Origin of the sequence: Cryptosporangium arvum DSM 44712 (assembly GCF_000585375.1) — a bacterium.
GTDB lineage: Bacteria > Actinomycetota > Actinomycetes > Mycobacteriales > Cryptosporangiaceae > Cryptosporangium > Cryptosporangium arvum.
The window spans coordinates 5,397,045-5,451,013 of record NZ_KK073874.1; the positions used below are offsets into that span (position 1 = coordinate 5,397,045).

The 53,969-nt window shown below is 73.5% G+C and carries 59 protein-coding genes and 1 pseudogene (2 of these 60 cut by a window edge); 33 read left to right on the plus strand and 27 right to left on the minus strand.

The annotated features are described in order from the left end of the window. The 7 genes from CRYAR_RS24560 to CRYAR_RS24590 all read left to right on the plus strand — a co-directional run. On the plus strand, positions 1–149 hold the final stretch of the coding sequence (locus tag CRYAR_RS24560; protein ID WP_035855488.1) for a hypothetical protein. 406 nt of this gene lie to the left of the window's left edge; the window shows 149 of its 555 coding nt (coding positions 407–555); its start codon lies off the left edge, out of view; the stop codon is at positions 147–149. Next, the gene (locus tag CRYAR_RS24565) at positions 146–469 is read left to right on the plus strand and encodes a transcriptional regulator (RefSeq protein ID WP_211247616.1); all 324 of its coding nucleotides are present in this window, start codon (positions 146–148) and stop codon (positions 467–469) included. The genes CRYAR_RS24560 and CRYAR_RS24565 overlap by 4 nt, the downstream gene beginning before the upstream one ends. Before the next feature lie 104 nt (positions 470–573). After that, positions 574–888 (plus strand): hypothetical protein, encoded by a 315-nt coding sequence (locus tag CRYAR_RS24570; protein WP_157018032.1) that lies wholly within the window; start codon positions 574–576, stop codon positions 886–888. Positions 889–980: 92 nt separating this feature from the next. Further along, a complete protein-coding gene (locus CRYAR_RS24575; protein ID WP_211247617.1) occupies positions 981–1,481 on the plus strand; it encodes a LuxR C-terminal-related transcriptional regulator in 501 nt (166 codons plus the stop codon). Beyond that, complete coding sequence (locus CRYAR_RS24580; RefSeq protein ID WP_035855491.1) at positions 1,453–1,881, plus strand: MerR family DNA-binding protein; 429 nt, start codon at positions 1,453–1,455, stop codon at positions 1,879–1,881. The genes CRYAR_RS24575 and CRYAR_RS24580 overlap by 29 nt, the downstream gene beginning before the upstream one ends. A gap of 36 nt (positions 1,882–1,917) precedes the next feature. After that, positions 1,918–2,421 carry a SigE family RNA polymerase sigma factor gene (locus tag CRYAR_RS24585; protein WP_051570906.1) on the plus strand — a complete coding sequence of 168 codons (504 nt, stop codon included), beginning with the start codon at positions 1,918–1,920 and terminating at the stop codon, positions 2,419–2,421. Continuing rightward, on the plus strand, positions 2,418–3,494 hold the full coding sequence (locus tag CRYAR_RS24590) for a hypothetical protein (RefSeq protein ID WP_035855492.1): 1,077 nt from the start codon (positions 2,418–2,420) through the stop codon (positions 3,492–3,494). The genes CRYAR_RS24585 and CRYAR_RS24590 overlap by 4 nt, the downstream gene beginning before the upstream one ends. A 19-nt stretch (positions 3,495–3,513) precedes the next feature. On the opposite strand, the gene CRYAR_RS24595 is transcribed toward CRYAR_RS24590, so the two are convergent. Then, complete coding sequence (locus CRYAR_RS24595) at positions 3,514–5,658, minus strand: acyl-CoA dehydrogenase family protein (RefSeq protein WP_035866206.1); 2,145 nt, start codon at positions 5,656–5,658, stop codon at positions 3,514–3,516. Positions 5,659–5,944: 286 nt separating this feature from the next. Here CRYAR_RS24595 and CRYAR_RS24600 point away from each other — a divergent pair, with 286 nt between their 5' ends. The 3 genes from CRYAR_RS24600 to CRYAR_RS24610 are packed head-to-tail and all read left to right on the plus strand — an operon-like array spanning position 5,945 to position 7,309. Then, the gene (locus CRYAR_RS24600) at positions 5,945–6,283 is read left to right on the plus strand and encodes an ArsR/SmtB family transcription factor (RefSeq protein ID WP_035855493.1); all 339 of its coding nucleotides are present in this window, start codon (positions 5,945–5,947) and stop codon (positions 6,281–6,283) included. Beyond that, a complete protein-coding gene (locus CRYAR_RS24605; protein WP_035855494.1) occupies positions 6,280–6,747 on the plus strand; it encodes an SRPBCC family protein in 468 nt (155 codons plus the stop codon). The genes CRYAR_RS24600 and CRYAR_RS24605 overlap by 4 nt, the downstream gene beginning before the upstream one ends. Further along, positions 6,734–7,309, plus strand: coding sequence for a TIGR03086 family metal-binding protein (locus CRYAR_RS24610; RefSeq protein ID WP_035855495.1), 576 nt, complete (start codon positions 6,734–6,736; stop codon positions 7,307–7,309). Before CRYAR_RS24605 ends, CRYAR_RS24610 begins: the two co-directional genes overlap by 14 nt. On the opposite strand, the gene CRYAR_RS24615 is transcribed toward CRYAR_RS24610, so the two are convergent. After that, entirely contained in the window at positions 7,275–8,102 is an 828-nt protein-coding gene (locus tag CRYAR_RS24615; RefSeq protein ID WP_051570907.1) for a haloalkane dehalogenase, read from the minus strand. The genes CRYAR_RS24610 and CRYAR_RS24615 overlap by 35 nt on opposite strands. Positions 8,103–8,173: 71 nt before the next feature. Between CRYAR_RS24615 and CRYAR_RS24620 the strand changes: the two genes are divergently transcribed. The 3 genes from CRYAR_RS24620 to CRYAR_RS43595 are packed head-to-tail and all read left to right on the plus strand — an operon-like array spanning position 8,174 to position 10,727. Then, positions 8,174–8,851 (plus strand): response regulator transcription factor, encoded by a 678-nt coding sequence (locus CRYAR_RS24620; protein WP_035855496.1) that lies wholly within the window; start codon positions 8,174–8,176, stop codon positions 8,849–8,851. Then, positions 8,844–10,118 (plus strand): sensor histidine kinase, encoded by a 1,275-nt coding sequence (locus tag CRYAR_RS24625; RefSeq protein WP_035855497.1) that lies wholly within the window; start codon positions 8,844–8,846, stop codon positions 10,116–10,118. Before CRYAR_RS24620 ends, CRYAR_RS24625 begins: the two co-directional genes overlap by 8 nt. Before the next feature lie 57 nt (positions 10,119–10,175). Then, entirely contained in the window at positions 10,176–10,727 is a 552-nt protein-coding gene (locus CRYAR_RS43595; protein WP_051570908.1) for a PepSY domain-containing protein, read from the plus strand. A 3-nt stretch (positions 10,728–10,730) separates the two neighbouring features. On the opposite strand, the gene CRYAR_RS24635 is transcribed toward CRYAR_RS43595, so the two are convergent. From CRYAR_RS24635 to CRYAR_RS24645, 3 genes are all read right to left on the minus strand, one after another. Then, on the minus strand, positions 10,731–11,525 hold the full coding sequence (locus CRYAR_RS24635; protein ID WP_035855500.1) for an ArsR/SmtB family transcription factor: 795 nt from the start codon (positions 11,523–11,525) through the stop codon (positions 10,731–10,733). A 32-nt stretch (positions 11,526–11,557) separates the two neighbouring features. Further along, positions 11,558–12,355 (minus strand): hypothetical protein, encoded by a 798-nt coding sequence (locus tag CRYAR_RS24640; protein WP_157018034.1) that lies wholly within the window; start codon positions 12,353–12,355, stop codon positions 11,558–11,560. 72 nt (positions 12,356–12,427) lie between these two features. Next, positions 12,428–12,886: a MarR family winged helix-turn-helix transcriptional regulator gene (locus tag CRYAR_RS24645; protein ID WP_051570909.1), complete on the minus strand. Its 459-nt coding sequence runs from the start codon at positions 12,884–12,886 to the stop codon at positions 12,428–12,430. 49 nt (positions 12,887–12,935) lie between these two features. Between CRYAR_RS24645 and CRYAR_RS24650 the strand changes: the two genes are divergently transcribed. Next, on the plus strand, positions 12,936–13,667 hold the full coding sequence (locus CRYAR_RS24650; RefSeq protein WP_035855502.1) for a hypothetical protein: 732 nt from the start codon (positions 12,936–12,938) through the stop codon (positions 13,665–13,667). Here CRYAR_RS24650 and CRYAR_RS24655 read toward each other — a convergent pair. Next, positions 13,635–14,558 (minus strand): alpha/beta hydrolase, encoded by a 924-nt coding sequence (locus CRYAR_RS24655; RefSeq protein ID WP_035855504.1) that lies wholly within the window; start codon positions 14,556–14,558, stop codon positions 13,635–13,637. The genes CRYAR_RS24650 and CRYAR_RS24655 overlap by 33 nt on opposite strands. An 80-nt stretch (positions 14,559–14,638) precedes the next feature. On the opposite strand from CRYAR_RS24655, the gene CRYAR_RS24660 reads away from it, so the two are divergent. Continuing rightward, positions 14,639–15,229: a class I SAM-dependent methyltransferase gene (locus CRYAR_RS24660; RefSeq protein WP_035855505.1), complete on the plus strand. Its 591-nt coding sequence runs from the start codon at positions 14,639–14,641 to the stop codon at positions 15,227–15,229. Between the two features lie 3 nt (positions 15,230–15,232). On the opposite strand, the gene CRYAR_RS24665 is transcribed toward CRYAR_RS24660, so the two are convergent. Beyond that, entirely contained in the window at positions 15,233–16,837 is a 1,605-nt protein-coding gene (locus CRYAR_RS24665) for a sensor domain-containing diguanylate cyclase (RefSeq protein WP_035855506.1), read from the minus strand. 35 nt (positions 16,838–16,872) lie between these two features. Then, positions 16,873–17,274 (minus strand): winged helix-turn-helix transcriptional regulator, encoded by a 402-nt coding sequence (locus CRYAR_RS24670; RefSeq protein WP_035855507.1) that lies wholly within the window; start codon positions 17,272–17,274, stop codon positions 16,873–16,875. 78 nt (positions 17,275–17,352) lie between these two features. Here CRYAR_RS24670 and CRYAR_RS24675 point away from each other — a divergent pair, with 78 nt between their 5' ends. Next, positions 17,353–18,273, plus strand: coding sequence for an NADP-dependent oxidoreductase (locus tag CRYAR_RS24675; RefSeq protein WP_035855509.1), 921 nt, complete (start codon positions 17,353–17,355; stop codon positions 18,271–18,273). Between the two features lie 7 nt (positions 18,274–18,280). Here CRYAR_RS24675 and CRYAR_RS24680 read toward each other — a convergent pair whose 3' ends face one another. The 3 genes from CRYAR_RS24680 to boxC are packed head-to-tail and all read right to left on the minus strand — an operon-like array spanning position 18,281 to position 22,922. Then, positions 18,281–19,837, minus strand: coding sequence for a benzoate-CoA ligase family protein (locus CRYAR_RS24680; RefSeq protein WP_035855510.1), 1,557 nt, complete (start codon positions 19,835–19,837; stop codon positions 18,281–18,283). A gap of 12 nt (positions 19,838–19,849) precedes the next feature. After that, positions 19,850–21,292, minus strand: coding sequence for a benzoyl-CoA 2,3-epoxidase subunit BoxB (gene boxB / locus CRYAR_RS24685; RefSeq protein ID WP_051570910.1), 1,443 nt, complete (start codon positions 21,290–21,292; stop codon positions 19,850–19,852). A 1-nt stretch (position 21,293) separates the two neighbouring features. After that, the gene (boxC, locus tag CRYAR_RS24690; RefSeq protein WP_035855511.1) at positions 21,294–22,922 is read right to left on the minus strand and encodes a 2,3-epoxybenzoyl-CoA dihydrolase; all 1,629 of its coding nucleotides are present in this window, start codon (positions 22,920–22,922) and stop codon (positions 21,294–21,296) included. Between the two features lie 70 nt (positions 22,923–22,992). Between boxC and CRYAR_RS24695 the strand changes: the two genes are divergently transcribed. From CRYAR_RS24695 to CRYAR_RS24705, 3 genes are read left to right on the plus strand one after another with little or no spacing between them, the layout of a single operon-like run. After that, complete coding sequence (locus tag CRYAR_RS24695) at positions 22,993–23,829, plus strand: PaaX family transcriptional regulator (RefSeq protein WP_035855512.1); 837 nt, start codon at positions 22,993–22,995, stop codon at positions 23,827–23,829. A 1-nt stretch (position 23,830) separates the two neighbouring features. Then, positions 23,831–24,679, plus strand: coding sequence for an amidohydrolase family protein (locus CRYAR_RS24700; protein WP_035866219.1), 849 nt, complete (start codon positions 23,831–23,833; stop codon positions 24,677–24,679). Further along, a complete protein-coding gene (locus CRYAR_RS24705; protein WP_169745175.1) occupies positions 24,664–25,920 on the plus strand; it encodes an MFS transporter in 1,257 nt (418 codons plus the stop codon). Before CRYAR_RS24700 ends, CRYAR_RS24705 begins: the two co-directional genes overlap by 16 nt. On the opposite strand, the gene CRYAR_RS24710 is transcribed toward CRYAR_RS24705, so the two are convergent. Continuing rightward, the gene (locus CRYAR_RS24710) at positions 25,905–26,363 is read right to left on the minus strand and encodes a BON domain-containing protein (RefSeq protein WP_035855514.1); all 459 of its coding nucleotides are present in this window, start codon (positions 26,361–26,363) and stop codon (positions 25,905–25,907) included. The genes CRYAR_RS24705 and CRYAR_RS24710 overlap by 16 nt on opposite strands. A 286-nt stretch (positions 26,364–26,649) precedes the next feature. Between CRYAR_RS24710 and CRYAR_RS50905 the strand changes: the two are divergent. Beyond that, a pseudogene (locus CRYAR_RS50905) lies at positions 26,650–26,937 on the plus strand (DUF993 family protein); the annotation flags it as partial. Between the two features lie 31 nt (positions 26,938–26,968). Further along, positions 26,969–27,778 (plus strand): sugar phosphate isomerase/epimerase family protein, encoded by an 810-nt coding sequence (locus CRYAR_RS24720; protein WP_035855517.1) that lies wholly within the window; start codon positions 26,969–26,971, stop codon positions 27,776–27,778. Between the two features lie 19 nt (positions 27,779–27,797). Here the strand turns inward: CRYAR_RS24720 and CRYAR_RS24725 are convergent, their stop codons facing one another. Further along, complete coding sequence (locus tag CRYAR_RS24725) at positions 27,798–28,493, minus strand: alpha/beta fold hydrolase (protein WP_035855519.1); 696 nt, start codon at positions 28,491–28,493, stop codon at positions 27,798–27,800. Positions 28,494–28,572: 79 nt separating this feature from the next. On the opposite strand from CRYAR_RS24725, the gene CRYAR_RS24730 reads away from it, so the two are divergent. After that, positions 28,573–29,130: a TetR/AcrR family transcriptional regulator gene (locus CRYAR_RS24730; RefSeq protein WP_035855520.1), complete on the plus strand. Its 558-nt coding sequence runs from the start codon at positions 28,573–28,575 to the stop codon at positions 29,128–29,130. On the opposite strand, the gene CRYAR_RS24735 is transcribed toward CRYAR_RS24730, so the two are convergent. Beyond that, a complete protein-coding gene (locus tag CRYAR_RS24735) occupies positions 29,118–29,981 on the minus strand; it encodes an AraC family transcriptional regulator (protein ID WP_035855521.1) in 864 nt (287 codons plus the stop codon). The genes CRYAR_RS24730 and CRYAR_RS24735 overlap by 13 nt on opposite strands. Positions 29,982–30,062: 81 nt before the next feature. Here CRYAR_RS24735 and CRYAR_RS24740 point away from each other — a divergent pair, with 81 nt between their 5' ends. From CRYAR_RS24740 to CRYAR_RS24755, 4 genes are all read left to right on the plus strand, one after another. Beyond that, positions 30,063–31,097 (plus strand): acyl-CoA dehydrogenase family protein, encoded by a 1,035-nt coding sequence (locus CRYAR_RS24740; RefSeq protein ID WP_035855522.1) that lies wholly within the window; start codon positions 30,063–30,065, stop codon positions 31,095–31,097. A 7-nt stretch (positions 31,098–31,104) separates the two neighbouring features. Further along, a complete protein-coding gene (locus CRYAR_RS24745; protein ID WP_035855524.1) occupies positions 31,105–31,521 on the plus strand; it encodes a VOC family protein in 417 nt (138 codons plus the stop codon). 51 nt (positions 31,522–31,572) lie between these two features. Continuing rightward, on the plus strand, positions 31,573–32,403 hold the full coding sequence (locus CRYAR_RS24750; RefSeq protein WP_035855526.1) for a hypothetical protein: 831 nt from the start codon (positions 31,573–31,575) through the stop codon (positions 32,401–32,403). 62 nt (positions 32,404–32,465) lie between these two features. After that, on the plus strand, positions 32,466–32,948 hold the full coding sequence (locus CRYAR_RS24755; protein ID WP_035855527.1) for a nucleoside deaminase: 483 nt from the start codon (positions 32,466–32,468) through the stop codon (positions 32,946–32,948). Here the strand turns inward: CRYAR_RS24755 and CRYAR_RS24760 are convergent. From CRYAR_RS24760 to CRYAR_RS24770, 3 genes are read right to left on the minus strand one after another with little or no spacing between them, the layout of a single operon-like run. Beyond that, positions 32,936–34,591 (minus strand): sigma-54-dependent Fis family transcriptional regulator, encoded by a 1,656-nt coding sequence (locus CRYAR_RS24760; protein WP_035855528.1) that lies wholly within the window; start codon positions 34,589–34,591, stop codon positions 32,936–32,938. The two genes, CRYAR_RS24755 and CRYAR_RS24760, sit on opposite strands and share 13 nt — an antisense overlap. Positions 34,592–34,641: 50 nt before the next feature. Further along, complete coding sequence (locus CRYAR_RS24765; RefSeq protein WP_035866225.1) at positions 34,642–35,805, minus strand: LLM class flavin-dependent oxidoreductase; 1,164 nt, start codon at positions 35,803–35,805, stop codon at positions 34,642–34,644. 20 nt (positions 35,806–35,825) lie between these two features. Further along, positions 35,826–36,806: an NADP-dependent oxidoreductase gene (locus CRYAR_RS24770; protein ID WP_035855529.1), complete on the minus strand. Its 981-nt coding sequence runs from the start codon at positions 36,804–36,806 to the stop codon at positions 35,826–35,828. 90 nt (positions 36,807–36,896) lie between these two features. On the opposite strand from CRYAR_RS24770, the gene CRYAR_RS24775 reads away from it, so the two are divergent. After that, on the plus strand, positions 36,897–37,481 hold the full coding sequence (locus CRYAR_RS24775; protein ID WP_035855530.1) for a TetR/AcrR family transcriptional regulator: 585 nt from the start codon (positions 36,897–36,899) through the stop codon (positions 37,479–37,481). Between the two features lie 175 nt (positions 37,482–37,656). Then, positions 37,657–39,066 (plus strand): GGDEF domain-containing protein, encoded by a 1,410-nt coding sequence (locus CRYAR_RS24780; RefSeq protein ID WP_051570911.1) that lies wholly within the window; start codon positions 37,657–37,659, stop codon positions 39,064–39,066. On the opposite strand, the gene CRYAR_RS24785 is transcribed toward CRYAR_RS24780, so the two are convergent. Next, a complete protein-coding gene (locus tag CRYAR_RS24785; protein ID WP_051570912.1) occupies positions 39,056–40,495 on the minus strand; it encodes an APC family permease in 1,440 nt (479 codons plus the stop codon). The two genes, CRYAR_RS24780 and CRYAR_RS24785, sit on opposite strands and share 11 nt — an antisense overlap. 61 nt (positions 40,496–40,556) lie before the next feature. On the opposite strand from CRYAR_RS24785, the gene CRYAR_RS24790 reads away from it, so the two are divergent. Then, positions 40,557–41,243 carry a TetR/AcrR family transcriptional regulator gene (locus CRYAR_RS24790; protein WP_035855531.1) on the plus strand — a complete coding sequence of 229 codons (687 nt, stop codon included), beginning with the start codon at positions 40,557–40,559 and terminating at the stop codon, positions 41,241–41,243. Here the strand turns inward: CRYAR_RS24790 and CRYAR_RS24795 are convergent. Genes CRYAR_RS24795 through CRYAR_RS24805 form a run of 3 tightly spaced genes read right to left on the minus strand, consistent with a single transcriptional unit; the run spans position 41,240 to position 43,290 of the window. Continuing rightward, positions 41,240–41,446: a hypothetical protein gene (locus CRYAR_RS24795; protein ID WP_035855533.1), complete on the minus strand. Its 207-nt coding sequence runs from the start codon at positions 41,444–41,446 to the stop codon at positions 41,240–41,242. The two genes, CRYAR_RS24790 and CRYAR_RS24795, sit on opposite strands and share 4 nt — an antisense overlap. 60 nt (positions 41,447–41,506) lie before the next feature. After that, the gene (locus CRYAR_RS24800) at positions 41,507–42,103 is read right to left on the minus strand and encodes a cadmium resistance transporter (protein ID WP_035855534.1); all 597 of its coding nucleotides are present in this window, start codon (positions 42,101–42,103) and stop codon (positions 41,507–41,509) included. Then, the gene (locus CRYAR_RS24805; protein WP_035855536.1) at positions 42,100–43,290 is read right to left on the minus strand and encodes a CaiB/BaiF CoA transferase family protein; all 1,191 of its coding nucleotides are present in this window, start codon (positions 43,288–43,290) and stop codon (positions 42,100–42,102) included. Before CRYAR_RS24805 ends, CRYAR_RS24800 begins: the two co-directional genes overlap by 4 nt. A gap of 241 nt (positions 43,291–43,531) precedes the next feature. Between CRYAR_RS24805 and CRYAR_RS24810 the strand changes: the two genes are divergently transcribed. Then, complete coding sequence (locus tag CRYAR_RS24810) at positions 43,532–44,746, plus strand: MFS transporter (RefSeq protein WP_035855537.1); 1,215 nt, start codon at positions 43,532–43,534, stop codon at positions 44,744–44,746. 93 nt (positions 44,747–44,839) lie between these two features. Here CRYAR_RS24810 and CRYAR_RS24815 read toward each other — a convergent pair whose 3' ends face one another. The 5 genes from CRYAR_RS24815 to CRYAR_RS24835 form a co-directional block, all read right to left on the minus strand. Beyond that, positions 44,840–45,910 (minus strand): BMP family ABC transporter substrate-binding protein, encoded by a 1,071-nt coding sequence (locus CRYAR_RS24815; protein WP_035855538.1) that lies wholly within the window; start codon positions 45,908–45,910, stop codon positions 44,840–44,842. 156 nt (positions 45,911–46,066) lie between these two features. Then, the gene (locus CRYAR_RS24820) at positions 46,067–47,311 is read right to left on the minus strand and encodes an NAD(P)/FAD-dependent oxidoreductase (protein WP_035855539.1); all 1,245 of its coding nucleotides are present in this window, start codon (positions 47,309–47,311) and stop codon (positions 46,067–46,069) included. Next, complete coding sequence (locus CRYAR_RS24825; RefSeq protein WP_035855540.1) at positions 47,308–48,672, minus strand: NAD(P)/FAD-dependent oxidoreductase; 1,365 nt, start codon at positions 48,670–48,672, stop codon at positions 47,308–47,310. The genes CRYAR_RS24820 and CRYAR_RS24825 overlap by 4 nt, the downstream gene beginning before the upstream one ends. Beyond that, positions 48,669–50,084: an FGGY family carbohydrate kinase gene (locus tag CRYAR_RS24830; RefSeq protein ID WP_035855541.1), complete on the minus strand. Its 1,416-nt coding sequence runs from the start codon at positions 50,082–50,084 to the stop codon at positions 48,669–48,671. The genes CRYAR_RS24825 and CRYAR_RS24830 overlap by 4 nt, the downstream gene beginning before the upstream one ends. Then, positions 50,081–51,559, minus strand: coding sequence for an amino acid permease (locus tag CRYAR_RS24835; RefSeq protein ID WP_035855542.1), 1,479 nt, complete (start codon positions 51,557–51,559; stop codon positions 50,081–50,083). The genes CRYAR_RS24830 and CRYAR_RS24835 overlap by 4 nt, the downstream gene beginning before the upstream one ends. 74 nt (positions 51,560–51,633) lie before the next feature. On the opposite strand from CRYAR_RS24835, the gene CRYAR_RS24840 reads away from it, so the two are divergent. Together CRYAR_RS24840 and CRYAR_RS24845 are read left to right on the plus strand one after the other, a co-directional pair. Beyond that, positions 51,634–52,368 (plus strand): GntR family transcriptional regulator, encoded by a 735-nt coding sequence (locus CRYAR_RS24840; RefSeq protein ID WP_035855543.1) that lies wholly within the window; start codon positions 51,634–51,636, stop codon positions 52,366–52,368. A gap of 10 nt (positions 52,369–52,378) precedes the next feature. After that, a complete protein-coding gene (locus CRYAR_RS24845; RefSeq protein ID WP_035855544.1) occupies positions 52,379–53,545 on the plus strand; it encodes an alpha-hydroxy-acid oxidizing protein in 1,167 nt (388 codons plus the stop codon). A 9-nt stretch (positions 53,546–53,554) separates the two neighbouring features. On the opposite strand, the gene CRYAR_RS24850 is transcribed toward CRYAR_RS24845, so the two are convergent. Continuing rightward, positions 53,555–53,752, minus strand: coding sequence for a hypothetical protein (locus CRYAR_RS24850; protein ID WP_035855545.1), 198 nt, complete (start codon positions 53,750–53,752; stop codon positions 53,555–53,557). Between the two features lie 106 nt (positions 53,753–53,858). Between CRYAR_RS24850 and CRYAR_RS24855 the strand changes: the two genes are divergently transcribed. Then, a protein-coding gene (locus CRYAR_RS24855; protein ID WP_035855546.1) for a VOC family protein crosses the window boundary here: on the plus strand, positions 53,859–53,969 show its start. The gene runs 270 nt beyond the window's last position; only the first 111 of its 381 coding nucleotides appear in the window; its start codon is at positions 53,859–53,861; its stop codon lies beyond the right edge, outside the window.

Sequence of the window (53,969 nt, forward strand, 5' to 3'; positions counted from 1 at the left end):
CCCGCGAACTGCGGACGGTGGCGAAGGTCCTGGCCTTCGTCGGCTGCCTCGGCGGGCTGGCCGCGCTGTCGGGCAACCCGTGGCTGTTCAGCGGCGTGGAGCTCGTCGGTGGGCTCGCGCTCCTCGCCTGGGGTCTGGCCCGGCGGTGACCGAGCCGCACCCGGCGCTCGGGCTCGACGACACGATCCACCAGAAGACCCGCCTCGCGTTGCTGACCGTGCTCGACGAGGCGGGCCAGGCCGACTTCCCCTACCTGAAGAAGCTCCTCGGCCTCACCGACGGCAACCTCGGCCGCCACCTCGACATCCTCGCCGCGCAGGGCCTGATCGCGATCACCAAGGGCTACGAGGGCCGGCGCCCGCGCACCTGGGCGGCGATCACCCCGGCCGGTGAGCAGGCGCTTGCCGCCGAGATGCGGCTGCTGTCCAACCTGGTCAACCGGTTCAACGAGAAACGCCAGGACCCCTGACCGACCGCCGCGGGTGGTACACGAACGCGGCCGACCCCGCCGACGGCCGGTGACGCGGCCAGAAGGAGGAGGCCGTGCTCCGCCCGCGGCCTAGGTTGGAGGACATGCGACGGTGGTGGGGGGGTACGGCGCTCAGCCTGGTCGTGGCGCTCGACACCGTCCGCGGCACGTCGATCCAGGTGCTCAACGAGTTACGGGGCCTGCTCGAAGTGCTGCGTGACCCCGAGGTCACCGGCGCTCCCGCCACCGAACCCGAGCAGGCGACGGGCGAGGCGGTCGGGCGGGTCCGCGCCGCCGGCCTGCGGGTCGACGACGAGATCGCCGAGGACGTCGCCGTGGCGCCGCTGGTGCTCCGCACCACCGCGGTACGGGTGGTGCAGGAAGGGCGGCGCCGGACCGGGGATGACCGGGCTGCGTGAACGGGTCGCGCTGCTGGGCGGCACGCTCACGGCCGGACCCGACGGCCGAGGCTGGCGGTTCGACGCGCGCCTGGGTGCTGATGGACCTGCGCATGCCGCTCGTCGACGGGATCTCCGCGACGCGCCGGATCGTCGACGCCCAGCCCTCGACCCGCGTCCTGGTGCTGACGACCTTCGCCGACGACGCCGACCTCTTCGGCGCGCTCGGCGCGGGAGCGATCGGCTACCTGGTCAAGGACGGGCCGCCGGAGGAGATGATCGACGCCGTGCGGCGCGCCGCCCTGGGCGAGCCGCGGCTGGCCCCCTCGGTGCTGTCGCGGATCGTGGCGCGGGCGGTCGAGGCCCACGCCGCCGCGTCGTCCGCTCCGCCCGCCCACCCGCTCACCCTCCGCGAGACCGAGGTGCCGGCGCTCGTCGGCGCGGGGTTGTCGAACGCGGAGATCGGCGCGGCGCTGCACCTGGGCGTCACGACCGTGAAGACGCACGTCTCGGCGGCGATGGAGAAGCTCGGGTTGCGTAACCGCGTGCAGGCCGCGGTGACCGCGCACCGCTTAGGGTTGGTGGATGACCAGTTCCGGCCACTCGATCGGTGACCTGGCCCGCGCCACCGGGGTGGCGGCCTCCGCGCTGCGCTACTGGGAGGAGCTCGGGCTGCTCCCGGCGGCCGAGCGGGTCTGCGGGCAGCGCCGCTACCCGGCGTCGGCTCCGCGGGACGTCGGCCAGATCCTGGTGCTGCAGGAGGCGGGCTTCAGCCTCCGTGACATCGGCGCGGTCCTGGCGTCGTGGGACGACGACCCGGACGCCTGGCGGGCGCTCGCCCGGCGGAAGCTCGCGGAGCTCGACGAGCGGATCGCCCGCGCGCAGGCGGCGCGCAGCGCGGTGGCGCACGCGCTGGCGTGCCCGCACCCCGGCCCGCGGAGCTGTCCGACCGCCGCGGAGGTCGTCGCCGGGCGCCTGAGCGGCTCGTCGCTGGCCGAATCCCACCGGCACTGACTACACGGATCCCGGGCCCCGGCCCGTGTGAGGTATGTGGACCCCAACGGCTTCGACGCGTTCGTGGCGGCGCACGGCACCCCGCTGCTCCGCTTCGCGTTCCTGCTGACCGGCAACTACCACCTCGCCGAGGACATGCTTCAGGAAGCCCTGATGCGGGTCCACCGGCGCTGGTCGACGCTGGAACGCACGGACGCGATCAGCAGCTACGTCCGGAAAGCGATCCTGCGGCAGTACCTGAGCTGGCGGCGGCGCCGGTCGTCGTCCGAGACCCCGTCGGCCGCCGCGCCCGACGTCGCGCTGCCGGGCAGTGACCACGCCGAACGCTACGCCGAGCGGGACGCGCTCCGGCAGGCGCTGAGCGCCCTGCCGCGCCAGCAGCGCGCCGTGCTGGTGCTGCGCTTCTACGAGGACCTCGACGACACCGCGATCGGCGAGCTCATCGGCTGCTCGCCGGTCACGGTCCGGGCACACGCCAGCCGTGGGCTGGCCCGGCTGCGCGGAACAGCACACGAGTTGCAGGGAGGACAGCTGCGATGAACGAGACCGAACAGGCGGTGCGGCACGTGCTGGCCGACTGGGCCGCCGGAATCTCCGCGCACCCGAACCTGGCCGACGCCGTGCTGGCCCGCGACACCCGCCGGCGCCGTCGCCGCCGGGCGCTGCTCAGCTGCGTCGCCGCGGTGGTGTTCCTCGCGGGCGCGGGCGTGCTCTGGGCCGTCGCGCCCTGGCGTACCCCCGACCGGCTCGTCCCGGCCTCGCCGCACCCTGATGACAGCGCTCCGCCGTCGCCGGTGGACTTCGGCTGGCTACCGGACGGATTCGACACCGAGACGCTGGACCTGGTCCCGCCCGGCGTCTGGCGGCTCACCGCGACCGCCGACCGCGAGCCGATCGAGGTGACGATCTCCCCGGTGGAGCTCCCGCCGACCCGCGGCAACGGCACGACCGGGACCGCCGACGTCAACGGCGTCACCGCGACGACGTACTCGGTGCCGCCGCACGCCGTCGGCGCCCCGCCGTACGGCACGAATTCCCCGGACGCCGACGGTGCGACCGAGGAGATCACCTGGCAGCGGAAACCGGGCCAGTGGGTGCAAGTCCACCTGCACTTCGCCGGCGGGGAGAAGCCGCTGGCCGCGTCCGGTGACGACCTGCTCCGGGTCGCGCGGGGCCTGGTCGACCGGGAGCGCCCGGTGCCGCACGTCGTCCGCATCGCCGACCTGACCGGTCTGCGGGTAGTGGCCAGCCAGTACGACGACTGGCGCGGCGCCACGATCAACCTGGCGCCCACGTCGATGACGACCTGGATGTCCACCGAAGCGGGCCAGAAGACCCTCACGCCGTACATGATCCGGCTCGGCAACGCCGACCCCGTCGAGGGCTACGCGGGCTTCTCGGACCGCCAACCGGTGCTGGAGACCCGGGCGCTGGACGGCCGGACCGTCATCCGGAAACGGTCCTACCAGGAGCTGTGGAAGACCGCGCTGGTGCGCTTCCCGGAGAACCAGGTCGCGGTGGTGCTGGTGCCGAAGCGGACGAGCGACGCGGACCTGATGGCGTTCGCGTCCGGGATCACCCCGGGGCCGGATTACGTCCCCGTCCGCCGGTGAGCGGACGGGGACGAACCGGTCACCGGTTCAGCGGGTCGCGCGGCAGGCCCAGGATGCGCTCGGCGATGACGTTGCGGCTGATCTCGGAGGTGCCGCCGGCGATCGTCATCGCCCGGGAGTACAGATAGCCGGTCGTCAGCAGGTCCGCCGTGCCGTCGATCGCGCCCGGGCCGGCCAGCAGCAGGCCGAGCTCGCTCAGCGACTGGGCGAGCTCGGCCCCGATCAGCTTCGTGAGCGCGCCCTCGATGCTCGGTTCGGTGCTCCCGGCCACGGCGCGGGTCACCATCCGGAGGTTGAGCAGGCGGGTGGACTGCTCGATCGCGACCAGCCGGCCGTACTCGCGCAACAGGCCGACATCGGTGACGCCGAACCCCTCGATCACGCGGATGAGCTGCGACGCCCGCACACCCAGCGTCGTTTCCCGGCCGATCGAGACCCGCTCGTTGCCCAGCGTCGCGCGGGCCACGGTCCAGCCCGCGTCGACCGCGCCGACGACGTCCTCGTCGGGCACGAAGACGTCGTTGAAGAACACCTCGTTGAACATCGCCGCGCCGGTGATCTCCTTCAGCGGACGCACCTCGACGCCGGGGGCGGTCAGATCGACGACCATCGCGGTGATGCCCTGGTGTTTGGGCACCGCGGGGTCGGTGCGCACGGTCGCGAGCCCGCGGTTGCAGTACTGGGCGCCGCTGGTCCAGACCTTCTGCCCGGTGACGCGCCAGCCACCCTCCACTTTGCTGCCCCGGGTCTGCACGGCGGCGGCGTCGGAGCCGGCCCCGGGCTCGCTGAACAGCTGGCACCAGACCAGCTCGCCGCGCAGGGACGCCGGGATCCAGCGTCGCACCTGCTCGTCGTCGGCGTGCTGGCTGATCGTGAGCGTCACCCAGCCGCCGATGCCCAGCTGCGGGACGTCGACGCCGGTGAACTCCTGCTCGATGACGAGCTGCTCGATCGGCTCGGCGGCCCGGCCCCACGGCTTCGGCCAGTGCGGCACCAGGTAGCCGGAGTCGACGAGCAGCTGCCGCCGGTTCTCCGGCGGCGCCGCCCGGAACGTCTCGAGGAAGGCGCGGGCCTCGGCCCGGTAGGCCTCGGCCTCGGGGGGCAGGTCGACGGCGTACTCGCGGCGGACCTTGGCCAGTGCCGCCGCGGCGACGTCGTCCCGGGCGCCGGCGACCGGGCCCCAGAGCGCGGCCAGCGTGATCGCGCGACGCAGGTAGAGGTGGGCGTCGTGCTCGAAGGTGAAGCCGATGCCGCCGAGGATCTGGATCGCCTTCTGCGCGTTGGCCTGGTAGGCGTGCAGCGCGGTGGCGGCGGCCACCGCGGCCGCCTGATCGGCCTGGGCGTCGTCCGCGGTGTCCGCCGCGCGGGCCGCGTCCCAGGCGGTCGCGGTCGCGGTCTCCGCTTCGACGAGCATGTTGGCCAGGTGGTGCTTGACCGCCTGGAAGCTGCCGATGGTGCGCCCGAACTGCTCGCGCACCTTCGCGTACTCCACCGCCATCGCGAGCGTGGCGTGCGCGCCGCCGGCGGCCTCGGCCGCGACGAGCGTGCGCCCGACGCGGACCGCGAGCGGGGCGGCGCCGCGGAAGACCCGCGCGTCCAGGTTCTCGACCCGGAGCTTCGCGGCCCCGAGCGACGGGTCGAGGCCGGGGGTGGCCTCGCTCACGACGTCGGCGAGCGGCAGGAGCGCGAGGTCGTGCGCGCCGACCCGCACCAGCGCGTGGTCGGCCCAGCGGGCGCCGGGCACCGGCCCGACCGATCCGGACAGGGTGCCGCCGGTCTCGGTCAGCGCGCCGGTGAGGCCGAGCACGACGATGCGCGAACCGTCGGCGAGGCCGGGCAGGAGCGCGGCCTTCACGTCGTCGGGGGCGACCGCGTCCAGCACCGCCCCGGCCGCCGCGGCCGCGACGAACGGGCCCGGCGCGGGTGCGGCGCCCAGCTGTTCGGCGACGACCGCGAGCTCGGCCAGGCCGGCGTCGGAGCCGCCGACGGCCTCGGGCAGGTGCAGGCCGGTCCAGCCCAGGTCGGCGATCTGCTTCCAGGCCGCGTTGGTGGGGGCGTCCTGGGTCAACGCCTCGCGCGTGGCCCGGCGCAGCTCGTGCGCCGCGGTGAACGAACGGACGACGTCGGCCAGCTGCCGGTGATCGTCGGTCAGGGCGAGGGGCATCGATACCTCCGGGAGCAGTGACACGCGCGACGACGGGCGGTTCCGCAGCATCCGTTCTACGGCGTCCGTAGGCCCACGTCAGCCACTTCACCGAACCGGCGATGTGAACGAAGATTTGCGCGATTGCGGGGGACGCGACCCGGGCTGCGCCGCGAGGAACCGGCGGCGCTCGCCGGCGTCGGCGTGTCCTGCCGCACCCGTCGGGGAGCCGGCGCTGGTGCTTGACCTCCCCCGGGCCTCCCGCTAGCTTGGCTTTAAACCGATGAGTTGAAAAGAGGGTGAGCCGATGCCGGTCGACGAGCTGTCCCGGGCGTTCGCGGCGCTGGCCGACCCGACGCGGCGCGACATCGTGGCGCGGCTGTCGGTCGCCGACGCCACCGTGAACCAGCTCGCCGAGCCGTACCGGATGAGCCTGCAGGCGGTGTACAAGCACCTGCGCGTGCTCGAGGAGGCCGGCGTCGTGACCCGGGTACCCGGCCCGCAGCCGCGTCCGGTTCGCCTGCAGATCGGAGCGCTGACGTCGATGGACGAGTGGATCGAGCGGTACCGCCGGCGGGCCGAGGAGCGCTACCAGCGCCTGGACCAGGTGCTGGCGGACCTGAACGAGGAGGAATCCGCACCATGACCGAGATCGAGGCCGATCCGGCCCTGCCGATCATCCGCATCACCCGGGACTTCCGGGCGACGCCCGCGCAGCTGCTGCGCGCACACACCGACCCGGAGCTGTTCGTGCGCTGGGTCGGGCCGGACAGCCTGGCCAACCGGATCGACTACTGGGACGCCCGCACCGGCGGGAGCTGGCGGTTCGTGTCGAGCCGGGACGGCGAGGAGTTCGCGTTCCACGGCTCGTTCCACGAGATCCGGCCCGACCGCATCGTGCAGACGTTCACCTGGGAGGGCGATCCGGACGGCGTCTCGCTGCAGACGCTGCGGTTCACCGACCTGGGCGAGGGCCGCACCCGGCTGCACACCCAGTCGCTGGTGGAGAGCTTCGCGAGCCGCGACGCCTGGCTGAAGAGCGGCATGGAGGTCGGATTGGACGAGGGGTACGCCACTCTGGACGGGATGCTCGCCGATGGCACTGTCTGAGCTCTCGCCCGCCGAGCGGCACCGGGTGATCGCCGGGGTGTTCACCGACCGGGCCCGCGGCGCGAAGGATTGGGACGTTCCGTCGCCGGTGGCGTCCTGGACCGCCCGGGACGTGGTGCGTCATCTCGTGGAGTGGTTCCCGGCGTTCCTGGCCGGCGGGGCCGGGGTCACGCTCCCGGCCGGCCCGCCGGTGGACGCGGATCCGGCGGGGGCGTGGGAGGCCCAGGCCGCCGCCGTCCAGGCACTGCTGGACGACCGCTCGACGCCGCCGCGGACGCTGTCGAACCCGCACATCGGCGACATCCCGCTGGACCGCGCGATCGACCAGTTCTACACCGCGGACGTCTTCATGCACACCTGGGACCTGGCCCGGGCGACCGGCCAGGACGACCGGCTCGACCCGGCGTTCGCGGCGCTGCTCGTCGACGGGATGGAGCCGATGGAGGACGTGATGCGCGGGTCGGGCCAGTACGGCCCGCGGGTGGCGGTACCGGAGGGCTCCGACGGCCCGACGCGTCTCCTCGGCTTCATCGGCCGCGATCCGTTCTGGACCCCGGCCTAGGCAGCCAGTCGATCAGGGCGGTGGCGATCGCGTCCGGGTGGTCCTCGGGGAGGAAGTGGGTGCCGGGGCCCACGCTGACCACGGACAGCCGGCGGCCGTGCGCCCGGCACCAGGCCACCTCGGCCGCACCGATCACCGCGCCGGGCTCGCCGTGGAGCAGGAGTTTCGGGGCGGGCGACTCGGCCAGCACGCGCTGGTTCGCCCGGACCACCGCGGTCACGTCGCCCGGTACGCCCTCGACCGGGATCTCGCGGGCCCAGGCCAGCAGCGGCCTGCGGCTCGCGGGGTCGGGGTAGGGCGCGCGGTAGGCGTCCCGCTCGGCGTCGGTGAGCGTGCGGAGCACCCCGCCGGGCAGCACCGTCTCGACGAAGACGTTCTCCTCGAGCACCAGCTGCTCACCGCGGCCGGGTGACCGGGCCTCCTCGAACAGCGGGTCCAGCCGCGCGACCGGATGGAGGTGCCCCTCCAGGAACGCCACCGCGTTCACCAGGTCCGGCCGCCGCCCGAGCAGGTCGATCGCCAGCACCGCGCCCCAGTCGTGCCCGACGAGCGTCGCCGGGCCGAGTTCGCCGGCGAACGCCTCGACGTACCGGGCGTGGTCGGCGAAGCGGTACTCCAGGTCGGGGCGGGGCGACCGGCCCATGCCGACGAGGTCCACGGCGACGCACCGGAAGCCGGCCGCCGCGACCGGCTCCAGCACATTGCGCCACAGGTACGACGACGTCGGGTTGCCGTGCAGGAACAGCACCGCCGGTCCGGTCCCGCGCGAGACGGCGTGCAGATCGTGGGTCACGGTGTGCCTTCAGCTCCCGTTCAGGTGGGGTGACGGAAGATTGCGGTTTCCGATCCTCCGGAGGCCGAACCATGCGTGTCCTCGTCGTCGACGACGAGCAGCGGCTCGCCCGCACCCTGCGGCTCGGGCTCGAAGCGGAAGGCTTCGCGGTCGACGTCGCGCACGACGGCGTCGACGGGCTCTGGCTGGCCCGTGAGAACTCGTACGACGCGATCGTGCTCGACCTCATGCTCCCAGGGATCAATGGCTACCAGGTGTGCGCGACGTTGCGCGCGGAGAAAAACTGGACGCCGATCCTCATGCTCACCGCGAAGGACGGCGAGTGGGACCAGGTCGAAGGCCTCGACACCGGCGCCGACGACTACCTCACGAAGCCGTGCTCGTTCCCGGTGCTGGTGGCCCGGTTGCGCGCGGTGTCGCGGCGCGGCGCGCGGGAACGCCCCACCCAGCTCGAGGTCGGCGACCTGCGGCTGGATCCGGCCGCGCGGCGGGCGTGGCGCGGCGACGCCGAGATCGAGCTGACCGCCCGCGAGTTCTCGCTGCTCGCGTTCCTGGCCCGGCACGCCGGTGACGTCGTCTCCAAGCGGCAGATCCTCGACGCGGTGTGGGACGTCGACTTTGTCGGCGACCCGAACATCGTCGAGGTGTACGTGCGTCACCTGCGCAACAAGATCGACCGTCCGTTCGGCCGGGCGGCGATCCAGACCGTGCGCGGCGCCGGCTACCGCCTGGGCAGCGACGGTGGCTAGCCGGGGCGTCCGGGCCCGGACGACGCTCGCCGCGATGCTCGTCGTGGCGGTGGCCCTGCTCGCCGGGGCCGCCGCGCTCGTCGTGCTGGTCCGGGGCTCGCTGCGTGAGGGCCTGGAGAACACCGCCGAGCAGCGCGCCGCCGAGCTGCTCGCGCGCCCCGGCGACGCCACCGCGGACGACGACGACCTCGACGACGTCGCCTGGCAGGTCACGCGCGCGGACGGCACCGTGGTCCGCTCGTCCGTGCCGCTCCCGGACGAACCCGCCGACGAGGTCCGGCTCCCCGGGGCCGACCACCCCTACCTCGTCGTCACCGACCGCGAGGACGACACGAAGGTGTCGGTCGCGGTCTCGCTGGAGGAGCTCGACGACTCCACGTCCGCGCTGGTGACCCCGCTGGCCGTCGGCCTGCCGCTGCTCGTGCTGCTGGTCGGCGGCGTGACCTGGGTGGTCGTGTCCCGGGCGTTGGCCCCGGTCGAACGCATCCGGCGCGAGGTCGAGGAGATCACCGGCGACCGGCTCGACCGCCGCGTGCCCGAACCGGCCTCCCGCGACGAGATCGGACGCCTCGCCCGCACGATGAACCGCATGCTGACACGCCTGCAGGACGCCCAGCTCCGGCAGCGCCGGTTCGTCGCCGACGCCTCGCACGAGCTGCGCTCGCCGGTGGCCGGGCTCCGGCAGGTCGCCGAGATCTCCCAGGCCCACCCCGGCGCTCTCCCGGACGGCGAGCTGGCCGGGACGGTGCTGGAGGAGTCCACCCGGCTGCAACGGCTGGTCGAGCAGCTGCTCCTGCTCACCCGGGCCGACGCCGGTGGTGTCGACGGCGCGCGCAGCGACGTCGACCTGGACGATCTGGCCCTCTGGGAGGCGCGCAGGATCGCCCGCGGCGGTCTGGCCGTGGACACCACCGGGATCGGCGGCGGGCGGGTGCGCGGCGACGAGAGCGCGCTCGCGCAGGTGGTGCGCAACCTGGTGGACAACGCGGCCCGGCACGCCCGGGACACCGTCGCGGTCGGCGTGCGCACGGCCGGGGACACGGTCGAGCTCACCGTGGACGACGACGGGCCCGGCGTTCCCGCCGGCGAACGGGAGCGGGTGTTCGAGCGGTTCGTGCGGCTGGACGAGGCCCGCGCCCGTGACGCCGGCGGGAGCGGGCTGGGGCTGGCCATCGTGCGTGAGATCGTGACCGCCCACGGCGGGTCCGTCGCGGTCACGACGGCACCGGGGGGCGGGGCACGCTTCACCGTGCGGCTGCCTGCCTGAAACGGCTTTCAGGTGCGTTCAGGGGAGATTCAGGGTCCGCGTCGCAGGCTGTGCGACATGAACACGACGAAACTCCGCAGCAAGCGCGTTCTCGCCTCGACCGCCGTGGTCGCCGCCCTGGCCGTCGGCGGAGGCGTGTGGGCCACGACGGCCTCCGCGAACGACGAGGTCCGTGGTGGGGACCGCGACCGGGTGGCCGAGGCGGCGGTCGAGGCCGCCGGCGGCGGTACCGCGACCGACGTCGAGACCAGCGACGACCGCGGTGAGGCCTACGAGGTCGAGGTGCGCCGCGAGGACGGCACCGAGGTCGACGTCACGCTGGACAAGGACCTGAAGGTGGTCACCAAGGAGACCGACGCTCCGGACGCCGGCACCGCCGCGGCGCCCTCGGGCTCTCCCGAGGCCGACGACCGGCCGCTGACCCCCGCCGAGCAGGCCTCGGCCGAGAAGGCCGCGGTGGCCGCGGTCCCGGGGAGCACGGTGCTCGACGTCGACCGCGGCGACCGGGCGGGCGTCGCCTACGAGGTCGAGGTCCGCACCACCGACAACGTCGAGTGGAACGTCGACCTGGACTCCGCGTTCGCGGTGGTCGGCAAGACCGCCGACTGACGCTCAGCCGGCCGCGGCGAGCACGGAGCCGGTCTCCAGCAGCGACTTGAGGTCGGAGAGCAGCCGCGGCCAGCCCTCGCTGATCATCGAGCGCAGCACCCCGCCGGGCTCCAGGTCCCCGTGCACCACGGTCAGCTTGACGACGCCGTCCCCGGCCGGTTCGAGCTCGAACGTGACCGCGGACCGGGGCTCGGCGGCGAGCCGTTCACGCGTCTCGTCGTCGATGCCGTTCGCGGCCGCCCACGCCGGCGTGAACGTGTGCCAGGTGTACGCGAGCCGCCGGTACGGGTCGTGCACCAGCACGCGCTGCTCGGGGTGCGAGGTCTCCGACCCGCGGTCCGACCAGGTCATCGGCGCGCCGGCGGCCCAGTCGGAGCGGAACTGGACCCCCCAGTAGGCCGCGGTGAACTCGGGCTGGCGCAGCGCGTCCCAGAGCTGCTCGGGCGTGGTGCGGATGTACGTGGTGTAGACGAAGTCCACGGCGCTCTCCAGTGCGGTTCGCAGGTCGGCCAGGGCCCGGGCACGGTCGCGGTGGTACCGGTTGATCCAGCGGTCCGCGATCGCGGTGATCGGACCGGCGTCCAGGTAGTGGAGCTTCTCGCGGCCGTGCCGGGAGACGCGGATCAGGCCGGCCGACTCGAGCACGGCCAGGTGCTTGCTGACCGCCTGGCGGGTCATGCCCAGACCGTCGCCGAGCTCGCGCAGGCTCTGGCCGTTGCGCTCGTTGAGGCGGTCGAGCAGGAGCCGGCGGCTCGCGTCGGCAAGCGCTTTGAACGCTTCGTCGGAGACCTGATCCACGTCCTCTATTTAGGCAACCAAAAGGTTGCCTGTCAAGCCCGGCGGCGGGGGAACGGGACCACCAGCACGAGGAGGGCGAGGACGGCCGCGACGAGGGCGGGCACCGCCGTGGGCTCGCCGGTGAGCCCGCGCCAGAACGGTTCCTGGACGTAGTTGTGCGCCTCGGTGACGCCGTCCGGCAGCGCCCGGTAGAGCGTCCAGGCCACGGCCGGGATCAGCAGCACGAGCGTGACACCGGTCAGCAGGACGAGGGCCCGGCGCCGGAGCGGGTGGTCACGGGTCCGGCGGTCACCCCAGACGACCAGGCCCCACCCGAGCGCCGCTCCGGCGAGTGCGCCGGCCAGGCCGGCGAGCGTCACAACGCTCGTCGGCTCGCGGAGCACCTTGGTGAAGAGCCCTCCGCCGTTGCCCCAGAACGAGTCGATCACGAAGATCCGCAGGTGCCCCCGGGTGGCGACGACGTTCGCCTCGGTCGAACCCTCGTAGGTCTCGCTCGACTCGCCGACGATCCGCCAGCCGGCCGCCTTCAACCGGTCGCGGATCCCGTCCAGCGACCGGCCCGGGGCCGGGGCGGCCGACCCGTACTCGGCGACCGTGATCACGGTGCCGGTGTCGGCCACGTCGTCACGCACCGGGTCGGCCCGCGTGAACGGCGCCGGATCGCCGGGGCTGACCAGCCGCCCGATCTCGGCGAACTCCGCGGCCGTCGGCAGTGGACTCGTCGCCTCCCACGCGCGCCACGACGCCAGCGCACCGCCGATCAGCGCGAGCACGGCCGCGAGAAGGATGCCGACGAGGACCGGGCCCGGATCCCGGCGAGAGGTAGTCACGGCCGCGAGCGTATTGATCGGTCGCCAGTGCCCGATCGGACCGCGCCGGTCGCCGGGAGCGATCACGGCCGCCTACGAGGGGCTCGGGTCCTGAGCCCGATGGACGGCGGCCAGCGCTCCGAGCACGGAGACGGTCAGCTCCCGCTGCTCGTCGGTCAGCCCGGCGCCGATCCGGTCGATCTCCGCGGCGACCGGTTCGAGCGCGCGCACGACGTCGGCCTCGGCCCGTGCGGTGGCCCGGACGATCTGGCGGCGGCGGTCGCGGGGGTGGGGTTCGCGGCGGGCGTACCCGGCCCGCTCGAGCCGGTCGACGAGGCCGGTCGCGGCGCCGGAACTCAGCCCCAGCAGCCGCCCGAGCTCCACCGGCCCGGGCGGATCCGCGAACTCCACCGGCCCGGCCGCCGCCAGCAGGTGCTTGAGCGCGAGGTAATCGCCCGCGGAGAGGCCGAGCCGGCGCGCGACCGACGCGTCGAACTCGGCCACGGCGACGGCCAGGTGATGGACCGCCCAGGTCAACGGCTGCGCTTCCACGACAGCCAGGGTAGCTTGGAAACAAAGCTACTTTGTTGCGGAGGTACCCGTGGAACAGAGTACGCACGACCGCACCCGCTCGATCGCCCTGGCCGGGGCGTGCGCGGCGTTCGTCGCCGTCCCCAACCTCGGCGCGCTGTTCGGCCGCGGCGAGCAGACCGACCGCTACGACACCGTGATCACGCCACCGAACTACGCGTTCGTCGTCTGGGCACCGATCTTCGCCGGGTGCCTGGCCTCGACGCTCACCCAGGTCCGCGCGAGCGACCAGGAGACCAGCCGGCGCACGGGCTGGCCGCTGACCGGCGCGTACCTCACGAACACGGTGTGGTCGCTGGCCGCGCAGAGCGACCGGTTCGCCGCCACGCCGTTCCTGCTCCCGCTGGCGGCCGGGTTCGCCGGGGTGGCGCACGCGCGCGTGCAGGGCCTGACCGACCCGGGCCGGGCGACACCGGTCGGCACCGGTCTCCTGCTCGGCTGGACGACGCTCGCGAGCGCGGTGAACCTGGCCGCCGGTGCGAACCTGTCCGGGGCGGGCAAGGAGTCGCCCCGCACGGTCCGGTCGTCGGCCGCCGGGCTCCTCGCGGTGTGCGCCGCGGTGGCCGCGGGGGTCGCCGCCAGCCGGCGCGGCGCCGGTCCGGTCGCAGCCACGTCCGGCTGGGGTCTGCTCACCACCGCGCTCTCCCCCACCCGCCCGCGCGGTGTCCGGGCCGTCGCCGCCACCGGGGCGGCGGCGATCGCCGCCGGTCTAGCCGTCTCGCGCGCCCGCCGGGCCGGCTAACGCCGCACGCAGCGCGCGGGCCTGGGCCCGCCAGAAGTCGATCGACACCTTCTTCCGGCGGAACAGCGCGTCGAAGTAGTGGAACGCGCCGTGCACGACGTGGAAGTCGCACGGCACGCCGGCCTTCAGCAACCGCGCCGCGTAGTGCGCGTCCTCCTCGTAGAACAGGTCCAGGGTCCCGACGCCGATCCACGCCGGTGGCAGACCGCTCAGGTCCTCCCGGCGGGCGGGCGCGGCGTACGGCGACACCGCCGGGTCGCCGGGCGCCGCCCCACCGAGGTAGGACGTCCACCCGTACCGGTTGCTGCCGGGCGTCCAGACCCGCACGTGCCGGGTGTCGAGATCGGTACGCAGCACCGTGCGGTCGTCGAGCATCGGGTACAGCAGCAGCTGGAACGCGGGTCGCACGTCACCCCGGTCGTGCGCGAGCAGCGCCAGCGCCGCCGCGAGCCCACCGCCCGCGCTGGCGCCGCCGACCGCGACCCGCGCCGGGTCGACGTCCGGGTCGGCCACGAGCCGGCGCAGTGCCGCGTACGCGTCCTCCAGCGCGGCCGGGGCCGGGTGCTCCGGCGCCAGCCGGTACTCCACCGACGCGACGATGATGCCGAGCGTGCGCGCGAACGCGATGTTCGTGGTGTCGTCCTGGCACCGGTTGCCGATGATCATGCCGCCGGCGTGCAGCCAGAGCAGCGCGGGCGCCGGGCCGCTCAGGTACCGCGGCCGGTAGAACCGCACGAGCACGTCCGGTGTCCGGACGTCCTCCACGACGACGTCGTCGGGGAACGTCGTCGCGCCCGGCCCGAGCCGGTCCAGCACCCGCGCGGACCGCGGGCCGATCGTGAACGGGGGAAGGAACCGCCCGGCCCGCAGGTCGGAATGGAAGACAGCCATGCGCGCCCCTCGTCGTTGAGGTCGGACGCCCATCATCCTGGAGAATCCCCCCGGACACCCCGAGAAACGTGAGGTAGCTCGTGACCGAGGAGAACGTCTGGCTCCGGATCCTGGCCAAGGACCCCGGGCACTCGGAGCGCTACGTGCAGCGGTTCCGCCGGCTCGCCGCGCGGGGGCACGACCTGGGCGGCGAGGCCCGGTTCGTCGACGCGCTGCTGCCCCGGGGCGCCCGCGTCCTGGACGCCGGGTGCGGCACCGGCCGGGTGGGCGGCCTCCTCGCCGCGACCGGGCACCGGGTGGTCGGCGTCGACCTCGACCCGCGGCTGATCGCCGAGGCCAGGGCCGAGCATCCCGGCTCGGAGTGGATCGTCGGCGACCTGGCCCGGTTGGACCTGCCCGGCGCCTTCCACGTCGTGGTGTGCGCGGGCAACGTGATGACGTTCGTGGCGCCGTCGACCCGGGTCGAGATCCTGCGCCGCTTCCGCGCCCACCTCGCGCCCGGCGGCCGGGTCGTCACCGGGTTCGGCTCCGGGCGGGAGTACGAGTTCGACGACTTCCTGGCCGACGCCGAGGACGCCGGCCTCACGCCGGACCACCTGCTCGGCACCTGGGATCTGCGCCCGTTCGGGCCGGAATCGTCGTTCCTGGTCGCGGTGCTGAGCCTGGCCTGACGGTCAGGCCCCCGCCTCGACGTAGCGGTTCTTGCCGGAGTTCTTCGCGGTGTACATCGCGGCGTCGGCCCCGCGGATCAGCTCGTCGGCGTCGGCGCCGACGCCGCTGAGCACGATGCCGACGCTCGCGGACACCCGGGCCTCGGCGCCGTCGACGTCGATCGGCGCCCGCAGGTCGGCGATGACCCGCTCGGCGGCACGGCGGGCGTCCGGCGCGGCCGAGAGCCCCTCCAGGATGATCGCGAACTCGTCGCCGCCGAAGCGCGCGACGGTGTCGACCGCGCGCAGACCGGCACGCAGCCGGTCGGCGACCGTCCGCAGCACCACGTCCCCGGCCTGGTGGCCGAGCCGGTCGTTGACCTCCTTGAACCCGTCGAGGTCGACGAAGAGCAGCGCGACCACGCGCTCGGCGCGGGCGTGCGTGGCCAGCGCGTGGGTGAGGCGGTCGTAGAACAGCGTCCGGTTGGCCAGGCCGGTCAGCGGGTCGTGGAACGCCAGCCGCTGCAGCTCCTGTTCGCGCTCGCGCAGCCGCGCCTCGACGCGTTCGCGCCGGGCGATGTCCAGCCGCAGCGCCGCGGTGGCCTCGTCGACCTGCTGCAGGGCACGGCCCCGGCTACCGGCCAGCGCGCCGGTCAGGACGCCGAGCATCAGCGTGAGCGCCACCCCGGCCGCGATCGTGAACCGGCTCAGGCCGCGGTCGGTCGCGGCGATCAGGCGGGCGGTCGGCCGGACGGTGAGCTGCCACCGGCGCTGACCGACCACCACCGTCCGGCTCCGGGTCAGCGAGTCGTCGCGTACCAGCTGCCCGGGGAACGCGGTGGTGAGCACCGCGGCCTGCGCGGTCTCCTCGGTGACCGTCACCTGCACCGCGCCCTGCCCGCGCTCGAGGAGCGTCGAGGACAGGAAGTCCTGCCCGCGGACCGGCATGACGATCCAGCCTTCGAAGACGTGCGGGCCGGTCGAGCCGAGCCCGGTGTAGACCGGGACGGCGAACGCCACCGAGGGCTGACGGCTCAGTGCCGGGATGCCCTCGTCACGCAGCAGCGTGAACGCGGGGCTGATCGCCAGCGCGCCGTTCGCGCGGGCGACCCGGAGCGCCTCGGTGGGCTGCGGCCGCTGCGCCAGGTCGACGCCGACGATCGTCGCGCTGTTGTCGAAGATCCGTTCGAGCACGACGAACGCGTGTTCCGCCGTGCGCGGCGTGGGGTTCAGGGCCAGGTCGGGCGAGCCCCGGGCACGCCAGTACGCCTGCACCGCGGGGATCTCGGCCGTGGTCGCGGGCACGATGAAGCTGATGCTCGCGGCCCCGGCCAGCCGCGAGTTGTCCAGCCCGGCGGTGATCCGGGCGAAGTCGTCGCCACGCAGGTCGGTCTGCGCGCCGACCGCGGCGGCCAGGTCGTGCAGCGTCTCGCCGTAACGCACGACCCGGTCGCTGACCGCCACCGCCAGCTCGTCGGCGTACCGGGTCATCACCTGGGCGGAGTAGCGCTCCTCACCGGAATTGACGACGTCGTACGCGGCCGCGGTGACGGCGCCGCCGCCGAGCAGCACCGCGCCGACGAGGAGGAGGCCGCTGCGCCTCCACCGCTCCCGCCCGCGTTTCCCCACGCCGTTCAGATCGGCACGCCCGCGGCGACGTTGACCTATTGCCGGGACCGGTCGTACGTCTCCCGGGCGGCCTCCACGTCCTCGATGTGGGTGTCGGCCCAGGTCTTGACCGCGGCCATGACCGGGAGCAGGCTCTGCCCGAGCGGGGTGAGCGCGTAGTCCACCCGCACGGGGGTGGCCGGGGTCAGGGTGCGGGTGACGAGGCCGTCGCGCTCCAGCGTCCGCAGCGTCTGGGTCAGCATCTTCTCGCTGACGCCGGCGATCAGCCGGCCGAGGTCGCTGTAGCGGCGCGGGCCGTCGGCGAGCCCGGTGAGCACGAGGCTCACCCACTTGTCGCTGATCCGGTCCAGCAGCCGCCGCGACGGGCACTCGGCCAGGTAGGCGTCGTAGGCGGCTCGTCGCTCCCGCCGGCGTTCGGCCTGGGTCCGGGTGGTCATGTCCGTACTCCCCGCTCCGGTACGCACTTCGGGGTGCGTACTTCCCCGGGGAGAGTAGCTCTCCGTAAATTCGGCCCCATGAGATCGGTGGTCGTACGTGAGTTCGGTGGGCCGGAGGTCCTGGAGGTGGCCGAGGTTCCGGTCCCCGGGCCCGGCGCGGGGCAGGTGCGGATCGCGGTCGCCGGGGCCGGCGTCAACCCGGTGGACGCGCAGACGCGGTCCGGGGCGCTGACCGCGGGCGGGTTGCTCCCGCCGCGCCCGGTGGTGGGTCTCGGGTGGGACGTGTCCGGCACCGTCGACGCGGTCGGCGCCGGGGTCGGGAACTTCGCGGTCGGCGACCGGGTGCTGGCCCTCTCCGACCGCATCGCCCTGTCGTCCAAGGCCCAGGCCGACTTCGTCGTGCTCGACGCCGACGCGGTCGCGCACTGCCCCGGCGACGTGGACCTGATCGACGCGGCGACCCTGCCCCTGGGCGCGCTGACCGCGGCCCAGGCCCTCGACCTGACCGGCCGGCCGGACGCCGGGACGCTGCTGGTGACCGGGGCGGCGGGCGCGGTCGGCGGGTACGCCGCCGAGCTGGCCGTCCGGGCCGGGCTGCGGGTGATCGCGGTGGCGGGGCCCCGCGACGAGGAGTGGCTGCGGACGCTCGGCGTCGAGGCGGTCGTCCCGCGGGACGCCGACCTGGCCGACAGCGTCCGCGCCCTGGTGCCCGGCGGGGTGAGCGCCGCGATCGACGCGGCGAACCTCGGCGCGGTGACGCTCGACGCGGTCCGGGGCGGCGGGGTGTTCGTCGCGGTGCTCGGCGGCGGCCCGGTCCCGCTGCGCGGGGTGCGGGTCGAGCACGTCTGGATCCGCGCCGACGGTCCCCGCCTCGAGTCGCTGGCCGCGGCGCACCTGCGGCTCCGGGTCGCCGACGTCCTCCCGCTGACCGACGTCGCCGGGGCGCACCGCCGCCTGGAAGCGGGCGGCCTGCGCGGACGCCTGGTGCTGCGCCCCTGAGCCCGGTTCAGGCCGGGCCGGTGAGGCGCTCGATCGCCAGCTCGCGGACCCGGAAGCGCTGCAGCTTGCCGGTCGCGGTCACCGGCATCGCGTCGAAGAGGAGGACGTGGCGGGGGCGCTTGAACGCGGCGAGGCCCTCGCGGCAGAACGCGGACAGGTCGGCCGTGGTCGTCTCCGCGCCCGGCGCCAGCACGACGCAGGCCACCGGCTTGTCCAGCCCCGCCGCGTCCGGCACCGACACCACCGCGACCTGCGCGACGTCGGCGTGCGCCCGCAGGTGTTCCTCGACCTCGGTCGGCGACACCCAGATGCCGCCGGCCTTGATGATGTCGTCGGTGCGCCCGAGCGAGCTGTAGTAGCCGTCCGCCGACCGCACGTAGGTGTCCCCGGTCCGCACCCACGGCCCCTGGAACACCCGCCGGGTCACCTCGGTGCGCGACCAGTACCCGGACGCGGCCGAACCGCCCCGCACGTAGAGGTGCCCGGGGGTGCCGTCGGGCACCGCGACCCCGTCGTCGTCGACGATCTTCGCCTCGTACCCGGCGACGATCTCCCCGGTCGTGCCGGCCCGGGTGCGCCCCGGGCGGCCGCTGATGAAGATGTGCAGCATCTCGGTCGACCCGATCCCGTCCAGCATCTCGACGCCGAAGAACTCGGTGAACCGGGTGAACAGCGGCGCGGGGAACGCCTCCCCGGCCGACACGCACGCGCGCACGCTCGCGAACGTGTCCGGCGGGAGCCCGGCCGAGAGCAGCGCCGCGTAGTACGTGGGCCCGGCGAAGAACAGCGTCGGACGGTGTTCCTGCAGCGTGCGCATCGTGGCCTTGGGGTTCGGCCGGGACCGGTCGAGCACCGTGCGCGCGCCGACCGCGAACGGGAACGTCAGGCTGTTGCCCAGCCCGTAGGCGAAGAAGATCTTCGCCACCGAGAAGCAGACGTCGTCGGGGCCGATGCCCAGCACGTCGGCCGCGTAGGTCTCGGCGGTGTCGCGCAGCGAACCGTGGCGGTGCACCGCGGCTTTCGGCGTGCCGGTCGTACCCGACGTGTAGAGCCAGAACGCGGGCGACTCCGCGCTCGTCGGGTACGGCGCCGGGTCGCCGCCGAGCGCCAGGAACGACTCCCACGGCCACACCGGCACCCCGCGCACCATCGGCACCGGCCCCTCGAACACCACGACGTGCGCGAGGTCCGGCAGCCCTTCCAGCGCCGGGGCCAGCGCCGCGAACTCCGAGGAGAGCACGACGATCCGCGCCCGGCTGTCCGCGGCCAGCACCCGGATGTCCTTCGGGGTGAGCATCGTGCTCACCGGCACCGGCACGGCGCCGATCCGCAGGCTCCCGAGGAACGCGGTGACGAGCTCGGGCGAGTCGCCCAGGCACAGCAGCACGCGTTCCTCGGGCCGTAACCCGGCCGTGCGCAGCGCGGCGCCGAAGTCGGCCACGCCGGACGCGAGCGCTCCGTAGGTCACGTCCCGGACCGAGCCGTCGAGGTCGATCGCGGTGATCGCCACCCGCTCGGGCGCGTGCCGGCCGATCAGCCACTCAGCCGCATTGAAGGAATCCACGGTGACCCCTAGTCAGAACCGGACGTAGTCGTACTCGACGGGCAGGTCGTTGATGCCGTGCGCGGGCGGGGAGATCCAGCCGGCGAAGTCGCCGGGTTCGTGGTGGGGCACCATGAGCGCGGCGACGCGGGCGCGGTCCTCGTCGCTCGGCAGGCACGCCGCCACCGCCGCCGCGTCGTCGGTGATCGTGCCGTCGGGGAGCACGTGGTACCCGGAGAACGTGCCGACCCGGCGGTTGAAGCCCTCGTGCGGCAGCGAGAGCCGCGCGTCGACGCCGGCCTTCTCCAGCTCGGTGTTCCAGCGCTTCACGCCGGTGGCGCAGTCGGCCGCGTACTCGTTGCGCAGGTCGAGGTTGAGCGCGGTGAGCAGCGGCACGGTCTCGGTGACGATCCGGCCGCCGCGGATCACCGGCACGCCCATCGTGGCGTCGGTGAGCACGTGGTCGTCGTCGCGCCGGCCCTCCATCCAGCGACCCTTGAGGCCCGCGGCGTAGTAGGCGGCCACGTTCGACGACGTCTCCGACCCGAACAGGTCCATCGAGACCGAGTACTGGAAGTTCAAGTACTTCTGGATGACGCTCAGCGGGATGCCGCCGTGCTCCCACAGATCGTCGGTGCCGTGCTGTCGCATCAGCTCGGCGGTGCGCTGCACGGTGCGCTGCACGCCGGTGGTGCCCACGAACATGTGGTGCGCTTCTTCTTTGAGCATGAACTGGCAGGTGCGCGCCAGCGGGTCGAAGCCCGACTCCTTGAGCGTGCCGAGCTGGTACTTGCCGTCCCGGTCGGTGAAGTACGTGAACATGAAGAACGACAGCCAGTCGGTCGTCTCCTCGTTGAACGCGCCGAGGATGCGTGGCGAGTCGTAGTCACCGGAGTTGCGTTTGAGCAGTTCGTCGGCCTCCTCGCGGCCGTCGCGCCCGAAGTAGGCGTGCAGCAGGTAGACCATCGCCCACAGGTGCCTGCCCTCCTCCACGTTGACCTGGAAGAGGTTGCGCATGTCATAGAGCGACGGGGCGGTGCTCCCCAGGTGCCGCTGCTGTTCGACGCTCGCCGGCTCGGTGTCGCCCTGGATCACGATCAGCCGGCGCAGTTCGCTGCGGTACTCCCCCGGCACCTCCTGCCAGGCCGGTTCGCCCTTGTGGCGGCCGAAGCCGACCGTGCGGTCGGGGTCGCGTTCGGCGAGGAAGATGCCCCAGCGGTACTGCTCCATCGGCACCCGGTCGAAGTGCGCCCAGCCGTCGCGGCCGACCGCGATCGCGGTGCGCAGGTAGACGTCGTGCGTGGGGATGGACGGGCCCAGCGTCTTCCACCAGTCGAGGAACTTGGGCTGCCAGCTCTCCAGCGCGCGCTGCAGGCGCCGGTCACCGGACAGGTTCACGTTGTTGGGGATGCGCTCGCTGTAGTCGATCCGCGACAGCGGCCCCTCGGGTGCCGGCGCATCGGCGATCTCCGACATCTCACACTCGCTTCCGGTCGTAGTCGGCACGCTGCCCGGTGCCGTAGCGACGCAGCGCGCCCTCCGGCCCGGCGGCGTTCGGACGCTGGAAGATCCAGTTCTGCCAGGCGGTGAGCCGGCCGAAGACCTTCGTCTCGGGGGTCTCGGCCCCGGCGAAGCGGAGGTTGGCCTCCATCCCGGTCAACGCGTCCGGGGAGAAGCTGGCGCGCTCCTCGACGACCAGGCGGATCTCGTCGGCCCAGTCGAGGTCGTCGGGCGCGCCGGTGACCAGGCCGAGCGCGTCGGCCCGGTCCGCGGTCAGATCGCGGCCCACGGCGTCCAGGGCGGCCTTCAGGTCCTCGGCGTTCCCGACGAAACGGGTCTGCAGCCGCGAGACCCCGTTGCTCATCGGCAGCAGCCCCGCGTTGAACTCGTCCAGCCGGAGGACGGCCGGCGGGAGCGGGTCCTCGTCGTCCTCGAACCGGCCCGAGAGCATGTACTGCCGGTCGGCGGCGAACGCGATCTCGGCCAGCGTCCCGACGAAGCAGCTCCCCGGCTCGATCAACGCGAACAGGCTGCGCGAGCTGGTGTCCAGCCGCTTGAGCGTGCGCCGGTAGTACCCGATGATCTCGGTGACGAGCCAGTCGTCGCGGTGCGCGAGCAGGAACGCGTCGTACGCGGCCACCACGGCCGGGTCGCCGGCGGTCGTCAGGAGCCACGTCCCGACCTCGAGCTCGTTCGAGCGCAGGCGCAGGATCGCGTCGTCCAGCTCCCGGGTGGTGGCCAGCAGCCAGGACGCGTCGCCCTCCCGGTGCAGTTCGTCGACGTCGCCGGGGACCGCGGTGGGGCCGGCCACGACGAACGTGGCCGTCCCGGCGCGCCGGTCGACCTCGACCGTCACGTGCGGATAGCGCAGGCCCTCGCGGCGCAGCGGGGTCAGCGTGATGCCCCCGCTGCCGTTGCGCCGGGACCGGGCGGCCGCGTCGGCGGCGCGGCGGGCCACCTCGGCCTCGAAGTCGCGGGCCTTGGCCACCGCGTCCACCAGCCGCCACTGCACCGCGCGCCGGCCGCGCACGCCCTCGGCCGTGGTCGCGAACACGTCGGCGAGGTCCCGGCGGACGCCCCGCTTGTCGACGACCCGGGTGAGGCCACCGGTGCCGGGCAGCACCCCGAGCAGCGGCACCTCGGGTAACGAGACGCCGGAGGAGTTGTCGTCGATGAGCACGATCTCGTCGCAGGCCAGCGCGAGCTCGTACCCGCCGCCGGCCGCGGTACCGTTCACCGCCGCGATGAAGTGCAGGTCCGAGTCCTCCATGCCGTTGCGTGTCTCGTTCGTGAACTTGCAGAAGTTGACCTTCCAGCTGTGCGACGACGCGGCCAGCATCTTGATGTTGGCGCCCGCGCAGAACATGCGCTCCAGCCCGCTGGTGACCACGATCACTTTCACCTCGGGGTGCTCGAAGCGCACCCGCTGGAGGGCGTCGTGGAGCTCGATGTCGACGCCGAGGTCGTAGCTGTTCATCTTCAGCTCGTAGCCGGGAACCAGCCCGCCGTTCTCGTCGACGGCGAGCGTCAGCGTCGCGGTGTCGCCGTCGACGGCCAGCGACCAGTGCCGGTAGCGGTCGGGATCGGTGTCGAACGAGATGTCCACGTCCCCATCCTGAAACCTGCTACATGTTTGCCGCAAGAGTTCGGGGCGATGTAGTGAATATAGTGAGGGGGTGACCACCGAACCGGTCGTCTCCCGGCGGCAGCAGCTGGGGGCGGCGAGCGCCCCGAGCCTGTTGCTGACGATCCTGGGCGAGTTCGTGCTCCCCGGCGGCCACCCGGTCTGGACCGCGACGCTGCTCGAGCTGATGGGCGAGCTCGAGATCGCGGAGAAGGCGACCCGGCAGGCGATCATGCGCACCGCGGACAGCGGATGGATCTCCGGTTCCCGGGTGGGCCGCCAGACCCGGTGGGCGTTGACCGACGCGGGCGTGCGGCTGCTCCGCGAGGGCACCACCCGGATCTTCGGGTTCGCCGGCGGCGACCGGCCGTGGGACGGGCGCTGGCTGGTGACGAGCGTCAGCGCGCCCGAGAACCAGCGCGCGCTCCGCGACCGGCTGCGCACCCGGCTGGGCTGGGCCGGGCTGGGGGCGCTCAACGGCGTCACCTGGGTGACGCCGTGGGTCGACCGGGAGCCCGAGGTCGCGGAGGTCCTGGCCGACCTGGGGCTGCCCGGCTGGTCGTTCGTGGCGTCGTCGGGCCGGATCGGCGACGAGCGCTCGCTGACCCGCTCCGCGTGGGACCTCGACGAGATCGAGCGCCGCTACGAGTCGTTCCTCGACCTGGTGGGCCGGCGGCGCCCCCGCACCGACCGCCAGGCCCTGCTCGCGCAGATCCGGCTCGTGCAGGAGTGGCGCCGGTTCCCATTGCTCGACCCGGGGCTGCCGCGGGAACTGCTCCCCCCGCGCTGGAGCGGCCACCGCGCGGCCGAGGTGTTCCGGGAGCGGCATGCCGCGTGGGCGCCGAAGGCCCGGGCGGAGTGGGCAGCACTGGCTGATCGGAGGTCCTGAGGTGCTCGACGGGCAGCGGCTGATCGACGCGCACGTGCACGTCCCGGTGCTGGGGTCGGTGAAACCGGCCTGGATGGACTGGGCGCGCCGGTTCGGGCGCAGCGGGATCGTCGAGGAGATCTGGGCGTCCGACGGCACACCTCGCCCGGCTGCGCTCGACCGGCTCTTCGCCGACGAGGGCGTCGACACCGCGCTGCTGTTCTGCGAGTACAGCCCGCTCGCGACCGGCTACCAGCACTTCGACGACCTGCTGCCGCTGGTGGAGCAGAACCCGGTGCGGTTCCGGCCGGTCGCCAACGTCAACCCGCATCTGCACCACCCGATCGCGGCCGAGCTGACGCGGCAGCTCGACCTGGGAGCGGCGGCGCTGAAACTGCACCCGGTGCACGGCGGGTTCCGGGTGTCGGACGCGGCGCTCTACCCCGCGTACGCGGTGCTGGTGGAGCGGGGCGTGCCGCTGATCGTGCACTGCGGCACGTCGAGCTTCCCCGGTTCGACGAACGCGAACGCCGACCCGGTCTTCGTCGACACGGTCCTGCGTGACTTCCCGGCGTTGACGGTCGTGCTGGCCCACGGTGGGCGCGGCTGGTGGTACGACGCCGCCGCGTTCCTGGCGCTCGCCCGGGAGAACGTCTGGATCGAGCTGTCGGGCCTGCCGCCCAAACGCCTGCCGGAGTACTACGCGCGGTTCGACCTGGCGCGGCTCTCGCGCAAGTGGATCTACGGCACCGACTGGCCCGGCGTGCCCGGACAGGCCGAGAACGCCCGGGCGATCGCGTCGCTGATCCCCGACGACATGGTGCCGCTGGTCTGGTCGCAGAACGCGTCCCGGGTATACGTGGGTCTGTGAACGCACAACGCCGGGTCCTGACCGTTCTGGTCGTCTCGCAGGTACTGAGCGGCGCCGGGCTCGCCGCCGGCATCACGGTCGGGGCGCTGCTGGCCGAGGAGATGCTCGGCTCGACGTCGCTGGCCGGGGTGCCGACCGCGCTGTTCACGGCCGGGTCGGCGCTCGCCGCGGTGGCGGTCGGGCGGATCTCGAACCGTCGCGGTCGGCGTCCCGGGCTCGCGCTGGGGTATCTCACCGGCGCGCTCGGCAGCCTCGGCGTGCTGGTGGCGGCGGTCGCGGACAACGCCGTGCTGCTGTTCGTCTCGCTCTTCGTGTACGGCGCCGGCACCGCGACGAACCTGCAGGCGCGCTACGCCGGGGCCGACCTGGCCGCACCCGGCCGCCGGGCCCGCGCGGTCTCCACCGTGCTGGTCGCCACGACGCTCGGCGGCGTGGTGGGGCCCAACCTGGCCGCTCCGACCGGAGCGCTGGCCACGTCCCTCGGCATCCCGGCGCTGGCCGGGCCGTTCCTGCTCGGCGGCACCGCGTACGGGCTGGCCGCGCTGGTGCTGTTCGTCTGGCTGCGGCCGGATCCGCTGCTGGCGGCGCGCGCGGCGCCGGCCGAGCCCGTCGCGACCGGGCCGGAGGCGGTGCGCTCGGGTCTCCCGCTCGGGGTGACGGTCATGGTCGTCACCCAGCTGGTGATGGTCGCGATCATGACGATGACGCCGGTGCACCTGGTCGACCACGGGCACGGCGCCGGGGCGGCCGGGCTGGTGATCGCCGTCCACGTGGCCGCGATGTACCTGCCGTCGCCGGTGACCGGCTGGCTCGTCGACCGGTTCGGCGCGATCGCGGTCGCGGTCGCCTCCGGGGTGACGTTGCTGGCGGCCGCGCTGGTGGCCGCGGCCGCGCCGGGCTCGTCGGTCGGTCTGCTGACGCTGGCGCTCGCGTTGCTCGGGCTCGGCTGGAACTTCGGCCTCGTGTCCGGCACCGCGCTGATCACCGACGCCGTGCCGCTAGGGGTCCGCGCGAAGGTCCAGGGGCAGGTGGACGTCTCGATCGCGATCTCCGGCACGACCGGGGGGCTCGCGTCCGGCGTGGTGGTCGCGGCGGTGGGGTTCGGCTGGCTGGCCCTGGTGTGCGGCGTGCTCGCGCTGGTGATCCTGCCCGCCGCGCTGCCCCCGATCGCGCGCAGCCGCGCGGCGGCCCGGTCGGCGGCTCAGCCGGCGGCCCGGTCGGCGGCTCAGCCGGGGCGCTGATCGCGGGCGCGGCGGGCGGCGTCGCGGTAGCGGTTCTGCAGGAGCTGGGCGGCGAGCGCGCAGATCAGCGCGAGCGCGATCCAGCCGGCGTTCACCCCGAGGATGCCGGCGACCAGGCTGGCGTAGGCACCGACGACGAACAGCACGACGAGGTTCGGCCAGCGCAGCCCGCGGCCCCGCCGGACCTCGATGTCGTTCAGCACGTCACGCGCACCGCCCTCGACGGCGACCCGGCCGGCCGCGGCACGCACCTCCTCGGCCCGCACCCGCCCCCGCAGCAGCACGACCCCGGCCTGCGCCTGCACGCCGATCCGCGCCGAGCGGGTCAGATCGTCGACGAGCAGCCGGGCGTACACCTCGGCGGCCAGCCGGTAGTCCGGGTCGATCGGCGGGGCAGCGGTCTCGTCCGGCCGCCCCTCGTCGAACGGCAAGGGGTACAGCATGCGCGTCTCCTCCCGAGGCCTGGGGCTTCGGTACCGAGCATCCGCGCCGGGCGTGGAGGTTCTCCGGCAACCGTATGACGGTTCCGTGACAGCCCGGTCGGCCGGACGGTGCGCTCCGCGCTCAGCCGACGAGCGGGCGGGTGCTCTCGCGCAGGACCACTTCGCCGGGGACGGTGACCACGCGGGGCGACGGCGACGGGTCCGGGGTCAGGGCCAGTTCGGCGGCGGTGCGGCCCAGCTCGCCCAGCGGCAGGCGCACGGTGGTGAGCGACGGGGCGACGTCGCGCTGGACGCGGGTGACCTCGCCGGGTACTCGGCGGCGCTGGAGCCGACCGTGCCGCTGGCCCGGCACCTGTTCGAGGCCCCGACCTCGGCCTACAAGACCGGGATCGTGTTCCTGGCCTGGCTGGCCGGTCACCAGCCGGCGTTCGCGATGGTGGGCGGGGCGACGACGGCACGCAGCGTGCCCCACCTGATCGAAGCGTTCCGCCTGGCCGACCGGGCCGGCCTGCTGCCCGATCCGGAGCTCGCCGCGTTCCGGGTGCGGGCGTTCCTGGCGGTGCACGGCGGATGAGCGGGAGCGCGTTCCCGGTGGTGGACGACCGATGAGCCTGTCGCTGAACCAGAAGACGATCAACCGGGCGACGCTGGCCGAGGCCGTGGACGTGTGCGCGCGCCACGGTGTCGAGGCGATCGGGGTGTGGCGCGAACCGCTGGCCGACGCCGGGGTCGCACGGGGCGCGAAACTCGTCCGCGACGCCGGGCTGCGGGTGTCGTCGCTGTGCCGCGGCGGGTTCCTCACCGGCGACGACGCCGGCGCCGCCCGGGACGACAACCGGCGGGCGATCGACGAGGCCGTCGCGCTCGGCACCGACACGCTGGTGCTCGTGGTCGGCGGCCTGCCGCCGGGATCCCGGGACCTCGCCGGCGCCCGCGAGCGCGTCGCCACCCGGCTCGCCGAGCTGGCGCCGTACGCGGGGGCGGGCGGGGTACGGCTGGCGCTCGAGCCGATGCATCCGCTCTACTGCGCCGACCGCGGCGTGCTCTCCACTCTCGACCAGGCGCTGGACCTGGCGTCGGGCTTCACCGCGGAGCAGGTCGCGGTCGTGGTCGACACGTTCCACGTGTGGTGGGACCCCCGGGTGCTCCCGGCTATCGCCCGCGCCGGTGACCGGATCGCGTCGTACCAGGTCTGCGACTGGATCACCCCGCTGCCGCCGGACGCCCTGCTCGCCCGCGGCCTTCCCGGCGACGGGCACATCGACTTCGGGGTCCTCGGCGCGGCCGTGGCGGCGGCGGGGTACCGCGGGGACATCGAGGTGGAGATCTTCAACGCCGACGTGTGGGCGGCCCCCTTCGACGCCGTGGTCACGGAGGTGATCCGCCGCTTCCGGGCCGTGGTGGAGCCCGGCTGAGATCGGCCGGGCCTCCGCGTCAGGCCAGTTTCAGGAGGAGGGCGGCGAGTTCGTCGGGGACCGTGATCATGCAGTCGTGCCCGCTGTGCAGCTCCCACACCGGCTGTCCCTCCGGCACCGGGCGGCGGGTGATGCCCTCGATCTCGAAGCCGACGCAGTGGATGTGGACGCGCGGGACCGCGGCCACGGCCGGGTGGTCGAGCCGCACCGGTTGCCGGTAGGCGAGCACCGGCTCGTCGACGAGCATCGACCGCACCCAGGCGACGTCGTCGGGGTCGGTGACGCCGAACAGGCCGTGGGGTGCCGGCAGCTCCGGCAGCGGGGCGACGCGTCCGTCCTCGGCCGCGTCGATCATCATCTGCGTGATCGGCAGGACGTCGACCGCCGTCTCGCCGTCGACGGGCACCATCGCGTCCAGGTAGACCAGGTGGGCGATCCGGTCGGGCACCCGGTTGGCGACCGACGACACGATCAGCCCCGCGTAGCTGTGGCCGACGAGGACCACGTCGGTGAGGTCCTCGGCGAGGATGAGCCCGGCCACGTCGTCGACGTAGGTCTCCAGGCCGACGTGCGGGCCCATCGGATCGGGGTGGTCGCCGTGGCCGGTCAGCGACGGGGCCAGGACGCGGTGGCCGGCCGCGGTCAGCAGCGGGACCACGCGGTCCCAGGCTCGCCCGTCGTGCCAGGCTCCGTGGACCAGCAGGTAGGTGCTCATTGCGATAACCTCGGGAACTAAGCGGGACGTTGTCCCGGTTGAAGATACGGGACAGTGTCCCGTTTAACCAGGGGGGCCCGTGAAGCCGAAGCGCGCCGACGCCCAGCGGAACGAGAACGCGCTGCTCAGCGCGGCCGCCGCGGTGTTCGTACGGTCCGGGGTGGAGGCGCCGATCCGGGAGATCGCGGCCGAGGCCGGGGTCGGCACGGCGACGATCTACCGGCACTTCCCCACCCGCGCCGACCTCATCGTCGCCGTCTACCGGCACCAGGTGGAGGCGCTCGCCGAGTCCGGCCCGGTCCGGCTCGAGACCGCCCCGACGCCGTACGCGGCGCTCCAGGGCTGGTTCGGCGAGTTCGTCGGTTTCGTGATCACGAAGCAGGGGCTCGCGGCCGTGCTGCAGTCCGACGACCCCTGTTACGACCCGCTGCACGCGTACTTCCTCGAGCGGCTCGAGCCGGTCTGCACGCGGTTGCTGACCGCGGCGGCGTCGTCCGGGGAGATCCGGTCCGGCCAGGACGCGCAGGAACTGATGCGCGGCGTCGGCGGCCTCTGTGCCGGGGCCGGCACCACCCCCCGCTACGACCCCCGCCGGATGGTGGAGCTCCTGATCAGCGGCTTGCGTCAGCCGGACTGAGCCCGGAAACGACCCGGTGGGACGCCGTAGCGGCGGCGGAACGCGGCGGCGAAGCCGAACTCGGTCGCGTAGCCCACCCGGCGGGCGATGCCGGCCAGCGGCGTGCCGGTCTGGCGCAGCAGCCGCGCACCGGTGCTGAGCCGCCAGTCGGTCAGGTACGCCATCGGCGACGTCCCCACCGCCGCGGCGAACCGGCGCGCGAACGAGGTGCGTGACATCCCCGCGACCTCGCTGAGCTCACGCACGGTCCACGGGTGCTCCGGCCGCTCGTGGATCCCGTGCAGCGCCTCGGCGATACCGGGCTCGACCGCCAGCGGCACCCCCTGTTCCTGCAGATGGCGCAACGCGTACACGATCAACAGGTCGACGAGCGCCGCCCGCCCGGCCTCGGGCCCGCGAGCCTCGTACTCCGCGACCAGCATGTCCACCAGCGTCCGCAGCCCGGGGTTGCCGTCGTAGTCCGGGCTCAGCGCGACCACCCCCGGCAGCTGACGCAGCAGCGCGGGTGGCCGCCCTTCGAGCGCGTAGGTCCCGCAGAGGAACTCGAAGTCCGCGGTACCCGCCGGCTCCGGCCGGTGGTCGAACGCGAACGGGGGCAACTCGTCGAGCCGGTGCGGCGCGTGCGCCAGGCCGTGCTCGGTCAGCGCGGCGGTGAAGATCATGTCGCCGGGGCGCAGCGCGACCGGGTCCTCGTCGGCGGGGATCAGCCACGACTCGCCACGCAGCAGGACGTGGAACCCCAGTGTGGCGATCGGTGGGAACCGCACCTTCCAGGCGCCGGATCCGGTGATCCGCCGTGCTCTGGCCCGTCCGGATCGGACGCTGTCGATCGCGGCCGTGATCATGTCCATCGCCGACGATGGTAGCCGTGCGTATGTCTTCGGGTGGCTGACGCATGGCGGGCCGGCCGGCCCGGTGCTGAGGTTGGCCTCATGAACGACATCCTGGCCGCCAACGCGGAGAAGACCGAAGAGCAGGGACGCCCGACCGCGGAGAGCCTGCGGGTGGCCCGCGCGGCCGGCGCGTTCGCGCTGCGTACACCGCAGAAGTACGGCGGGGAGGGAGCCGGTGCGGTACGGACGGCGCGGGTGCTCGCCGAACTGGGCCGCGACTGCCCGTCCACGGCCTGGATCGCCGGGACGTGCCTGACCGCCAAGACGCTCGCGGCGGGCACGGTGAGTGAGGACGTCGAACGGGAGGTGTTCGCCGACCCGGACGTACTGTTCAGCGGGTCGGGCAACCCGGCCGGTGGGCGCGCGGAGCGCGTCGAGGGCGGGGTGCGCCTGACCGGTCGCTGGCCGAACATGTCGGGCTGCGAGGACGCGACGTGGGCCGGGCTCGGCGTAATGCTCGACGGGGTGTTCTCGTTCGCGTTGGTGCCGACCGCCGACCTGACCGTCGACCGCACCTGGCGGGTGGCCGGTATGCGCGGCACCGGCAGCCACACGGTCGTGGCCGACCTGGTCGTGCCGGAGGGTCGGGTCGGTGCGCTGCGGCTGCCGGGCCCGCCGGAGGACCGGATGCTGTACGGGCTGACCGTGCTCGGCCCGGTCGTCGGCGCGACGTTCGGCGCGCTGGACGCGGTCCGCGCGATGTTCGCCTCCGGCCGCACGCCGTACATGACCCCGTACACCTCGATGGGCGAGTCCCCGGGCGCCCGCCACTGGCTCGCCGACGCCGCCCGCCTGGCCGACCGGGCCGAGCGCACGATGTTGTCGGTGGCCGCGGCGGCCGACGCCGGGGGCCTGTCCGCGGCCGACCAGGCGCGGCTGAGCGAGGACATGGCCGACTCCGCGCGCGACTGCCGCAGCGCGATCGAGTTGATGCTCGACCTGCACGGCGCGAGCGGCTTCGCGACGAGCAACGCACTGCAGCGCTTCTGGCGCGACGTCGCGGTCGGCAGCCGCCACCCGCACCTGAACCCGTACCTCGCCGTCGAGCGCTACGGAGCCGTCCTGGCCGGATGATGTCCCCATGACCGACTCGGTGTTCCCGATCGTGAACTGCCGCGAGATCGCTCCGGTGCGGGCGTTCTACGAGCGGGTCTTCGGCGCGACCCTGGCCTACCGGTTCCCCGAGGACGGCGAGCCGGTCTACCTCACGCTGCGGATCGGCACCGGCCAGGTGGCGATCGGGCTCGGCACCGAACCGGCCCTCTACGGCGAGGTGCCGCTCCCGGCCACCGGCCACGCCGTCGACCTCTGCCTGTACGTGGACGACCTCGCGGCCGCGGTGACCGCCGCCGGCACGTCGGTGGTCACCGCTCCGGCCGACATGCCCTGGGGTGAACGGGTCGCGTACTTCCGCGACCCGGCGGGCACGATGCTGCTGGTCATCCAGGCCGGGGCGCGGCCGCCGTCGAGCACCGCAGACGGATCTCCGGCTCGATGAGCCGCCCGGCGACGAACCGACGCTGCTGGAACGGGTGCCTGGTCGGGGCGGATGCGCTGGTGGGCGGCTGACCGTTCTCACCCTGCTGCTCACCGGCTGCGGCTCGCTCCTGGACGAGACCGGGACCAGCGCCGCCGCACCTACGAGCCCGCCGGCCGCCCCGTCACCCAGCGCCACCCCGGAGACGCCCGGGAGAAGCTGCTCGCCTCGGCGCCGACGTACCGGTCGGCGCCCTACTCCTGGGCGACGGTGAACGACGGCGCTCCGGCCGGAACGCCCGACCTGACCGGCGAGGTCGACCCGCTCGGCAAGGCCTACGAGACCCGCCTCGTGCTCCGGGACCCCGAGCTCGACCTGCTCTGGACGTGGCACTTCCGCATCATCGGCGAGAAGGCCTGGTTCCGGGTGCTCCTCGACAACCCCCGCCACCACGAGGGTTTCCCGTCGTACCCGACCAAGTGGGGCCTGGTCGACCAGGCCCGGGTGAAGGACAGCGCGCTCCCGTTCTCCTGGAACCTCGGCAGCAAGGACCCCGGGGGCGTCGCGGCGCTGTTCGGCGGGCTCGTCGAAGCCCGGGAGAGCGGCCCCGGCGCGTTCGAGGGCACGATCGACGTGACCAAGGCGGCGATCGCCGAAGCGGTCAGCGAGGACATCGAGAAGGCGCTCGGCGCCAAGGCGAAGACCGTGCCGTTCCTGGCCCGGCTCGACGCGCAGGGACGCCTCCGGGACCTGGTGCTGGAGATACCGGCCACCGCGAGGAACAAGCAGTACTCGTACCGGGTCAGCTACCGCGACTACGGCCGGACACCCACGGTCGGGCCGCCCGCCGCCGCCGAGACGACGACGCTCACCGACGACGTCTACGAACTGATCAACGCCTGACGCCGGTGATCCCCGGGGCGCGCGGGAAGATCAGGGCGCACCCGACCCGCCGTGGAGGACCGATGACCCGAAACGACCACGCCCACCTCGAACGCTGCGTCGCCCTCGCCGAGGAGGCGGCGGGACGCGGGGACGCCCCGTTCGGCTCCGTGCTCGCCGACGCCGAAGGCACCATGCTGCGCGAGGAGAGCAACCGGGAGGCGACGACCGGAGACGCCACCTTCCACCCGGAGTTCGTGCTCGCGCAGTGGGCCGGGACCAACCTGACCCCCGACGTGCGGGCCGGCGCCACCGTCTACACGTCCGGGGAGCACTGCCCGATGTGCTCGGCGGCCCACGCCTGGGTGGGGCTGGGCCGGATCGTGTACGCGGCGTCCAGCGCCCAGCTCGCGTCCTGGCGCGAGTCCTGGGGCCTGCCGGTGGCCCCGGTCCGCGCGCTCCCGGTCACCGACGTCGCCCCGGGCGTCGAGACCGTGGGCCCGGTCGCGCCGTTCGACGAGCGCATGCGGGCGATCCACGAGGCGGGCCTGGCTCAGAGCCGGTAGGCGCGCAGCTTCGCGTAGAGGGCGGTACGGGAGATGCCGAGCTCGCGCGCGGCGGTGGACTTGTTGCCGCCATGGGCCCGGAGCGCGGACGCGATGACCGCGGCCTCGGCGGTCTCCAGCGGCGTCAGCGCCCGGGCCTGCCGCACCTCGGCGGGCAGGTCCGCGGCGCCGATGCGCACCCCCTCGGCGTCCCGGGCCAGCTCGGCCACCACCCGGCGCAGCTCGGCGAAGTTGCCCGGCCAGCAGTAGCGGCGCAGCGCCGCCAGCGCGTCGGCGGTGAACGACAGCCGCGGGTCGTGGCCGTGCAGCTGCGCCCGGGCCGCCGCGACCACCGCGTCCGGCGTCCGGCGCAGCGGCGGAACCGTCACCGTGCTCGCCCCGACCGCGTCGAGCAGGACCCCGGCCGGTGACCCGGGCCCCGCGGTCACCGTCACCGTGAACGCGAGCGCGGAACGACGCCGCTCGCCGAGCACGGCGGCCACCCGGCGGACCGCCGCGAGATCCCAGAGCTCGGCGTGCCGGATCACCACGGCTCCGCCGCAACGCAGGCGCTCGAGCCACCCGGCCGGGTCCAGCGGGTACGCCGCCGCGTCGAGCACCAGCGGCGAGCCGAGCACCTCGCGCAGCACGGTGAGCTTGCCGCAGCCGGGTTCACCGGCGACCGCGACCGGCCCGGCGGCGACGAGCTCGGCCACCCGGCGCACGACGTCCGGCTCCGGGGCCGTGGGAGAGGCAGCCGGGCCGACCCGGTCCGTGCGGCCGGTGCGGCGCCGGTTCCCGCGCCCGGCCGGCGCCGCGACCGGTTCCCGGACCGTCACGACCGCACCGGCCACCGCGCCGTCGCTGCGCACCAGACGCACGTCGGCCCGCAGGTCGGCCGGTAACGCCGGGACGTCCCCGGCCCGGATCGACTCCCAGAGCCCGAGCCGGTCGAACCCCAGTTCCGCCGCCTGCTCCGAGCAGATCACCAGGTCGTCGCCGACGACCGCCACCGGCCCGGCGCCGGCCCGCTGCGACGCGAGGAACGCCGACAGCAGTTCCCGCTCGCGCGCGGTGGCGACCGTGTACAGCGCCTGCCGGATCTCCTCGACCAGCTTGCCGACGATCACCGGGAGCAGCGAGTTCGTGTCCGCGGCCCGGCACGTCACGTTGACCGCGCCGATCGTGCGCCGGGTGACCGGGTGACGCACCGGGGCGGCCACGCACGTGACGTCGTGGAAGCGGTGCACGAAGTGCTCGGCGCCGCGGACGGTCGCGATGCCGCCGGTCTCCAGTGCGGTCCCGAGCCCGTTGGTGCCGACGTGCTCCTCCCCGAAGTTGAACCCCTCCACCACCCGCAGATCGTCGAGCGTGGAGCGCAGCATCGGCTCCGACACCCACCGCCAGAGCACGCTGCCGGCCGCGTCCGCCAGCGCCAGGCACGAGTGATGGCCGACGAGGTGCGTGGCCATTCCGGCCAGCACCGGGATCGCGGCCCGCGCGAACCGGGAGTCGACGTCGGTCTCGACGAACGGAACCGCGGCGTGCTCGGGATCCACGCCGCTGAACCGCGAGCGCCGCCACGAGGTCAGCACCTCGGCGCGGACGTCGCGGGGCTCCAGCCCGGATTGGAACTGCTCCCAGGCGGTGGCATCGGTCGTCATTGACCACTCCCCTCCGCACGGCCCATTCTGCGCCGTGCGGAGGGCGACGGTCAGGCTTTCTCCTGCTCGTACCGCTGGGTCATGTGCGCGACGGCGTCCAGCTGGGTCTGCGCGTGCGCGGCGCGGGTGCCCGACGCGCGGTCCTTCGCCGCCAGCGTGCTCGCCGCCTGCCCCTGGAACTCCGGGAACACCTGCTGGGCGATCAGCTCGAACGACCGTTTCGTGGCCTGCGGGTTGGCCCACTCGTGCCCGAGCAGCAGGAACGCGCCGAACCCGCCGGACTGGTCGACGAGCCGCCGCACCTGGGCCCGCGCGTCCTCCACGGTGCCGATCGCGCCGATCCCGGCCTCGTTGATGAAGTCGATCATCCCCTTGACGTCGGCGCTGGAGCCGACGTCCATCTGCGGGAACGCGGCGACCTTCTGGAAGTACGTGAACCAGTGCTCGATGCCGTACTCGACGTCGCGGTAGGCCTGTTCGCGGGTCTCGGCGACGTGCATCAGGCCCACCAGCCGCCAGCCGGAGCGCGACGGCGCCGGCCGGCCGTGGTGCGCGGCCCGTTCCTCGACGACGTTCCAGTGGTGGGCGAGCGCGTCGAACCCGTCGGGGGTGAGCGTGGCCCCGATCGAGAGCAGCCCGACGCCGTGCTGGCCGGCCATCCGCGGCCCGGTCGGCGAGGCCACCGCGGCGACCGCGATCTCGAAGCACGGGTCGGTGTACGGACGCAGCTGCAGCTGGGCGTCGACCAGGGTGTGGGTCTTGGTCCGGCGGGTGACGGTCTCCCCGCGGAGCAGCCGGACGATGATGTCGAGGTTCTCGCCGAGCAGCTCGCGCGTGTCGGTGGGGTTGAGGCCGATCATCGCCGAGTCGGTGGGCAGCGAACCGGGCCCGCAACCGAGCATGGCGCGGCCGCGGGTGAGGTGGTCGAGCAGGACCATGCGGTCGGCCACCCACAGTGGATTGTGGTAGGCGATCGACGTGACACCGGTGCCGAGCTTGATGTGGCGGGTGCGTTCGGCGGCGGCCGCGATGAAGATCTCGGGCGACGCGATGATCTCGGACCCGGCGGAGTGGTGCTCGCCGATCCAGGCCTCGTCGTAGCCGAGGGCGTCGAGATGCTCGACGAGCTCCAGGTCGCGGTGCAGGGCGAGCGTCGGGTTCTGACCGGGTCGGTGGAAGGGGGCCAGGAAGGTGCCGAAGCGGAGGCGGCTCATGGAGCCGAGCATGACCCGGATCAGACCGCCGGAGCTGTCCGGAAAGTGGACACCACGAGCTTGCCGGTGGTGTGCCGTCGAGCGAAGTCGACGCAGGCGCGCGGCCCGTCGGCGAAGTCGTACCGCCGGCCGATCGTGACCGGGAGCCGGCCGGCCACGACGAGGTCCGCGACCTCGTTCATCCCGCCGAAGGCCGCGTCGAGGTCGAGCACGAAGCGGGCCTCGACGTCGTCGCGGGGGCGGCCGGCGATCGGTTCGGTGATCGTCAGCAGGCGGCCGCCGGTGCGCAGGGCCCCGGCCGTCGCGCCGAGACCGTCACCGGGCCGGGTCAGGTTGAACGCCACGTCCACGCCGGACGGGTACTCGCTCTCGGCGTACCCGATCGTGGTGTCCGCGCCGAGCGTCCGCAGGAGTTCGGCGTCGGCCGGGGTGGCGGTCGCGATCACCCGCGCGCCGGCTTCGGCCAGCAGCGGGACCAGCGCGGTCCCGACCCCGCCGGTGGCCCCGACCACCAGCGCGGTCTCGCCGGGCCGCACCGCCGCCGTCCCCAGCAGCGCGAGCACGGTCAGCCCGACGGTCGGCACCGCGGCCGCCCGGTCGGCGGGCAGCCCGGCCGGTCGGTGGGCGATCAGCGGGGTGTCGGCCTCGAACACCGCGTACTCGGCCAGCGACCCGGTGCCCAGCGAGGGCCGGGTGGGGCTGACCAGCGCGCGCAGCACCCGGGGAACGGACTGGCCGAACACCTCGTCCCCGACCCGGTAGTCCCTGACCCCCGGCCCGGCGGCGGTGACCGTTCCGGCGAAGTCGTTGCCCAGGACGTGCGGGAAGACCAGCGGCGCGACGTCCCGGTACGCCCCGCTGGGCAGCCGGACGTCGGCCGGGTTGATCGACGCGGCGGCGATCCGGACCTGGATCTGCCCCGGGCCCGCGGCCGGTACCGGCACGTCGGTGACGACGTAGGTCTCCGGCGCTCCGTAGCGGATCGCGGCGACAGCTTTCATGGTGGGCCTCCAAGCGGACCGGTGGGTCAGGTTAGCCGCGGCGACGGTAGCGATAAGCGGACCGGGCGGTCAACTTGTTAGGGTGGCGGAGTGAGCCCGCTCCGCGCCGACGCCGCACGCAACCGTGCGCTGCTGCTGGCCGCGGCGGCCGACGAGTTCGACGAACACGGCCTGGACGCCTCGGTCGCCGACATCGCCCGCCGGGCCGGCGTCGGCAAGGGAACGGTCTTCCGGCACTTCCCCACCAAGGACGACCTGATCGCGGCGATCGTGCGGAGCCGGATCGAGGAGCTCAACGCGGTCGCGGAGGAACTGCTCACCGCCGACGACGCCGGCGCCGCGCTGTTCACGTTCGTCGAGACCGCGGCCCGGCGGCAGCAGGAGCGCGACCTGTCGTTCCTGCGGGGCGCGGCGAGCCCGATCGACGCCCAGCAGCGGATGGCGACCCTGCTCGACCGGCTCGTCGAGCGGGCCCACGAGCAGGGCGCGCTCCGGCCGGACGTCACCGGCACCGACGTGTTGCTGCTGATGTGCGCGCCGAACCACGTCGTGAGCTTCGCCCCGGACGCGTCGCCCGATCTCTGGCGGCGCTACCTCGCGATCATCGTCGACGGCCTGCGCCCGGAGGGGGCGCGCCCGCTGCCAGAGCCGCCGCCCGCCGGATTCTCCGGCTGAGAGCGAATCGTCGGCCTCGCATACGGCCAGGGATACGCCGGCGCGACACCCGGAGCTACGTTCACGGTACTGCCCGGAACCGGGCACCTGCCCCAGCTCGAGACCTCGACCGAACTGCTCAGCTCGGCACTCGGCCGGACGATGGGGACGACATAGCCGTCGAGCGGGAGCGGCCGTGGACAGAACACGCCTGATCGTCGGTGCGCCGCTCCTCGCGGTACCGCTCCTCATTATCCTGTTCGTCGACGGCGGCGGTCTCTCCGCGTTCGGTATGCACAGCTTCGCGATCGCGGACGCCACCGGTCTGGTCGGCATCGTCATCGGTCTGGTGCGCTACCGGCCCCGCTACCTGGCGCCGTGGTGGTGCCTCGTCGCGGTGGGCGTGGTCCAGGTGGCCGGCGACATCGCGATCACCGTCGGCGGGATGATCGACCTGGCCGGCGTGCTGTTCGTGCCGCGTTACCCGCTCTACGCGCTCGCGCTCCTGCTCTGGGCCCGCCGGCGGCACCCGGGCCGCGACGCGGCGACCTGGATCGACCTGGGCATCGTCGCGGTCGCGCTGGCGCTGCTGTCCTGGGTGTTCCTGATCTCCCCGCAGCTCGTCGGCGGCGAGCAGCACGGCTGGGCCGCGGGCACGACGCTCGCGTACCCGGTGATCGAGCTGGTGCTGATCTCGCTCGGGTTGCGGCTCTGGCTCGGCGCCCCGCGGCGCACCCCGTCGATGCTCCTGCTCGGGGCCGCGCTCGTCGTCTACCTCGCCGCCGAGATCGTGTACTCGATGTTCACCGTGGCCGGCGAGGCGGACGTGTCCGACCTCTGGAACCTGCTGTTCCTGGCGCCCGGTCCGCTGACCGCCGCCGCGGCGCTGCACCCGTCGATGGCGCGGCTCTGCGACCGGGTGCCCGACGCGACGCCGTCGGTGTCGGGGCGGCGGCTGTTCCTGCTGGCCGTCGTCGCCACCGTCCCGCCGGGGGTGCTGCTGGTCCAGTACGTGCGCGGGGGCGACCTGCACGCCCCGTCCATCGCGGCGGCGTGCGCCGGGCTGACGTCGCTGGTGCTGGCCCGGATGTGGCTGCTCGTCGTCGAGCAGCGGCGGATCGCGGTGACCGACGGGCTGACCGGTCTCAACACGCGCCGCCGCTTCGAGGAGGCGCTGACCGTGCAGTTCGACCGGTCGCGCAGCATCGGCGTCATGCTGCTCGACGTCGACCACTTCAAGCAGGTGAACGACGTCTACGGACACCAGACCGGGGACGCGGTGCTCGAGGAGCTCGCCCACCGGCTGACGAGGTCCGTCCGGGCCGGCGACCTGGTCGCACGCTACGGCGGGGAGGAGTTCGCGGTGCTGCTCGGCTCGTCGGACCGGTCCACGACGGCGGCGGTCGCCGAGCGCACGCGGCTGGCCGTGGCGTCCCGCCCGTTCGTCGTCGGCGGCGGGATCGAGCTGCCGGTCACCGTCTCGATCGGCGTGGTCGTCTGGGACGGGGCGGCCGAGCTCGAGGCACCCGCGGACCTGCTGCGCGCGGCCGACCGCTGCCTCTACCGGGCCAAGGCCGACGGCCGCAACCTCGTCGTCACCGGCTGAAGTACGGCGACCGGCGGTACCACTTGGCCACCCCGGCCGCGACGAGACCGGCCAGCAGCACCACGCCCGGCGCGGCCAGGCTGAACCACCCGTTGTCGGCCCCGATCGCCCACTCGCTGCTCAGCGTCGCGTAGTACCCGGCCAGGAAGAGCCCGAGCAGGAGCAGCACCACCCCCGACACCAGCGGCACGACGACCGCCGTCACCGCCTCCCGCACGCTGCTGCGCAGCAGGCCGCGGAACCGGATCGCGGCGGTGATCGCGGTCAGCCCGTAGTAGAGCGCCACGAGCAGCCCGATCGTGTTCACGGCCGCGAGGATCGCCTGGCTGAGCGTCGGGATGACGGCTTCGAGGACCGCGACGCCCGCGCCGATGACCGCGATCGCGATCGTGGCCGCCGCCGGCGCCCCCCGCCGGTTCAGCCGCGACCACAGCGGACCGAGCGTGCGGTCGCGGCTCATCGCCAGCGTGAGCCGCGCGGTCGGAATGACCCCGGCCTGCAGGGACGCGACCGCGGAGAACATCAGCGCGATCAGCGGGAGCGTGGCCCACGGCTCGGGGGCGAGTTTCGCGCCGAAGTACGTGAGGCCCTGGGCGCCGTTGGTGACCAGCTCGTCGGTGGAGAGCACCCGCTGGAACGCGATCGCGCCGAGCACGAACAGCCCCAGCATCGTGAACAGCGCGATGTACCCGCCGCGGGCGGCGTCCCCGGGGTCGCGGGTCTCCTCGGTGACGCTGAACGCGGCGTCCCAGCCCCAGAAGAAGAACACCGCGAGCACCAGGCCCTGGGCCAGCCCGGAGAACGAGCCGATCGCGAACGGGTCGAGCCAGGACAGCGAGAAGCCCTGGTCGCCGACGACCAGCCCCCAGCCGCAGAAGATCGCGAGGACCGCGTACTCGAAGACCAGCAGGTACTTCTGGAAGCGGGCGGCGTGCGAGACGCCACGGACCGCGGTCCAGGTGATCAGCGCCAGGACGATCAGGCCGAGCGCGGTGCACTGCGCCGTCGAGTTCGGATCCAGCGCGGTGAACCCGAGCTTCTCCGCCGACTGGATGAGCAGCGAGCCGGTGATCGCGGTCGTGTAGGCGAGGAAGACGACGGTGCCCGCGACCGGGATCCAGCCGGCCAGGAAGCCCAGCCACGGGCCCATCGTCCGGCCCACCCAGGTGTAGCCGGTGCCGCAGTTCTGCTCGGAGCGGTTGAGCCGGGCGTACGCGCCGGCGATGCCGAGGATCGGCAGGAAGGCCAGGACGAGCAGGATCGGCACCTGCCGGCCGACGAGCGACGCGAGCACGCCGGTGCCGATCGCGATGCTGGTGGTGGCGGCGGTGCTGGAGGCCGCGATCACCACGCCGTCGACGACGCCCAGCGACTTCGTGAGGGCGGCCGCATCCGCGCCGGGCACCGGAGACAACGCCTGTTCGTCCATGGCGCTAGATCGAACGCCGAAAGCCCGTGTTCATCAATGGTGTTGTCATAAGCTGCTCCGCATGACTCGTGTGCCGACGACCCGGCGGCGGCGCCGGCCGACCAAGAACGGCGTCGTGCTGAGCCACGACCTCATCGTGAAGACCGCGATCCGGCTGATGCACGAACACGGCTCCGAGGGCCTGAGCGTCCGGCGGCTCGGCCTCGCGCTCGGCGCCGACCCGTCGAGCGTCTACCGGTACTTCCGCGACACCGACGACCTGATCCGGGCGGTCGCCGACGACCTGATCGGCCAGTATCTCTCCGACTTCGTGCCCGGCCCGGACCACCGCGCCGCGCTACGCGAGCTCGGAACGCGGATCCACAGCGCGCTCGTCGCCGAGCCGCGGATCTCCGTGCTCACCGCGTCCCGGGTCACCGGCCGCCCGCACGAGATCCGGGTGATCGAACTCGGGCTCGGCATCCTCCGGCACGCCGGGTTCTCCGCCAGGGACGCGGCCCGCTACTACCACGCGTTCATCGACCTGACGCTGGGCTTCGCGTCGCTCGACGCGTCGGCGGCGACGCTCGCGCACGGCACCGACGAGTCGGACGACGCCGTCTGGGGCACGGTCTACGCCCGGCTGCCGGCCGGGACCCATCCGAACATCGCGGCCTGCGCGGGGTCACTCGCCACGACCATGCGCGGCAGCGCCTACCCGGCCGCGCTCGACCTGTTCCTCGACGGCCTGGAGGCGCGGCGCCGTTAGGCGGGGACCGGCTGGAGGGCGACGACGCCGTCGCACCAGTCGGTGTACGCGTCGAACAGGTGCTCGTCGCTGGTGTCGGCCGTGCGTTTGCTCTCGAAGAGCGCGCGGCCGGCCGCGGTGTCGGACACGATCCGCCCGTCGACCAGACGAATCGTGTCCAGCACGTCACCGGTGTCGACGTCGATCATCTGCAGTGCCGTCACAGCGCTCCTCTGAGTGCGCCCCGTTCCGTACCGTGATCGTCTCCTATCCAACCAAACTCCTCACAAACCGAACGCACCACCGTCGACGAGAATGAACACGCCGAGGACGATGAGGACGACCGGCAGCAGCACGTGCCCCCAGCGCGAGAGCACGGTCGCGATCGCCGGACGCGTCGCGAACCACCGCCCGGCCGCGACCCACACCGCGACCAGCACCAGGAACACCCCCACGTAGACGCTCGTGCCGCCGGCACCGGCGGTGGCGAAGACCGGTACGTAGACGCCGATGTTGTCGCCGCCGTTCGCGAACGTGACCGCGGCGACCTCGAGCGCGCGCGGCCCGCCGTCCCCACCCGCCGGCGAATCGTCGGCGTCGTGGCGGTGCCGCCACGCGCTCACCGCGGCCTTGATCCCGAGCGCCAGCGGCAAGAGCCCCAGGTAGGGGATCGCCGCCTCGGGCAGGAACGTCGCCCCGAACGCGGCGGCCCCGGCGGCGACGAGGATCGCCAGGAACCCGAGGTACTGACCGACCGCGATCCGCCGCGCCGTCCCGCGCCGTCCGGCGCCCTGCGCGAAGAACAACGCCAGGACGAGCAGGTCGTCGACGTTCGTGACCGCGAACAGGCCGACGGCCGACGTCAGGACGCCGAGGTTCATGCGGCTTGCTCGGCGACACCGCGGGCGAGGAGGTCGTCGGCCTGCGCCGCGGTCAGCCCGGCCTCGCGGAGCAGCGCCGTGGTGTGCGCACCGAGCGCCGGCACGTCGCCCATCCGCGCCTCGACGTCGGCGAACGTCACCGGGGGCAGCAGCGCCTTGACCGTCGCGTTCTCGGTGCGGATCTCGCGCCACCGGTCCCGCGCCGCGAGTTGCGGGTGCGCGATCACCTCGTCGAGCTCACGCACGTCCGCGGCCGGCACCCCGGCCGCGGCGAGCCGGGCGTCGAGCTCGGCCGTCGACCACTTCGCCGACTGCTCGGCGACCGCCGCGTCGCACTCCGCGCGGTGGCGCACCCGGTCGACGTTCGTGGCGAACCGCGGGTCGTCGGCCAGCTCGGGCACACCGAGCACGGTGGTCACCAGCGTCCGCCACCCGGAGTCGTTCTGCACGCCGATGAGGATCCGGCCGTCCGTGGTCGGGTAGGAGTCGTAGGGCGCGATCGCGGTGTGGCTCAGCCCCATGCGTGCCGGCTGCACACCGGTGTACAGCGACGTGTACAGCGGATACCCCATCCACTCGACGGTCGCCTCGAGCATCGACACGTCCACCGCGGCGCCCACCCCGGTCCTCCCCCGGCGCAGCAAAGCCGCCAGGACCGACTGCACGCAGTACATGCCGGCGGCGATGTCGGAGGTCGGGATGCCGGTCTTGGACGGTGTGCCGGGCGTACCGGTGATCGAGACCAGCCCGGCTTCGGCCTGGATGAGCATGTCGTAGGCCTTGCGCTGCTCGTAGGGCCCGCCGACGCCGTAGCCGGTCAGGCTGACCGTGACCAGGGCCGGGTGGGCGGCGCGCAGTTCGTCGGCGCCGAGCCCGAGCCGGGCCGCCGCCCCGGGCGCGAGGTTCTGCACGAACACGTCCGCGGTGCCGATCAGGCTGCGGACGACGGCGACGCCCTCGGGCGACTTCAGGTCGACGGCCAGCGACTCCTTCCCCCGGTTCAGCCAGACGAAGTGCGCGCCGGTGCCGTGGACGACGCGGTCGTAGTCCCGGGCGAAGTCGCCGCGCCCGGTCCGCTCGACCTTGATCACCCGCGCCCCGAGGTCGGCGAGATGCCGCGTGGCCAGCGGCGCGGCCACGGCCTGCTCGAGCGCGACGACCGTGACACCGTCCAGAGGTTGTTCCATGGCATCCGATGATCCCGGACGGCGCAGCTCGCTGGTCGGGCCGGCCGGAACATCGCGGAGCCCCGCGCGGTCGGAGCACGCGCCGCCGACCGTGGGCCCGGTGCGCTCCGCGCCGCCGCCGCGTTCGCCGGGGTCGTCACCGGAGCCGTCACGCTGGTGCTCGCGGTGGGCGCCCGGCCGCGACGTAGGTCACTCGAACCCGTTATGTACGCGCGTACACAACGGAGTTAGGGTGGTGGCCATGCAACCCGGTACCACTGTCCCGGCCCCGCCGTCCCGGCCGGCGGTCCGGAGCGCCACCCTCGCCACCTACGCCGCGTTCATCGGGTCGGGCTTCGCGTTCGCCAACTGGGCCTCGCGTATCCCGCAGGTGCGTGACCAGCTCGAGCTGGATCCGGCCGCGCTCGGCCTGGTGCTGCTCGCGATCGCGGCCGGCTCGCTGGTGGCGCTGCCCCTGTCGGGGCCGGTGGTCACCCGGCTGGGCTCCGCTCGCACGATCACCGCGATGGCCGTCGTGCTCGGCATCGGCCTGGTCGTCGCCGCGCTCGGCTCGCTCGTCGGCGTCGTCCCGGTGCTGATCGGGCTGTTCCTGCTCGGCTTCGGCAACGGCGCGTGGGACGTCGCGATGAACGTGCAGGGCACGGTCGTGGAGCGTCACCTCGGCCGCTCGATCATGTCCCGCTTCCACGGCGGGTTCAGCCTCGGCACGGTGGCCGGCGCGCTCGTCGGCGCGGTCATGGTGGCGTTCTCCGTGCCGGTCGCCGTGCACCTGCCGGTCGTCGCGGTGCTCGTCGTGCTCGTCGTCGTCCAGCAGACGCGGCGGTTCATCCCCGATCGGGACGAGACCGAGCCGGACGCCGCCGGCGACACGGCGCCGATCAGCGCGCTGGCCGCCTGGCGGGAGCCGCGCACGCTGCTGATCGGGGTGTTCGTGCTCGCGTTCGCGTTCGCCGAGGGCGTCGGCAACGACTGGATCAGCATCGCCGCGATCGACGGCCACCACGTCTCCGAGGTGCTCGGGACGCTGGCGTTCGCCGGGTTCCTGACCGCGATGACGATCGGCCGGTGGTTCGGGCCGGCCGTGCTGGCGCGCTACGGTCGGGTCACCGCGGTGCGCCTGCTCGCGGTGACCGGCATCGCCGGCTCGCTGCTGTTCGTGTTCGCTCCGGTGCCCGCCCTCGCCTACGTCGGCGCGATGCTGTGGGGGCTGGGCGCGTCGCTGGGCTTCCCGGTCGGGATGAGCGCGGGCGGCGACGATCCGCGCCGGGCCGCCGCCCGGGTGAGCGTGATCGCGTCGATCGGCTACTGCGCGTTCCTCGCCGGCCCGCCGGTCATCGGCTTCGTCGGTCACCAGAGCTCGGTGCTGCGCGCGATCGTGCTGGTCTCGGTGCTGCTCGGGGTGGCCGCGCTGATCGCCGCGACGGTCCGCGAACCGGAGCGCGCCGGCGACGCCTGACGCGCCACCGCGGGTCGGTCGAGAAGTTCAGGCCTCCGAACCCGCGCGACGTCCGCGAGAGACGCCGCGCGGGCGGAGGTCCTTCCGGCGCGCTCAGGCGCCGAGCTTCGCCACCTGGTCGTCGACGTTGATCTTGCCGCTGCCGACGTCGGAGATGAACGTCTCCAGCGCGGTGTTCTGCGCCGCCGTGCCCCCGCAGATCTTCACCGTCGGCACCGGGTCCTTGCCGAGGTGCCAGTCACGCGAGACACCCATCTTCAGCTTGCCGTCGGCGAAGTCCTGCAGCGCCGCCGCGAAGTACTCGCCCGGGTCGAAGATCGAGGAGACCTGGAACTTCGGGCTGGTCGAGTCGCAGCGGTCGGTGCCCGGCGTCGACAGGATGAGGTTCTTGGTGTTGCCGAACTTGGCCACCGCGTCGGTCGCGCCACCGAGGTAGGGGTAGAGCGCCTTGACGCCCTGGTTGGCCTGGGCCTGCGCGGCCTCGGTGGCCTTGCCGGAGTCGTTGAAGTCACCGGTGTAGGTGGTCACCAGCGTGGCCTCGGGGATCACCGAGCGGATGCCGGCCTTGAACGCCTTGGCGGCCTGCACCGAGAAGTCGGCCTCCGGGCCGGTGACGTACCCGGCCTTGGTGTAGCCCTTCTCCTTCATCAGCAGCCCGTTGGCGTAGCCGGTGGCGAAGATGACCTCGTTGATGAAGTCACGCGAGATCGTGATCTTCGGCGTCTGCTTCAGGTCCTGCTGCGCCGGGACGTACCAGGCGGTGTTGCCGCAGACCGACTCCTCGGACGCGCTGATCGCGTCCTTCAGCTCGCTGGCCCCGAGCGCGACCATGTCGACCTTCTGGCGGCACAGGTTGCGGGCCTGGTTGAGCGCGTCGGCCTGGTTGACCGAACCGACCTTGATCAGCGTCCAGCCCTGCTTGTCGGTGAACTCCTGGGCCTTGGCGACGAAGCTCTCGTAGTAGCCGTTGTCGTTGAGGTCACCGGGGCTGAGCACCCCGATGACCACCTTGCCGTCGCCGTTGGTGTCCGGTCCCGTGGTGCTGCTGCTCCCGGCGGACGACGACGGGGAGGTCTCCACGGTGTCGCCGGGGCTGGTGCAGGCCGCGAGCGGGACGACGAGGCACGCGGCGACGGCGGCCGCCCGCAGGGTGAGGCGTCTCATTACTGCTCCTGGGGGTCACAGGGGGAGGGAGCTATCCGCGAGAGCCCAGGTCGGAGCTCTTCGTTGTGGTCAGCGTCACCTCGGGATGTTCCAGCCCCATGTCTCTCACGTCAAGAGATGATGTCGCGCAATGTGAAACGACAATGCGCCTAAACGTCACGGAACGAAGGCGATACGGACTGGTCCGCCGGACGGATCGGCGTCGGCCACGAGGCCGAACGGAACCCGGAACACCCGACCGGGCGCCGCGGGCCAGGGCACCCGGACCGTGCCGATCCGGCGCCCGTCCTGCACCGCTTCGACCCGCGGGAACCTCCGGTGGGCGTCGCTCCAGAGCAGGAGCCGGTCCCGCGCCGGTGCGGGCCCGCCCGGCCGCACGAGCTGCGGCGCGACCCAGCGCAGCGGCGTGTCCACCTGGAGCCCGACCCCGGCCTGGGCAGCGCCCGCTCCGGCGTGGGCGGCGCCGGCTCCGGCGCCGCGGAGGTAGGCCAGGACGGCGGGCGCCACGTGCCGGCCGTCCAGCGCGGCCACGTCGGCGGTGTCGACCGGGTGCAGCAGGTTGCCCGCCGCGAAGACGCCGGGAACGCTCGTGGCCAGCGCCGTGTCCACCCGGGGGCCGCGCGTCGCGGGGTCGAGCGCCACTCCCCCGAGCCGCGCCAGCTCGTGGTCGGGAATCCAGTCCCCGGTCGTCACGACCGTGTCGCACGGCACCCGGCGCCGCTCACCGGTGCGCAGGTCCTCGACGTCGACCGACGTCACGCGCCCCCGGCCGCGGATCGCGACCACCCGGGAGAGTGGACGCACCGGCACCCCGGACACGGCCGGGCCGACGGCCGGGAACACCTCCGGTTTCGCGTACTCCGACGTCATCAGCACCGTGGAGCAGCCGGCCGCACGCAGCGTCAGCACCGCCGACCAGCTCACGAGCTCCGCCCCGATCACCACGGCCCGGCGCCCCACCGACCGGCCGTGGAGGTGCACGAGGTTCTGCAGCTGCCCGGTGGTGTACACCCCGTCGGGCCGGTCACCGGGGATCAGCCGGGCCGCCCGCGGCCGTTCCCGCGCCCCGGTCGCGAGCACGACCGCGTCGGCCCGGATCACCCGGCGCCCTCGCGGCGAGGTCACCTCCAGGGCACGCTCACCGGCCCATCCGGTCACCATCGCCGAGGTCTCCAGCGCGGCCCCCGCCCGCCGCGCCAGCCCGGTCAGCCGGCGCGCGTACTCCGGCCCCGACAGGAACCGGCGCAGGTCACGCAGCCCGTAGCCGGGGTGGTCGCTGTGCCGCGGGATCCCGCCGGTCACCGCTTCGCGCTCGAGCACCAGCACGTCGACGGACGGCGCCAGCGCCGCCGCCGCGGTGAGCCCGGCCGGCCCGCCACCCACGATCACGACCGTGCTCATCGCCGGGCCTCCAACAACGCGCGCACCTCGGCGCCACAGTAGAACCCCTGACAGCGCCCGTTCATCACCCGGGTACGCCGGCGCAGACCGTCCATCCCGGACGGCGGGATCACCGACGAACACGCGTCGCGGATCTCCCCCCGGGTCACCCGCTCGCAGAAACAGACGATCCGCCCGTACTCCGGGTCCGCGGCGATCGCGGCCCCGTCCTGGTACGGCCTCGGGTACGCCTCGCCCAGGTTCGGCATCCGGGGCGGCGGTGGCAGCTCGGCCCGCGGCTCCAGCGGGAGCGAACCCGCGAGCAGTTCCCCGACGTGCTCGGCGATCGCCATGCCCGCGGTCAGCCCGGTCGACCGGATGCCGCCGACCAGCACGTACCGCTGCGACACGTCGACGTCGATCAGGTAGTCGCCGCGATCGATCGCCGCGCGCAGTCCCGCGTACGTCGCGGTCACCTCCTCGTCCAGCAGGCGGGGCATCAGCGCCAGCCCCTTCGCGCGCAGGAACTCGAAGCCCGCCGACGACGTCCCGGTCGCGGTGCGGTCGTCCAGGTCCTCGGCGGTGGGCCCGAGCATCACGTTGCCGTAGATCGTCGGGCTCACCAGCACGCCCTTGCCGACCTTCGACGGCACCGGGAGCACGATCACCGGCACCATCGGCCGGGCGAGCTTGTCGAAGACCAGGAGCTCACCGCGGCGCGGCGTCACCGTGAACCGGGAGAAGCCGAACAGCCCGTCGACGACGTCGGCGCCCAGGCCGGCCGCGTTGATCACCCAGCGCGCGTGGACGTCTCCGGCGGTGGTCTCGAGCCTCGTCGAGGTCTCCCCCACCGACGCCGAGAGCACCCGGTGCCCACGCAGCAGCGTCACGCCCCGGTTCACCGCGTCGGTCGCCAGCGCGAGGTTCGTCGTCCACGTGCAGATGATCGACTCGCCCGGCACGCTCAGCCCGCCGAGCGCGCCCGGCCCCAGGTCCGGCACCCGCCGGTACACCTCGTCGGCGTCGACGAGTTCGGTGGCGTCGTACCCGTTCTGCCGGGCTTTGCGCGCTAATCCGGGCAGGGCCTCGCGCTGCTCGGGATCCCAGGCGACGAGCAGCGCGCCGGTGCGCTCGACCGGGATGCCGGTCTCGGTCGCGTACGCGCCCAGCAGCGCGTACCCCCGGGCGACCAGCCGCGACTCCAGCGTTCCCGGCGACGCGTCGAACCCGGTGTGGAGGATCGCCGTGTTGGCTTTGCTGGTGCCGTCGCCGACGTCGTCGCGGGCTTCGAGCAACGCGACCGAGAGCGAGGTGCCTCCGAACAGCCGGGCGACGGCGGCACCGACGATGCCGCCGCCGAGGACGGCGAGGTCGTAAGTCACGGGTGCAGGATCTCCTTCGAAGCGGATACGGCGGCGTGCCACCGCGCGAGGTGGGCGGCGGCGCGGTCGGGCGTCCACCGCGGTTCGAACGTGGCCGACGGCTGCCAGCCGCTCACGACGTCGGACACCGCGGCGGCCGGGTCGAGCGCGAGGCGCGCGCACGCCGCGGCCCCCAGCGGCGTGGCGTGCGGCGACGGGTAGACCTCGACCGGGAGCTGGGCCAGGTCGGCCTGCGCCTGCATCAGGACGCGCGACCGGGTGAGGCCGCCGTCGACACGCAGCCGGGTGAGCGGGGAGTCCAGCAACCCGATCAACGCCGTGACCTGGGCCGCGATGCCCTCCAGCAGGGCGAGGACCAGGTGGCCGGGGCCGTGGTCGAGGCGCATCCCGGTGAACGAGGCGGTGGCCGACGAGTCCCACCAGGGTGCGGCCAGACCGGCAAGCGCCGGGACGCAGAGCACCCCGTCCGAGGCCGGCGCCGCGACCGTGTCCAGTGCGGACGCCCCATCGATCAGGCCCAGGTCGGTGAGCCAGCGCACCGCGGAGGCCGCGGTGTAGACCTGGCCGTCCAGGCAGTAGGACGACTCGCCCCGCAGCGTCCACGCCACCGAGGTGGCGAGCCCGGCACGCGAGCGCACCGCCGTACCACCCAGCTGGGCCAGCAGGAACGCCCCGGTGCCGTAGGTGCACTTGGCCGTGCCGACGTCCAGGCACGCCTCGGCCAGCAGCGCCGCCTGCTGGTCGACGATCAGCCCGGTGACCGGCACCTCCCCGCCGAACGCCGAGGTCGTGCCGACGATCGTGTCCGAGGCGACGATCTCCGGCAGTTCCTCGGCGCCCAGCCCGAACGCGTCGACCAGATCCGGGCTCCACGTCACCGCGTCCACGTCGACGAGAAGCGAGCGGCTCGCGGTCGAGGAGTCGGTGACGAACGCGCCGCACAACCGGTGCACGAGCCAGGTGTCGGTGGTCGTGACCACGCCGTCGGTACTCAGCGTGTCCCGGATCCAGCGCATCTTCGGCGCGGAGAAGTACGGGTCGAGCACGAGCCCGGTCCGCGCGGCCACGGCCGGGGCGAGTCCGGCCAGCGACGCGCAGACCGCGGCCGAACGGCGGTCCTGCCAGACGATCGCCGGCGTGAGCGGTGCGCCGGTCGCGCGGTCCCAGGCCAGGACGGTCTCACCCTGGTTGGCCAGCGCGACCGCGTCGAGGGTTCCGCCGGCCCCGGCCGCCGCGCGCCGTCCGGCGGTGAGGACCGAGTCGAGCAGGGCCACCGGGTCCTGCTCGACTCCTCCGCCGTCGAGGTAGCGCGGGTGCAGCGGCTCCTCGGCGATCGCCAGGACCCGGCCGGCCCCGTCGACGACGATCGCCTTCGTGCCGGACGTGCCCTGGTCGATGGCGAGAATCCTCATGCGTGGGCTTTCCGGTCGAGTTCCGCGTCGATCGACCGCGCCTCCGGCAGGGCCAGCGCGCCCCGGCCGCGGGTCACCAGCAGCGCGCCGAGGTAGACCGCGCCGATCACCAGCAGGACGACGACGTAGAGCCAGGCGTCGGCGAAAGCGGCGTCGCGGAACAGCGCCAGCTCGAACACCAGCCACACCACCGCGACGACGAGCACCGGGATCTCCCAGCGACCGAGGTCGAACTTGCCGTTGGCCGGCAGCGAGCGGCGTTTGACCAGGTAGAGCCCGACGGTCGCGGCGTAGATCACGGCCGGCAGCAGCGTGGCCGCACCGAACAGCGTGAACAGCGCGTCCTCGCTGAACGCGGAGAACAGCCCGAGGATCACCTCCGCCAGCACCACGTAGAAGACCGTAGCCCGCAGCGGCGTGCCGAAGCGCGGCGAGATGCGCTTCCAGTGCGACCAGCCGGGGAAGCGTTCGTCCCGCGACATCGCCCAGGTCAGCCGGGTGCCGGTCATCATGATCACCAGCCCGCAGGCGAAGATCGCCAGGACGACGAGCAACAGCAACAGCGTGCTGACGACGCCGCCGAGCGTGACGCGGATGACGTCGGCGATCGGCGTGCCGGACTGCGCCAGCGCGACCGGGTCGCCGGCGGCGAGCGTCACCGCGACCAGGAACAGGAAGCCCAGGACACCCGAGGCGAGCACGGCCTGCCACATCGCGCGCGGCACCACGCGCTCCGGGTCGTTCGTCTCCTCGGCGAGGTTCGCGGCCGACTCGAAGCCGACGATCGTGAACGCGCCGAGCAGGAACCCGAGCATCCACGGCCCGGCGGTGGTCGCGTCGCCGAAGCTCCAGTAGCCCTCGGCCGGGACGGCGCCGCGGCTGAACAGGTTGTCGAAGTCCATCCGGTGACGCACGGCCGCGACGACGAGCAGCAGCACGGTCAGCAGCACCATGCCGATCAGCTCGGCGGTGACCGCGGTGTTGTTCACCTTCTCGGTCCAGCGCGTCGACGTGCCGATCAGTAAGCCCTGGCCGAGCAGGATCAGCGCGGTGACCGCCCAGGTGATGCCGGGGCTCGCGGTGTAGTCGAGCAGCACCGGCAGGACGGTGGAGGCGACCGTGTAGTCCACGGCTACCACCACGACCGCCAGGAACATGAACGAGATCCACCCGATGATCCAGCCCAGCACCGGGTTCGCCAGCCGCGACGTCCACTGGTAGGCGTAGCCGGTCACCGGGATCCGGGAGGCCAGCGACCCGAGCACGAACGCGACCGCGAGCTGCCCGACGACCGCGATCGGCCAGGTCCAGATCCCGAGCGGGCCGGACGAGTTCAGCACCGAACCGTACGTGGTGAAGATGCCGGTCGCGATCGACACGAACGCGAACGCGACGGCGAACGACGCGAACCTGCTGGTTCGCCGTTCGAACGACTGCTCGTACCCGAAGCGGGCCAGCTCCTCGGAGTCACTCATCCCTCGCCCTTTCCACGGTATATACCATGTGGTGTAGACCAAGAGGTTCCTCGCCGCGGGCTAGGGTGTCAACCGTGGGAACGAGAATTAACAAGTCGGCGACCGCGCCCCGGTACGTGGCGATCGCCGGTGAGCTGCGCGACCGCATCACCCAGGAGAAACTCGCGCCCCACACGCTGATGCCCTCCGAGCGGGAGCTCAGCGAGTCCTACGGCGTCAGCCGCATGACGGCCCGGCACGCGCTGTCGCTGCTGGAGAACGAGGGCTACGTCTACCGGCGTCCGCCGCGCGGCACGTTCGTCGCCGAGCCGCGGGTGTCCTTCCGGATCGGCAGTTTCTCCGACGAGATCACCCGGGTCGGCCGGCGTCCCGCGGCCGTGGTGCTCTGGGCCGAGGAGCGGGAGCCGACGCCGTCGGCGCGGGCCGCGTTCGACCTGGTGCCGGGCGAGACCGTGCACGCGCTGCATCGGTTGCGCACCGCCGACGACGAGCCGATCGCGCTCGAGACCACGTACTTCCCCAGCGCGCTGACGCCCGGGCTGCTCGGCCAGCCGCTGACCGGCTCGCTCTGGGAGTTGTTGCGCGAGCACTACCGGATCGTGCCGACGCACGCGCGGGCCACGATCCAGTCGATCGTCATCGACGACGCCTCGTGCACGCGGCTCGAGGTGCGCACCGCGTCCCGGGGCATCCTGCTCACCCGGCGGACGTTCGACGACGCGGGCCGCTGCATCGAGTTCGCGCGCGACGTGTACCGGGCCGACCGGGCGTCGTTCGAAGTCGAGGCGCAGATCCCGGTGCCCATTTAGGCTTTGCGGCATGTCGCAGCCGTTCGGGAACTACCAGAACGAGATCTACTTAAACGGCCTGTCGGGCGTGCTGCCGCCGTCCCCGATGGTCTTCTCCGAACTCGAGGAGCGGGCGCAGGCCGCGCTGCCGCCGGGCATCTGGTCGTACGTCGCCGGTGGCGCCGGTGACGAGCACACCCAGCGCGCCAACATCGCGGCGTTCCTCCGGCACGGGCTGATCCCCCGGATGTTCGTGGGCGCCGCGCAGCGCGACCTGACCGTCTCGCTGTTCGGGCACACGTACCCGTCGCCGCTGTTCCTGTGCCCGATCGGGGTGATCGGGCTGTGCGCGCAGGACGGGCACGGCGACCTGGCCACCGCGCGGGCCGCCGCCCGCACCGGGGTGCCGATGGTGGCGTCGACGCTGTCGGTCGACCCGCTGGAATCCGTGGCCGGCGAGATGGGCGGGACGCCGGGGTTCTTCCAGCTCTACACGCCCACCGACCGCGAGGTGGCCGAGAGCCTAGTGCACCGCGCCGAGAAGGCCGGCTACGCGGGCATCGTCGTCACGCTCGACACCTGGGTGACCGGCTGGCGCCCCCGCGACCTGCGCACCGCGAACTTCCCGCAGCTGCGCGGGCACTGCCTGGTGAACTATCTGGACGACCCGGTGTTCCGGACGCGCCTGGCCCGGCCCCCGGCCGAGGATCCGGGTGGGGCGATCCTGCACTGGGCCGGGATGTTCGGCAACCCGCTCACCTGGGACGACCTGCCCTGGCTGCGGTCGCTCACGTCGCTCCCGCTGCTGGTCAAAGGCCTCTGCCACCCCGAAGACGTACGCCGCGCCGCCGACGGGGGCGTCGACGGCATCTACTGCTCCAACCACGGCGGGCGCCAGGCGAACGGCGGGTTGCCCGCGCTGGACTGCCTGCCCGGTGTCGTCGAAGCGGCGAACGGGCTCCCGGTGCTGTTCGACTCCGGCGTGCGCAGCGGCGTGGACGTCGTGAAGGCGCTGGCGCTCGGGGCCACGGCCGTGGGCGTCGGCCGTCCCTACGCGTACGGGCTGGCGCTCGGCGGCGTCGACGGGATCGTCCACGTCCTGCGCTCGTTGCTGGCCGAGGCCGACCTGACGATGGCCGTGGACGGCTACCCGACGATCGCGGACCTGACCCCGGAGGCGCTCAGGCCGGTGCCGTGACCGCCGTCGTCAGTACCCCAGCCCGTTGAGGATGCGCTGGACGGTGTCGGCGACGCCGGACTTGCTCTTCGGAGTCAGGTTCTGCTCGCCGGCGATCAGCGTCATCAACTCGTCGACCTTGGTGGCGACGTCCGGCCGCCCCGCGTCGACCGCCGCCGTTCGCAGGTCGAGCGAGAGCTTCAGCAGGTGAGCGGATCGGGTGTCCACGAGTCCAGGGTAGACCGGGCCGAGGGCTGGGGCCCGCGGGGCGAGGAGACCGGTAGGCAGCCGGGCGGGTACGGTCGTGCGGTTTCCGGATGGAGGGTGGTCGGCGATGGCGTGTCGGATCGGGGAGCTCGTGTTCGGGTGCCGCGAACCCGAGGTACTGGCGCGGTTCTGGTGCGAGGTGCTGGACTTCGTGGTGCTCGACCGGGAGTCCGACGGC

What these genes read in the sequence shown, in the direction of transcription:
- CRYAR_RS24570 (WP_157018032.1), top strand. Translation starts at nt 574, where the DNA reads ATGCGACGGTGGTGGGGGGGTACGGCGCTCAGCCTGGTCGTGGCGCTC.
- CRYAR_RS24575 (WP_211247617.1), top strand. Translation starts at nt 981, where the DNA reads ATGCCGCTCGTCGACGGGATCTCCGCGACGCGCCGGATCGTCGACGCC.
- CRYAR_RS24580 (WP_035855491.1), top strand. Translation starts at nt 1,453, where the DNA reads ATGACCAGTTCCGGCCACTCGATCGGTGACCTGGCCCGCGCCACCGGG.
- CRYAR_RS24590 (WP_035855492.1), top strand. Translation starts at nt 2,418, where the DNA reads ATGAACGAGACCGAACAGGCGGTGCGGCACGTGCTGGCCGACTGGGCC.
- CRYAR_RS24595 (WP_035866206.1), bottom strand. Translation starts at nt 5,658, where the DNA reads ATGCCCCTCGCCCTGACCGACGATCACCGGCAGCTGGCCGACGTCGTC.
- CRYAR_RS24600 (WP_035855493.1), top strand. Translation starts at nt 5,945, where the DNA reads ATGCCGGTCGACGAGCTGTCCCGGGCGTTCGCGGCGCTGGCCGACCCG.
- CRYAR_RS24605 (WP_035855494.1), top strand. Translation starts at nt 6,280, where the DNA reads ATGACCGAGATCGAGGCCGATCCGGCCCTGCCGATCATCCGCATCACC.
- CRYAR_RS24610 (WP_035855495.1), top strand. Translation starts at nt 6,734, where the DNA reads ATGGCACTGTCTGAGCTCTCGCCCGCCGAGCGGCACCGGGTGATCGCC.
- CRYAR_RS24620 (WP_035855496.1), top strand. Translation starts at nt 8,174, where the DNA reads ATGCGTGTCCTCGTCGTCGACGACGAGCAGCGGCTCGCCCGCACCCTG.
- CRYAR_RS43595 (WP_051570908.1), top strand. Translation starts at nt 10,176, where the DNA reads ATGAACACGACGAAACTCCGCAGCAAGCGCGTTCTCGCCTCGACCGCC.
- CRYAR_RS24655 (WP_035855504.1), bottom strand. Translation starts at nt 14,558, where the DNA reads ATGGCTGTCTTCCATTCCGACCTGCGGGCCGGGCGGTTCCTTCCCCCG.
- CRYAR_RS24670 (WP_035855507.1), bottom strand. Translation starts at nt 17,274, where the DNA reads ATGACCACCCGGACCCAGGCCGAACGCCGGCGGGAGCGACGAGCCGCC.
- CRYAR_RS24675 (WP_035855509.1), top strand. Translation starts at nt 17,353, where the DNA reads ATGAGATCGGTGGTCGTACGTGAGTTCGGTGGGCCGGAGGTCCTGGAG.
- boxB (WP_051570910.1), bottom strand. Translation starts at nt 21,292, where the DNA reads ATGTCGGAGATCGCCGATGCGCCGGCACCCGAGGGGCCGCTGTCGCGG.
- CRYAR_RS24710 (WP_035855514.1), bottom strand. Translation starts at nt 26,363, where the DNA reads ATGCTGTACCCCTTGCCGTTCGACGAGGGGCGGCCGGACGAGACCGCT.
- CRYAR_RS24720 (WP_035855517.1), top strand. Translation starts at nt 26,969, where the DNA reads ATGAGCCTGTCGCTGAACCAGAAGACGATCAACCGGGCGACGCTGGCC.
- CRYAR_RS24725 (WP_035855519.1), bottom strand. Translation starts at nt 28,493, where the DNA reads ATGAGCACCTACCTGCTGGTCCACGGAGCCTGGCACGACGGGCGAGCC.
- CRYAR_RS24735 (WP_035855521.1), bottom strand. Translation starts at nt 29,981, where the DNA reads ATGGACATGATCACGGCCGCGATCGACAGCGTCCGATCCGGACGGGCC.
- CRYAR_RS24740 (WP_035855522.1), top strand. Translation starts at nt 30,063, where the DNA reads ATGAACGACATCCTGGCCGCCAACGCGGAGAAGACCGAAGAGCAGGGA.
- CRYAR_RS24745 (WP_035855524.1), top strand. Translation starts at nt 31,105, where the DNA reads ATGACCGACTCGGTGTTCCCGATCGTGAACTGCCGCGAGATCGCTCCG.
- CRYAR_RS24750 (WP_035855526.1), top strand. Translation starts at nt 31,573, where the DNA reads ATGCGCTGGTGGGCGGCTGACCGTTCTCACCCTGCTGCTCACCGGCTG.
- CRYAR_RS24755 (WP_035855527.1), top strand. Translation starts at nt 32,466, where the DNA reads ATGACCCGAAACGACCACGCCCACCTCGAACGCTGCGTCGCCCTCGCC.
- CRYAR_RS24760 (WP_035855528.1), bottom strand. Translation starts at nt 34,591, where the DNA reads ATGACGACCGATGCCACCGCCTGGGAGCAGTTCCAATCCGGGCTGGAG.
- CRYAR_RS24765 (WP_035866225.1), bottom strand. Translation starts at nt 35,805, where the DNA reads ATGAGCCGCCTCCGCTTCGGCACCTTCCTGGCCCCCTTCCACCGACCC.
- CRYAR_RS24770 (WP_035855529.1), bottom strand. Translation starts at nt 36,806, where the DNA reads ATGAAAGCTGTCGCCGCGATCCGCTACGGAGCGCCGGAGACCTACGTC.
- CRYAR_RS24785 (WP_051570912.1), bottom strand. Translation starts at nt 40,495, where the DNA reads ATGGACGAACAGGCGTTGTCTCCGGTGCCCGGCGCGGATGCGGCCGCC.
- CRYAR_RS24790 (WP_035855531.1), top strand. Translation starts at nt 40,557, where the DNA reads ATGACTCGTGTGCCGACGACCCGGCGGCGGCGCCGGCCGACCAAGAAC.
- CRYAR_RS24800 (WP_035855534.1), bottom strand. Translation starts at nt 42,103, where the DNA reads ATGAACCTCGGCGTCCTGACGTCGGCCGTCGGCCTGTTCGCGGTCACG.
- CRYAR_RS24805 (WP_035855536.1), bottom strand. Translation starts at nt 43,290, where the DNA reads ATGGAACAACCTCTGGACGGTGTCACGGTCGTCGCGCTCGAGCAGGCC.
- CRYAR_RS24810 (WP_035855537.1), top strand. Translation starts at nt 43,532, where the DNA reads ATGCAACCCGGTACCACTGTCCCGGCCCCGCCGTCCCGGCCGGCGGTC.
- CRYAR_RS24815 (WP_035855538.1), bottom strand. Translation starts at nt 45,910, where the DNA reads ATGAGACGCCTCACCCTGCGGGCGGCCGCCGTCGCCGCGTGCCTCGTC.
- CRYAR_RS24820 (WP_035855539.1), bottom strand. Translation starts at nt 47,311, where the DNA reads ATGAGCACGGTCGTGATCGTGGGTGGCGGGCCGGCCGGGCTCACCGCG.
- CRYAR_RS24830 (WP_035855541.1), bottom strand. Translation starts at nt 50,084, where the DNA reads ATGAGGATTCTCGCCATCGACCAGGGCACGTCCGGCACGAAGGCGATC.
- CRYAR_RS24835 (WP_035855542.1), bottom strand. Translation starts at nt 51,559, where the DNA reads ATGAGTGACTCCGAGGAGCTGGCCCGCTTCGGGTACGAGCAGTCGTTC.
- CRYAR_RS24845 (WP_035855544.1), top strand. Translation starts at nt 52,379, where the DNA reads ATGTCGCAGCCGTTCGGGAACTACCAGAACGAGATCTACTTAAACGGC.